The following is a 42,376-nucleotide window of genomic DNA, read 5'->3' on the forward strand; positions in this document are numbered from 1 at the left end:
AATTCGATCGGGGCGATCGGTTGGTTCGAGTCAGCCATGATTCAAGTGATGTGAGAGTAATCATGCTTTAAACTCTGCTGAAGGCACAACACGTAGGCATCTCTGCTAATTCTCTGTCCTAGTGCCTTACACTACTAGCACTACTGAAATTCATAGCGGTGTAGAGCATGAAGTTTCTTCTGGATACTAATATTATTATTCCCGCAGAGCCAACGGAATTAGAGAATGTCGAAACGGATACACCACTGATCACTGAACTCTTACGACGGTTAAACGAGGGAAAACAGCAGTATTACATTCATAATGCATCTATTCAAGAGTTGAGCGGAGACAAAAATAGGAAGCGGTGGGAAATGCGAAAGGTACTCCTCGATAAGTACCCAGTGTTACCTAGCCCTCCCTCAGTAACGAAAAAAATTCAAGCTGCTTTCACAGTTGAATCCCTTAATAAGCATGATCAAGTTGATCTGACGCTGTTGTCTGCGGTAGATGCAGATGCAGTTGATTACTTAGTTACGAATGATGTAAAGCTAAGTAAAAAAGCTTCACAATTAGGATTAGAAACACGAGTCGCAACAGCCGATGAAGCGATTTCAATTGTTCGGGCACTCTTCCCAATCACACCTATTCCCCCTCCAGCAGTCCGCAGTCGATATGCTCATGAGTTAGACCTAGAAGAGCCGATTTTTGATTCTTTTCGATTGGACTACCCAGAGTTCGATGAATGGTTTAGAAAATGCAAGCTGCAACATCGCCCGGTTTGGACAATTGAGACGGGAGGCGGTGGGATTGGTGGCATCTGTATTATTAAGCCCAACGATGTCCCAGAATATGAGGGGATGCCAACCCCAAGTTTAAAGGTGTGCAGCTTCAAGATTGCTGAAAACTTTCGAGGCTACCGTTTTGGTGAACTACTGCTGAAAGCGGTTTTTGATTACGCAGATCAGAATCAGCAAGCATCAATTTATATCACAACTTTTGAAAAGCAAATTGAACTTCTAAATCTTTTAGAGAGTTTTGGCTTTGAGGCCTCATGCACCTCGAAGAGGGGTGAAATTGTCCTTCTCAAATTACTCAAATTTTCAAGCGAAGATTATGAGTTTTTAGCACCTTTAGATTTCAATATTAGATTTGGGCCAAACCAAGTTAAGTTTGATGGAACAAATTCATTTTTAATCCCAATTGTCCCCAGATATCACAAAGTGCTTTTTCCAGGAGCAGAGGCACAATTAGAACTTTTACCAGGGGAACATTCGTTTGGAAATGGTATCCGTAAAGCCTACCTTTGCCATGCAAAAACAAGGAAGATTGCTCCTGGAGACATTATTTTCTTCTACTGCTCAGGAAAGCATGGAGGGGTCACTACATATGGGGTAGTCGAGAGTATAATTGTCTCTAGTGATCCTCACATGATTGCTCGTTCTGTTGGAAAAAGAACTGTTTATAACTATCCCGAAATCGAAAGTCTATGCAGTAAAGGTGATGTTCTTGTAATTCTCTTTCGACTCGCTCGCTCGGTTATTGAACCTATCCCACTAAAAATACTATTAGAGGAAAGCATTATTAAAAAAGCTCCACAATCTATCTCTAGTTTATCTTTTAAAGCAGCAAAATGGCTAAAGAATCACCTTGCAACATAGTTTTAATGTCTATTCATCCCGAATTTGCACAATTAATTCTAGAAGGCAAAAAGAAGGTAGAATTTCGTAAAACTCGTTTTGCCTCTGAAGTATCACATGTTGTTATTTATGCAACTACTCCGCTTAAGAAGATAGTTGGATATTTTGAGGTTCAAGGAATTCAGGTGGCAAGTCCGGAGGAATTGTGGCGATTTTATAGTGAAGTTGCAGGCGTTGATCAACAATTTTTTCAAGATTATTATGACCATATTAGACAAGGAGTTGCCATAGAAGTAGGTAAAGTTTATCAACTCAATCACTTTCTTTCCTTGAGTCACGTTTCAACGTCATTAGTTGCGCCGCAAAGCTATGTATACCTGGATAAGCAGCTATTTAATTCAATCAAGATAAATCAAAATCCTTCTTAGATTTGATTAGCCTTTCAGGATGGGTAAGGAGCAGAACTCAAAAGTTCGGGATAGTGGCAATATTCGCACTGAAGTTGAGCGCGCTGTCGAATAGCTTCATAAAGCGATTTAGGAATGACCATTGGCTTTAGCAGCTATTTCCGCGTTGATGTAGCTGAAAATTTCGTCGAGTTCTCCGACTTTAACCAAGATTTAATTGCATTCTCGATCGTAATTCTTCAACATAGTGCCAGTGCGGCCCAAATCAGGGAAACCATCAAAACTGGCTATTCCTCCTTTTGGTCGTGTTCAAGTTTGTTGAGATAGACTACACCCATAGTTCACGGGCAATTATTCTTATGACAGTTGCTAACACAGTTCAAACGAAGCCTGCTTTGACTGATGAAGAACTGCACAAAATGAACGCATACTGGCGTGCAGCAAATTATTTATCCGTTGGACAAATCTATCTGCGCGACAATCCTTTGCTCAAAGAGCCACTTAGATTAGAACAGGTGAAACCTCGTCTGCTCGGTCACTGGGGCACCACACCAGGCTTAAATTTTATCTATGTTCATTTCAATCGAATTATCAAACGCTACGATTTGAATGCAATCTATATTGCTGGGCCGGGACATGGTGGGCCTGGAATGGTCGCCAACACTTATTTAGAAGGAACTTACAGCGAGTTTTATTCCAACATTTCGCAAGACGAAGCGGGCATGAAACGGCTGTTTACCCAGTTTTCTTATCCCGGTGGGATTCCCAGTCATGCGGCACCCGAAACCCCAGGCTCGATTCATGAAGGCGGAGAATTGGGGTATGCATTAGTTCACGCTTATGGAGCCGTTTTTGACAATCCTGATCTATTAGTCTGCTGTGTGATCGGTGATGGCGAAGCAGAAACGGGGCCGCTGGCGGCAAGCTGGCATTCAAACAAATTCATCAATCCGGCTCGTGACGGCACAGTGTTGCCCATTCTGCATCTCAACGGTTATAAGATTGCGAATCCCACAGTTTTGGCACGATTAAGCGATCAGGAGCTTGAACACTTATTCACTGGCTATGGATACAAACCTTACTTTGTGGAAGGGGACGATCCAGAAACGATGCATCAATTGATGGCAGAAACGCTCGATACGATCGTTGCAGAAATCCAATCCATCCAGCGAGAGGCAAAAACTCACGGGTTCACGGAGCGTCCTCAGTATCCGATGATTATCTTACGATCGCCCAAAGGTTGGACAGGCCCCAAAGTCGTTGATGGCGTTCAAGTTGAGAATACGTTTCGATCTCACCAAGTGCCTTTAGCGGAGTTAGCCAGCAAGCCAGAACACTTGAAAATGCTGGAAACCTGGATGAAAAGCTATCGTCCAGAAGAACTCTTTGATCAGACGGGAAAGCTGATTCCTGAATTGGCAGAACTGGCACCGACGGGCGATCGTAGAATGGGCGCAAATCCTCACGCAAACGGGGGACTGTTGCTCAAAGCTTTGAAAATGCCCGACTTTAGAAAGTACGCCGTGAAAGTGGAGCAACCTGGCACACTAGAAGCCGAATCGACGCGCATTTTGGGGCAATTTCTCCGCGATGTCATGGTCGAGAATCTGGAGAGCCAAAACTTTCGAGTGTTTAGTCCTGACGAAAATAACTCGAATCGGTTAGGGGCTGTTTTAGAAGTGACCAATCGCGTTTCGACAGCAGAAATTTTGCCCACGGATGATCATATTTCTCCCGATGGGCGCGTGATGGAAGTTCTCAGCGAACACCTCTGTCAAGGCTGGCTAGAGGGCTATCTGCTCACTGGAAGACATGGATTTTTCTCATGCTATGAGGCGTTTATTCACATTATTGATTCGATGTTTAATCAGCACGCCAAATGGTTAGAGTCTTGTCGAGATATCGCCTGGAGAAGACCGATCGCATCGCTAAATTACCTGCTGACCTCACACGTTTGGCGACAAGATCACAATGGTTTTTCACACCAAGATCCTGGCTTTATCGATCATGTTGTGAATAAGAAAGCCAGTACAATTCGCGTCTATTTACCACCGGATGCAAACACTTTATTATCGGTCGCGGATCACTGTTTACGCAGTCAGCACTACGTCAACGTGATTGTGGCGGGTAAACAACCGGAATTGCAGTGGTTAAACATGGAGGATGCGATCAAACACTGTACGGCGGGTGTGGGAATCTGGGAATGGGCCAGCAACGATCGAGACGCTGAACCCGATGCTGTGATGGCGTGTGCGGGAGATGTGCCGACTTTAGAAGCATTGGCGGCCGTTGATTTCTTACGTCAACACTTCCCCGATCTCAAAATTAGAGTGGTGAATGTGGTGGATTTGATGACGCTGCAACCTAAGATCGAACATCCGCATGGCTTGTCTGACAAAGATTTTGACTCGATCTTTACGACGGATAAGCCGATTATTTTTGCCTATCACGGCTATCCCTATCTCATTCATCGCTTGACTTATCGCCGTACCAATCATTCCAATATTCACGTTCGAGGTTTTAAGGAAGAAGGAACGACGACCACGCCGTTTGATATGGTCGTCCTGAATGACCTCGATCGCTTTCATCTGGCGCAGGATGTGATCGATCGCGTGCCTCGACTCAGAAGCACTGGCGCACACGTCAAGCAAATCATTCGAGACAAGCTCATTGATCACAAACATTACATCAATGAGAATGGCGAAGACATGCCAGAAGTTCAAAACTGGAATTGGGGATTTTACCGCAATCCTGAAACTCGTGAAACGCCAAAAACATCGCTAGATCACACGGATGGAGGAGGAACACCCGCTCTAGAAGGAGCAGAAGGAGGGGCGCGATCGGGTTCTTAATGTCAGGTCTACAAGCAAATGTGTAAGATGCGGGAATGGGCGATCAACGGTTACAAAATCCAACGATCGCTCACTTCCCACCACTATCCCTTACCCTGAGTCAATGAGCCTAAAAATTTACTTTCTGCGTCACGGGCAAACCCCTTTTAGTCGAGAAAATAGCTACTGTGGCGGATTAGATCCTGACCTCACACCAGAGGGAGTGCAGATGGCAGAGGCCTTTGGTCAAGCGTATCGGTCACTTCCCTGGAAGGCTATTTTTGTCAGTCCGATGAAGCGCACGATCGCGACCGCAAAACCGCTTTGTGATGCGATTGGAATGGAAATGCAGTTACGAGACGGATTGAAAGAGATTCAGTATGGCAAATGGGAAGGTGAAACGGTCGAAACGGTAAAAGAAACGTTTACGGATGACTATCTAGCATGGCTGACGGAACCCGCCTGGAATCCGCCCACCGCAGGAGAGACAGCCGTTCAGGTGGCCAATCGATCGTCTACTGTGATTACCGAAATCCAGCAACAGTGCGTCAGTGGGAATGTTCTCGTGGTTTCGCACAAGGCGACGATTCGGATTATTTTGTGTAGTTTGTTGGGGATTGATCTGGGTCGATTTCGCGTTCGGATTGGGGCACCTGTAGCCTCGGTGAGCGTGGTTAAGTTTGATGCGAATGGGCCGCTGTTGGAACGGTTGGGCGATCGCACTCATCTCAGCATTGAGTTGCAGAATTTGCAGGGAACTTAGAAAGGATGAGGGATGAGGAGTGAGGAATGAGGAGTGAGGAGTGAGGAATGAGGGATGAAAATTTTGGTGTTGAATGCTGGGTCGAGTAGTCAGAAAAGTTGTTTGTATGAGATCGCCGGAGATACGCTGCCGGATCACTTTTTGCAACCGATTTGGGAAGCGACTGCGGATTGGACACATCAGCAAGATGTTGTAGAACTTAAGGTTAAAACACAGGGGGCGATTCTCAAAGAGGAACTGGAAGCAACGGAGCGATCGAGCATTCTGACTCACATGCTAGATACCTTGTGGAATGGTGAAACTCAAGTGATTGAGAAGCCTTCAGACATTGATGTTGTCGGACATCGGGTGGTACATGGGGGAGAAAAATATCGGCAGAGTGTCCGCATTACGTCAGAGGTGAAGACGGCGATCGATGAGCTTTCTATGTTTGCTCCGATTCACAATCCGATTAATTTGGAGGGGATTGAAGCGATCACAACGGTATTCGGTGAAGTGCCACAGGTTGCTGTTTTTGACACTGCGTTTCATGCCCAATTGCCCCTCGCTGCGACGGTCTATCCGATTCCTTATCAGTGGTTTGAAAAGGGCATTCGTCGCTATGGGTTTCATGGGATTAGTCATGGCTATTGTGCCGATCGTGCCGCTCAGATTCTCAATCGGGACTTGTCAGAATTGCGCCTGATCACCTGTCATTTGGGCAATGGCTGTTCGTTGGCTGGGATCCAAAATGGTCACAGTATTGATACGACGATGGGCTTTACGCCGCTGGAAGGGTTGATGATGGGCAGTCGATCGGGTTCGATTGATCCAGGAATTTTGATTCACTTATTGCGTCAGGAGGGCTTGAGCGCCGATCAACTGGATGAAATGTTAAACAAATCGTCGGGACTAAAAGGCGTGTCTGGGGTGTCTGCGGATTTGCGGCCAATTTTGGCGGCGATTTCAGAAGACAATGCTCAGGCGAAATTGGCGTTTGACGTTTACATCCATCGGCTTCGCGCTCAAATTGGGGCAATGGCAGCCTCGCTCAAAGGGTTAGATGCGCTGATTTTTACGGCTGGCGTGGGCGAGAATTCCCCAGAAATCAGGGCGGCGGCTTGCGAAGGATTTGAGTTTTTAGGCCTGAAAATTGACCCCGAAAAGAACGCAAATTCTCCCAAAGATCAGGACATTTCTACGTCAGATTCGACCATTCGAGTGCTGGTGATTCAGACTCGGGAAGACTGGGCGATCGCGCAAGAATGCTGGCAATTGAGACAGTAAGCTAACGTGAATTCGATGAAATCTTTCGCGACGGTTATCAATCTGGGCAGCCCCCTAAATCCCCCACGAGTGAGGGACTTTGAACCGCAATTTTTGTCCGAAAGTCTTCCAGAATGAGGAGTTGGGGGCAGAAGACGCTAACACCGCAACCAAAGACTTCATCAAATTGAATTCACGATTCAGCCAATTTTCGTCGCTGTCGGGTGAGAATACTCATCACTTCGCCAAACGAGGGCGCAGGCAGCAAAGGACTCCACTCAGTAGCATTCGCAAATCGTCGAACGTGCAAATTTTGAATCGTTTCGGTCACGCCGTCTGAAGAACCGATGATTAACACGCGCAACACTTCAAACTCATCAGATTGAGGAACGACAGCATCAGGTAAAAGATCCTGAAGCGGAATGCGAAGCGAAGTAATCGTGAAACGGGGAATGGTATCGGGAAGAAAACGGCGTTGAATCAATTCTAGAAATGCGTAAGCGAAATCGCACAGCCAAAAGCCAGCGTTCAAAAGGCGCTCTGCCATTGTCATTACTCCAAATTAGGTTTCCGAAGAAACCCAAAAAACTAGCCGCCCCGACAAGCAGAACAAGTTAGAGCGACCAAAGGAGTGATAAAATCCTCCATTAGCCCTCCGGACTGCGCTATCAGTCTCGTGGGTTAGCTGCCCTTCGTTGTTTCAGCAACTTTGGGCGGCGACAGACTAGATTTTTTGGGCGATCGGACAACTTCCCGCAACGAAAAGATGTCCTTGATTTGAGAGAATATCTGGAATTTCGGTTCTCGTCAAGTAGCTAGTTCAGCAATCTCCAAACAAGACTTTAGCAGAATAGCCCTTAACTTAAGCAAACTTCACCTTTAGTCAGTGCCATTTCCTTTTTAGGGTGTTATGCCAAATTGATCTTTGAGTGCTACAGATCTTGGAGAGCAACCTAAATCCCCTACAAGTGGGGGACTTCAAGCCAAAGAAGTATCGGGTTCTCAAAGTCCCCCAGAATGGGGGATTTAGGGGGCGAAGGATCTGTAGCATTAACAAATTGATTTGGTGTTAGAGCGGTCTTGTCTTTGATGTGGTGAGTGATATCACTGCTGAAAACCTCCCTTACCCCGACCAGGTTTTCTAACATTGGTTTTCTAACGTTTTCTAACATTGAAATATAGCAATCCTAAATGAGTCATGAACAGATTTTTGTCGCTCCGTTCCAGTCCGCTTCGCCCCCTAAATCCCCCATTCTGGGGGACTTTGAAACTTGGGAATGGGTCTTGAAATCTAGGAAGTCTCTCGGCTCAAAGTTCCCAAAGTTGGGGGATTTAGGGGGCACGATCAAGTCTGCATTTCATGAGCGATTTGGGATTGCTATAGCAATAAACCTGAGTCTTCCATTCTCCTGCACACTAAACCTAAAAGGTAGACTGTAGCCCGACTCGATAAGTTAGCCCAGGTTGATAAATACGATTGACTTTCTCATAACTACGATCGGCTAAGTTCTCAATAAAAATCGTCAGCCCCAACCCTTGTGTAATAGGAATTCTCGCACTCAAATCTAGATTGACCCAGGCAGGGGAGAAATCAGTGCTAGTATCACCAAAATTGTTGAAAAAGGCTCGACGCGCCCCACTGTAGTAGCTGACATACAAATTAAGCTGCCACCCATTTGACTCGTAGCCAATTCCCATCTGCCCCACAGAGAACGGAATTAACCCAAGCTGGAAGCCCTTTTCGGCACCTGTTTCGATCTTCGCATCGGTGTAAGTGTAGTTGAGAAAGGTTGACCACTGACGAGATACTTGCCACCGCAGCGCCGCTTCCAATCCATTGGTATTAACCAGACCAATATTTGCCCAACGACCTGCTTGAATGCCTAAGCGATCGTTTAATCGACTCCCAAAATAAGTTAACTGCCCCGTCACGTTTTGCGTCAAGCGTACATCAACCCCCGCTGTCCACGAAGACCCTGTTTCTGGATCGAGATCAGGATTGGGTAACCAGTTATGCACCGTGTCAAACACATACAACTGATCCAACCCAGGATTGCGATGCACCGACACCCAGCTTCCTCGAAAGGCGATCGCAGGTGATGCGTCCCAACGAGCGCCCACACTCGGATTAAGATAGTTGCCAAACTGACTATTAAAGTTTTGCCGCAAGCCTGCATCGACTTGAAATCCTTTCGTGACTTGCCAGGTGTTGAGTGCAAACAATGCTCCGTGAAACTGATCCCGATTTTCAGTTTCGTTTAGAGGAATAAATCGGGGAATATTACTTAGCGTTTCGCCATCTAATGAGGAGTTTTTGAGGTCTACTCCCCAGCGTAATGTGTGGTTTGTGGACGTTCTCCAGTTATGCTCAACCCTGGCGCTGATTGCTTGTGAATCAAGCTTTCCACTGCGAAAAAACCTGCCTTGAGCCGGGCCATAGGTGCTGAAATAATCTTGATTGAATGCCAGCGTCGTTCTGAGATTAGAATCTTCTCCAGCCCCTAATTTTGAACTCAAAGTCAAGCCCACATTTAGCGCATCATGATCCAAACGATCGCGCTGCAAGGGAAACCCAAAATACAGCAGGCCGCGCCGACTTGTAATTTTAGACGCATCCAAGGTCAGGCTATTTCGAGCATTCAAATCAAGAATGAAGTTGCCAAAATAGTTATCTTTAGTTGAGTCAGCGTTAAACAATCGACCATCTGGGCCTCGATTAGCCGCCCCAACCGGAACTCGATAGTTGTTTTCAGCTTTGGCGCGATCATATCCAAAGGCATATCGCAGCTCGCCTACAGAGCCACCAAACTGACCTTTATAGATAGATTCATCAAAAGACCCAAACTGTGAAGCTCCAGCAAATTTAGACTGTCTTGAGCCTTCTTTGGTGACAATGTTGACAACTCCCCCGATCGCTTCTGAGCCGTAGAGCGTGGCGCTAGTGCCGCTAGACAGTTCAATCCGGTCGATCGCGCCGACTGGGATAGCATTAAGGTCTGTTGCGCCGTGATAGGTGTTGATGTTGCTGCCGATGGGTCTGCCGTTGATCATAAAAATCGACTGATTAATTGACGCTCCTCGATAAGAGGTTCCGGTATGAATATCTGCGCCAAATCCAGCGTCGTTAATTGCGAATCCTGGTAAACCGCGCAGCACCTCTGCCAAACTGTCTGCACCCTGCTTTTGGATTTCGGCGGCTGGAATCACATACACTGGAGTCGATCCCGTTCTTCGCTTTTCTTCGACCACCAGTTCTTCTTCAGGCGTATCAGAATCGGCTTGACTCACTTGCAGGGGGGTCGCCTTGAGCGATAACTGACTAAACTGAAACTCAGGAGTTATCAACAGCAGACTGGCTTTTGTTTCGGGACGATCGATTTCACTCAAGCGAGAAATATTGATTTTGGGTGCGATCGGATTGGCACTCACAGCAGGCCCAAATCCACAGGTAGCAAAAACTGCACCCATCAACATCAACATCAACTTTGATTTCATTGGTTTGTACTAATTAACTTAACTCACACGAAGGAAGCAGCAAATACAATTGACAGCATTAACTTTTGTGCAACAAAAGCTTATTCCCATAGTGTGATAGCCCTTGTCAAAAGACGACTCGTCAAACTTGTGGTCTACAGAACCTATTTGACATCTGTTGGTTTATTTCCCAAGGAGCTTGCGAAGCAGATCGCCACGCAGAAGGTTTTGTCAGTCAATCGGGTGCGATCGCACAGTAGTTCGTGATTTCAGAAAGCTTTAGTTGAAGGTTACGTCAACTTGATGAAGTTTTTTCGCTTCGATGTTTAGATCTTTTGCCCCCAACCGCCCAATTCTGGGAGACTTTAAAACAAGATTCTGGGTCAGGCTATAGCAGTCCTAAATTAGTCGTGAAATGCAACGTTGATCGCGCCCCCTTATTTGTATTGCGATACGCCGTTTGTGTTGCCGCATTCGCGATCGGAGTTTTACCAAAAATCAACGGACATTTTATTAGAGTCGTGGGATCAGGCGCGTCAGACTCCGAACGTTTACAAGATGCGAGAGAAACGGCTGGTGCTGCGTCATTTGGCGGCTTGTCTGCAAGAACAACAAGGGAGCGATCTCTTCGAGTTACCCGCTAGGGGTCGTCGCAGTCTCAATTTTCAGTCTGTGTTTGCTCAAGTTGCGCGGGTGTTGCCGAGTCTGAATCTGGAGGTCAAAGATACTCAGCCATTGTTGAAGGAAGTGATCGAGCGCAGTGGATTGCTCATGGAAATTGATGGAGGCGATCGCTATCAGTTTGCTCATTTGACGTTGCAGGAGTTTTTTGTGGCAGATCAGTTTCGCGATCGGGCGGATGATCTGGTGGCTCGATTTAAGACAGATGCGATCGCGTGGCGGGAGCCGATCAAACTCTGGTGTGGATTGGTGGGAGACAGCACTTCGCTGATTGAGCGGATTTATCAGAGGGATGCGATCGCTGCGTTTGAGTGTTTGGCAGACGCTCAACAGGTCGATCAAGCGTTGGCAGATCAAATTATTGAGGCGTTCAAAAGTCGATTGGGAGAGGTGACGGAAGGGGAAGCGATCGTGCAGGCGTTTGCGGCGGTGGCGGCGAATACGCGATCGAGAGGCGAGGCGGTTTTTCAGTTTTTGGAAGCGAGTTTGAGAAGTGGAGGGAGCAGTCAAAGAATCGCGGCGGCTCAGGCGTTGTCGTTAAGCAATTTGCCCAAAGCGGCTCAGGTTCTCGCCGATCGCTACTCCTCAGATGTGCGGCAACCGTTGATTCGGATGGGAGATTTGGCAGTTCCAGCGCTCAAAAAGTTGGCGGAGTCGGGCAACCAGAATGCACTGAATGATTTGGCGAGAATTGGGACTCCGGGAGCGGCTCAGGGGTTGGTGCCGTTTTTGTGGCATTCAAATGCAGAAATGTCGGGGCGAACTGCCTGGCACTTGGCAACATTGATTTCTCAACCAGAAATAGAAGCAGCGTTTCGAGAATGTCAGCTTGAACGATCGCAGCTCGATAATAAATTCCTACTGGATTGGGTTTGGGAGCCATTTTTTGGTTCGACTTATGACTCTACAACTAACGTTTCGGCTGGTGACGTTTTCTCATCTCCACTTGTGTTGAGATCTGCCTTGTCGATCGTCGCCAATCGCATCGCCTATTTGTTGCAGGAGGCACCGATCGAGACAGCCCTAACTCCCTTGAAGCTTGATCCGCGTTTGGTAACGGTGTGCGCGATCGCGCTTCGCCAACAGGTTGATTTACCCAAAAAGTTAAGTTCTCAAGCAGAAGCCTTACTCGAACAACAAACCATCACACCCGACATCGAACATCTTATTAGACAAGAAGTTAATAACTTATTAGGCGTTCAACAATCTCTTTTCAGATGGGCGTTTTTGCTCTCTGGACTTCCACCAAAGCTACAGCTTGATTTACTGAATCGATTAATCAACGGACGAAAACCAGACAAAGGCGATTGGTCACGACTCTTCCGGCGAATGACGTATCGATTCAAAACAGGCTGGCATTATCGCGTCATTCTAGGATGTGCTTTCTTACTATCTGCTGTAGCACTCATCCAAATGTTTTACTTGCCATTTCAGTCGCCGCAAGCTTGGACATCTTGGCTGTTTGGCTTGAATAGTCTGGTGATTGTTTGTTTCTGGGTTTTTCTACAACAAGGCATTGAAGACCGTTTTGCCCCCGATCTCTTCATGAATTTCGGACTGTTCGGCGTGGTTACATTTCTGGTCGAACTACGTCGATTGTATGCACAGCGTTTAGTGTGGGCTGGAATCGAGATTTTGTTTGAAACCATAACAAACCGTAAAACTGCTGCTATTACTGTTGCTGGCATTATTACCATTACTTTGAATATCACTGCTGGTTTTATCGGTGCTATTATAATCATTGTTTCTGTTGGTGTTTTTAGTAATCTTCCTGTTGCTGGTTCTGTTGCTATTCCTGCTGCCATTTTTGGTCTTATTGCCTGGTATAGAGATAAACCGGATTCTCGCAGATCTTTTGCAGCGTTGGCGTTTTCATTTTTTTGTTGGTTGCCTATCACTGTTTGTTATTCAACCCTGGCATTTCTGAAGTTTCTCTCTGGGTGGCAAGTGGCTTTGTTGTGGGGCGCGATCGTCCTCTCCTGCACCTTCCTCTGGTTTTACGGACAACACAAAGACTACCAGGCACGCAACCCCCTACAAGGCATCCCAGAACTCAAAAAATATCGCCGCGAACCGAGATGAAACTGAGAGGATGAGGAGGAGCGATCGCTTTCCTGATCCTGCCTTTTATAATGGTTGCTGAAGCGATCGGAGAACCTATGCTTTCTGAACAGCAACTCATCGAAAAATGGCGCAAACTCCCAGCCCCTCAACAGCAGCAAGTTAGTAACTTCGTAGAGCTTCTAGAATCTCAAGAACCAGAAATCAATAACACACTGCCCATTATCGAGATTTGGTCGCCCTACGAAAGCTATGCTGCCGCTCAAGACCTTCTGACACTTCTCAAAAATGATCCAGGAGAATGCGCTGTATGAGTCAAGCTACAATCGACCCAACGAAGATCTGAAGCGATCGCTCACATCATCTGCGAGTTAAAATCATTCATAGCCAGCAGTGCGATCGTATGACGCAATTACTCGACAAAACCCACGATACAGTGATGACCTTTCCTGGCACCTGGGAGAGTTTTAAGCTGATTCAGCAGGGCTTGACCGATTCCCCCGGCATCAAACTGACCTACTACAAGGGAACGATCGAACTTCTGATGCCTGGACAAGATCACGAATTTTTTAAAAGTCTAATTGGCTACCTGATCGAAACGTTCTTCTACGAAAAAGGCATCAACTTTAAGCCAACTGGCTCTATGACGCAAGAGAAAGCAACCGAAGCGTCTGCACAAGCAGATGAGTCTTATTGCATTGGCGAATTAAAACCGATCGCTGACTTATCAATTGAAGTTGTTTTTACAAGCGGCGGCGAGAGCAAACTGGCGCGATATAGAACATTAGGAGTCTCTGAAGTCTGGTTTTGGCAAGATGGATTATTTACATTGCATCACCTGCGAGAAGATGGCTATGAGCAGATCTATTGCAGTGAATTGCCAGGACTGGAAACGCTCAACATCGACCTGCTCACAAGATGTGTTTTGATAGCTCAAACAGACAACGGAGAAGCCGTCAGAGTCTTTCGGCAAAGTATCTAGATTGAGGCTGATTCGCTCAAATATTTGTAGCGATCGCGCTTAGGATCGTGAATTAAATAAGATCGATGATTGCCTAGTTGCTTCGCCCCCTAAATCCCCCATTCTGGGGGACTTTGAGAAAGCAGACATTCTAGAATTTAAGGCAGTTTCGCGGTTCAAAGTCCCCCAAATTTGGGGGATTTAGGGGGCAGAAGCCGAATTAAACGACGCGAAACCGCGAGAATTACAGGTTGTTTAATTCACGATCCTTAGATCTCAATAACCTACTGCAAATCCGATCGCAACCTTTCATTAAAAATATATCCATTAAAAATAGGGGCAGCCTCTTCTAGCTGTCGCATCGAAAAGTACGGCCCCACCATTAATCAGCTCAAAACCAATTAGCAAGTACAGCCTTTGTGTCCACAGTCGCCATGTCCTTGAGGATGGCCATCAGCACAGACTTCGCTGCAATAGAGTTTGCCATCTTTTTCAACTGCGCCACCTTCTGTAGACACCACACACAGGCAGGGTTCGCAAGCACATTTCATTTGGGTAACAGTCGTCATAATCGTCTCCTTTGGTTTGTGAATTCATCATAACGTATGAACAGACGTTCAGATATTAAGAAATTCAAACGCGATCGCTGTTTATAATGACGAAGACTCTACACGCAGATATTTCAATGGCTACACTGCCACCGTTTTTGGCGATCGACCCACTCCTCCAAAGCTGGCTGCTCGAAGATATTGGGCGCGGCGATCGCACCACGCAGAGCCTCTTTCCATCGGGGACTCAGCAAAATCACGCCGTCTGGATCGCCAAAGAAACAGGCATCATCGCCGGATTGCCGATCGCCGCCAGAGTGTTTCATCACTTGGATGCGGCCGTCAGGTTTCAACCCTTGATTGCAGAAGGAGAGACTTGTCAAAAGGGTGAAGCGATCGCCAACCTTCAAGGATCGTTTGATGCGCTGCTGACGGGCGAACGGGTGGCGCTTAATTTAGTGATGCGGCTGAGTGGCATTGCAACGATGACCCGAAAGTATGTCGAAAAAATCGCCGATTTGCCGACTCAATTTGTCGATACTCGCAAAACAACGCCAGGGCTGCGTCTGCTCGAAAAGTATGCCTCTCAGGTCGGCGGAGCCGTCAACCATCGAATGGGATTAGACGATGCAGCGATGATCAAAGACAATCACATTGTTGCTGCTGGGGGTATTGGATCTGCGATCGCCAAAGTTCGGTCTCACATTCCCTACCCGTTGACGATCGAAGTCGAAACTGAATCGCTGTCTCAGGTTGAAGAGGCGCTACACCATCGAGCCGACATTATCATGCTGGACAACATGCCGCTTGAGTTGATGAAGGATGCAGTGCAAAAGATTCGCCATTACAACGATCGCATCAAAATCGAAGCATCGGGAAATGTCAGTTTGGAAACGATCAGAGCGATCGCCCAAACAGGCGTGGATTTTATTTCAAGCAGTGGCCCGATGACGCGATCGCCCTGGCTCGATTTGAGTATGCGCTTCAACGTTTCACAAAGCCAACCCGACGCATAAGAGACTTCTCAACACAGCGGGATTTTATCGATCAAGCGGCTAACCTGCTACCATTCTCTATGCAGCGAGAAGAACAGCGATGACAGACTTCCCAAACAACCCATCGATTGAGCAGCAGTGGAGCCAACTGCCCGTACTTGTAACTCAACTTGTTCAGGCATCCAGCCGACAGAGCCAAAAACTAGAAATTCTGATCGATCAGATCGGACGGCTCACAGAATTGATTACGGTAGGCTTTCATGATGTGGACGAAAAATTTAGAAATCTGGACGATCGCCTCGATCGCCTCACCACCAATACCGAACACCTGCTCGAAGTTGCTACCCAACAAACCTTAGCAATTGAGCGTATGAATGAGGCTCAACAAGTCACCATTAGAGAGCAAGCCGCGATCGTTGCCGCCCAAACTGAAAACGTCAGCCGCTTGATTCAACTGCTCGATCGACGATGATTTAAGGCACAAAAAAGAACGATCATTTCATATAATCGTCCTTTATTGAATAGAGGAATTGAATAGAGAAACTGGCTTTACTTCCAGCGATAGTTTCTAACTCTTCAAGGTTTTGAGATGAAATGCACCCAAAAATTGCCGTCGGGAATGCATAGCCGCTTGATCATCTCATAGGAATAGTGGACGTATTTTCCTTTGGTGTCTTCGATGCCGAGAGTGTTGCGATCGTAGCCCCAGGAGTACCATTCTCCAAACGGATCGTGAACCAAAAAGCCATTTTCGTCAAAGCCAGCCAAAACGACAATGTGACCAAAATCAGTGAAATAGCCGTGAATCACAGCAGGTTTGTTGTCGGTGAGCCATTCTTTGACCTGGGTGATCGTGCCGTCTGCTCTAAAATCATCTCGGTAGCCGTAGTCCTCCACGATCGTCGCCAAATCATGGGGATCATGACGGCTCAGGCCTTTCTTCTCAGCGTAGGCATAGAGTTCGTCTTCAAACTGACCGATCGTAGATTTGCGTTTGACACCCAAAAATTCTAAACACATCGCCAGCGAAGTCACGTTACAGGAGCCATTGGGATTTAGCTCATTGTCGCGCTGAGATTTGTAGGGAATGTTGAGCTTTGTCGTAATCGGAATGGCTCTCGGATAAGCGCGAACCCCATCTCTACGAACTTCTACATGTTTACCAAACACATACCAAACATTCGTATCTTTGAAGGTATCTTTGGAGAAAAAGCAGCGAACGTGATCTCGCTCAATGGTAAAGGAATCGAGTTCTAAAACTTTGCCTGCTGCGATCGACTGCTTAAAATCATCGGGCAGTTCTGAAGAGGGAATCGGCTTTCTTTTGAGAATCGTTGAGGCGAGAATCTTAAGGGTTAGTGACATAATGCACCCACTGATCTGGATTGAGACGACTAGATTAAGAATATTGGATTGAGAAGCGGAAAAGTTTGAGTTTAGCGTTCCCAGATTTTGGGATCAGCTTCTAAATCATTTATTCAGAGAGACGATCGCTCATTCCAGTTTTTGGGTCTTGAAAAATTTTCTGCAATCAATTTTCTTGCCCAAACGATCGCCCATACTGAATGATAGAAAGTCAGGTCGCTATTCTAGAGTGGATGGCCGCTATTTCTGTTTGCAGGCTTTTGAAAAGTATGGACGCTACGATTTCACAGTTAAAACATCGCTTTGAGCAGGCATTGGTTTCAGCGTTTGGAGAAACGTTAGCGGGAGTCGATCCGCTTTTGGTGCCGTCGAGCAATCCTAAGTTTGGTGATTATCAGTCCAATGCACCGATGTCGCTGTCCAAACGGTTGGGCAAGGCTCCACGAGCGATCGCAGAAGAATTAATTCAAGCTTTGGATGTGTCGGAGTTTTGTCAAGCGCCTAGTGTCGCCGGGCCGGGGTTCATCAATCTAACCCTCAAGCCTGACTATTTAGAGGCGCGGTTGAATGCGATGCAAAGCGACGACCCCTTGCGGGTAACTCGAAGAGATCGTCTTAGCATTGCTCCCGTTTCGTCGCCCAAGCGGATTGTGGTGGACTTTTCGAGTCCCAATATTGCCAAAGAAATGCATGTGGGGCATCTGCGATCGACCATTATCGGTGACTGCATCGCCCGAATTTTGGAATTTCAAGGGCATGACGTGCTGCGGCTCAACCATGTGGGCGATTGGGGCACTCAGTTTGGCATGTTGATCACCTATTTACGCGAAGTGGCTCCGGCTGCCTTGACGACGGCGAATGCGATCGACCTGGGCGATCTGGTGGCGTTCTACAAAAAAGCCAAACAGCGATTTGACGAAGATCCTCAGTTTCAAGAAGCGTCTCGTCAAGAAGTGGTGCGGTTGCAATCGGGTGCAGAAGATACGTTACGAGCGTGGAATTTGCTGTGTGAACAGTCGCGGCGTGAGTTTCAAGAAATCTACGATCTGTTGGATATTTGTCTAACGGAGCGAGGCGAATCTTTTTACAATCCACTGTTAGCTGATGTCGTCAAAGATTTAGAAACCGCAGGCTTATTAGTCGAAGATCAGGGCGCAAAATGTGTCTTTCTCGAAGGCTTTTCTAATCGAGAGGGTGACCCGTTACCTTTGATTATTCAAAAGTCGGATGGTGGCTACAATTACGCGACGACTGATTTGGCAGCGGTTCGGCAACGCATTCAAAAAGAACAGGCTCAACGCTTGATTTACATTACGGATGCGGGTCAATCCAATCACTTTGCTCAAGTGTTTCAAGTGGCGCGTCGAGCAGGGTGGATTCCTGAAACGGTGAAGGTTGAGCATGTTCCGTTTGGATTGGTGCAGGGTGAAGATGGCAAGCGGCTCAAGACCCGATCGGGCGATACAGTTCGACTGCGAGATTTGTTGGATGAAGCGATCGTACGATCAAGAACAGATATTGAAACTCGACTGAAGGAAGACGATCGTTCTGAAACCGAAGAATTCATCGCCCGCACCTCACAAATTGTCGGAATTAGTGCCGTTAAATACGCTGACCTGAGCCAAAATCGCACCAGTAATTACATCTTTAGCTTCGACAAAATGCTGGCGCTCCAAGGCAATACGGCACCCTATATGCTCTATGCCTATGCGCGAGTTCAGTCCATCAGTCGAGAAGGAAAGATCGACTTTCAAAACTTAGGGTCAGAGGCGAATATTCTCTTAAAAGAAGAAGCAGAATTAACGCTGGCAAAGCATCTATTACAGCTAGAAGACATCATCGATTTGGTTAGTCAAGATTTGTTTCCCAATCGATTGTGTCAATACCTGTTTGAACTCAGCCAAAAATACAATCGATTTTACGAACTTTGCCCCGTTCTTAAAGCCGAAGAACCTGTTAGAACCTCTCGCTTAATGCTCTGTGATCTAACCGCCCGCACGTTGAAGCTGGGACTCTTTTTGTTGGGAATTGAAGTTGTCGATCGCATGTAAATTGCCTGACAATCCCTTAAACGAATTTCGATTGATGAGAGCGTAATTAATCAAGGTGAGCGATCGTCGTTCTGGGCAGACTTTCTTGAAATCGTAGCAGGCAGAGGAGTAAAGCGGTTTGGATTTTATCGTCATAGATACGGAAGGTGACCCAGAACTTCGCGAAGTTGCTATTCTCGACTGTCAAGGACGACTGATCTACGAAGCGTTTTCTGCTGACCACAAAGATTTCTCGGCCAAAAATGTAAAAAGTTACGATGGCAGCCTTAAGCCGCTTAAGCAAATTGTTCAGGACATTGCTACGATCGCTCTATCAAAGCGTGTAGTTTGCCACTATGCCGAGCATGATCTTAAAGTGTTACGACATAGCTTTCACAGAGTTAAAGTCTCGTGGAAGAATTTTACTGTTGCCTGTACTTATGAGCTTGCCAAACAGCATTTTCAAGTAGATAGCTACTCGTTAGACCATTTGAGTAAATATCTACACCTCAAAGTCAAGGGCAAGCGATTCAATTCAAATCAGGCGCATACTGCTCGATACGACGCAGAATTTACTCACCAACTCTACTTAAAAATTTTAGAGAATCAGCAGGCAATGACACAGCCTCAATTGCATCACGCAAATCCTTTTAGCAGCAGTCGTGTTGATACGCCTTTTCAAGATCACGTTGATTTTCAGTCGATTTATCACGCCGAGTTTGAGCTTCTTAAGTCCAGTTTGAGAGACATTAAAGCTGACGCTAATCAACAAAGCAAAGGTGCGGTCGTCATTGGTGAAGCTGGGTCAGGAAAGACGCATTTGATCATGCGAATGGCGAAAGAATTGCTGCGTACTAATCGCCTATTGTTCATTCGACAGCCCAACAACGCAGAGCATGTTTTGCACCACACGTATTCTCGAATTCTAGAGTCATTTGCTGAGAAAGTGGTTGGGAGCGATCGTACTCAACTCGAACTTTTACTAGCGAATAGTTTTGTCAAAATTCTTAGCTCACTTCCCAGGGTAACGAATAGCTTAAGAGGACAAGAAATTCTCGCGGTGCTTCAAAATAACAGTCTTAATCTTTACAGCGGACTAGGAGCGGAGGACACCGATCGTAATCGACAGAATTGGCAATATATCGAGCGCCACCTCAATGAATGGTGGGGTCAACACTACACAGCAGCGGGCTATTCGTCCACGATTCTCAAAGGAATTATCAAGTTTTGCAGCTATATTGACTTGAGAAAAAAAGATTTGGTGAGGCGATGGTTGGCGGCTTACGAACTTGAAGATCAGGAAGCCAAAGAGATTGGGCTAGACAACTGGAAATCGAATATTAGTCAAGAAGAGTTTGCGCTAGAGGCAATTACGGTTTTTGGCAGATTATCAACTCTGGACGAACCTTTGATTATTGTTTTTGATCAACTAGAAAGTTTGGGATTAAACCACAATCATCCTATTTTGGAGAGTTTTGGATCTGCTGTTAAAGAAATTTTAACCCATGTTCCCAACAGTCTGATTATTCTGAATCTGTTCCCCGATCGTTGGGAGCAATTCAAGACATTTTTTGACGGTTCTGTGGTCGATAGAACTTCTGAATATATTGTCAGATTAGAACGCCCTAGTGTTGAGCAACTAGAAAAACTTTTAGCTCTCAAAGCAAAGTCAGTGGATCTTGCTCTGTCTGATCTCTTTAACTCGACAGAGATTAGTAACATCCTCAACCAAAAATCAATTCGGGCTGTTTTTAATTGTGCAAGCGCTTATTTTCGTCACAAAGTCCACAACATTCCTTTACCAAGCGACTATCAACCCTCCATCAAAACGCCTTCAGTTGAGTCCAGAATTGAACAGCTTGAACAGGTGATTTCTCAAATTGCTCACTTGATCCAGCCTTTAATTAGTAATCAACCTGGCTCCAGAATTTCAGATTTAGAAATAGCGTCAAATTCTCCACAAATCGACCGCTCATTCGTTAATTTCCTTGCTTCACCTCAGACAGAAACGGTGAAAAGAAAACCGCCTTCTGTAGAAGATAGGGTGTGTGAATACCTGGAATACAAGAAGCTTGAACTGATCGAAACCTACGGCAAGCCTACAATCATTAATGATGCAGATGAAATTGGAAAGCTGGCAGCGATCGCAGAGGCTTTTAAGCTCGATCGAGCCTTAGAGTTTCGTCCACTTCGGTTAGGAAGAAGCACACTACCAGAGCATTTTAATATCGAAACTTCTCAAGGAGAGATCGTGGTCGGTTTTCTCAACACAAGTGGTAATAGCTTCACGTCTCGGATCAAAAACTTTAATCAGTTAATGAGCAATTATCCAAAAACCAGATTTTTCTTAACTAGAGATGCGCGTGAATCTAAGATTACTGGCGGAGTTGGTTCAGCAGAAATTGAAAAACTTAATCACAGTCCAAATGGTCAATTTTTGGTGATCGAACGGGACGATCGCGTTAATTTTGATCTAACTTACAACCTGATTATTGACATTCAAGAGAAAGACCTGGAAGTTGATTTAGTAGCGGCTTTGCGTGTCTTAACTTCCTACTTAAGTGATTACTGGCTTATCTCCGCTCTGGGTGGAAGCTAAGAAGACATTAGACCCAAGATGGAGCCAAAGATTTATAGAAAGGCTCCTCTATCCGTCGAAAGGCCGGAGGTTAGAGTCTCGATCGCAAACTACCCATCTCCAAAACCTTAGAATAGGAACAGCACTCATTAAGAAATGTAAGGGTTTTTCATGGCTGATCAGTTAATTCGAGCGACTGCGGCCGACGGGGGAATTCGGGCCGTCGGAGTGATCACTACCCGCCTCACAGACGAAGCCAAGCAGCGACACCACCTCTCTTATGTCTCGACTGCCGCCCTGGGGCGCACCATGGCCGCCGGACTGTTGTTGGCATCCAGTATGAAGCGCGAAGGATCGAGGGTGAATATTCGGATTCGGGGCGACGGGCCGATCGGCGGCGTAATGGCAGACGCGGGAGCAGACGGCACAGTGCGCGGCTATGTCGATAATCCCCACGTCGAACTGCCGCCCAACGCCCAAGGCAAACTGGATGTCGGAGGAGCCGTCGGCCAAGATGGTTACGTCTACGTCGTGCGAGATATTGGCTATGGCTATCCCTACTCCAGCACCGTCGAACTGATTTCTGGAGAAGTGGGCGACGACATCACACACTACCTCGTCACCTCCGAGCAAACGCCCTCCGCTCTGGTCTTAGGAGTCTTTGTCGGCGCAGAAGGAGTCACAGCCGCCGGGGGAATTCTCATCCAAATCATGCCCAAAGCCGCCTCCGACCCCGAACTCGTTGCACTTCTAGAATCTCGACTCGCCAGCCTCAAAGGATTCACGCCTCTGTTGCAAGCAGGCAAAACGCTTCCTACAATTCTTGAGGATTTGTTGGGCGATTTGGGCTTAGAAATCTTGCCAGAAACTCAATTGGTGCGATTTCACTGTGGCTGCTCGTTTGATCGCGTTCTCGGTGCCCTAAAGCTCCTGGGTCAAGTCGAACTGCAAGACATGATCGAAAAAGACGAAGGAGCCGAAGCCATCTGTCACTTTTGCGGCGAAGTTTACAAAGCCGATCGCGATCACCTCTCACAACTGATCGGAGAATTGCAAGCGGGAGGATAAAGTTTTTGGACGTTGGACTCTAGACTTTGGACACGGTAGCCTTGAGAGTCTCTGGTTTTCCAGTTTTTGGTCTAATGTCTAACGTCTTCTATCTTTCGTCATCACATTTCTCAAACATTCTTTAAAACTCAAAACTTCTTGCAAACGCTACGCTTAGAGAACACGCGATCGAGGAATCAAAAAATGGCAACCAAACAGGAGTTCAATAGCTTTGAAGAGTTAGTATCTCAGTCCGAAACTCCCATCGTCGTTGACTTTTATGCTCCCTGGTGCGGCCCGTGTCAACTGATGGCTTCGATCCTAGAAGAAGTCAATGGGCAGATGAAAGACCAGATCAAAATTGTCAAAATCAACGTTGATAACTATCCGGATCTGGCTAGTCAGTATCAGGTTCATGCGCTGCCGACGCTGGTAGTCTTTAAGTCAGGAAAGCCCGTTCACAAAATTGAGGGAGTCGTGCGATCGCAGCAACTTGTCCAACAACTACAAGCGATCGTTTAAGGTCTTCTCTAAAATCTCGTTTCATACTCCACCACGGCGCGATTGTCCCCCGAAAAATCAGTCGAGCCGCGCAGCAACAGGCGATTATTGATGCGATAGCGTACCCCAAACTGAGTCGGTTGATCCGAAGTCAAGACTTTGAGCGCCGAGGCAGACAGACCACGGGTGATATCGATACTCAATTCTGCGCCTAGACCCAGGGTTGAGCTTCTCCTGTTTTCATCATTGATGACAGTAGGAAACAGGCGAAACTCCCCAAATCCGAGGGCATTCCCAATCAGTCCTTGAATATTGGTCAACAGCGCAGAACCCGCCAGATTTGCGATTCCCAGCGTGCTGTCTCCTCGTCCGAGCGTATTTACAAAGCCTCCTCCAATCAGGGCGATGATTTCGTTTTGGCTCCGGCTGGGACTACTCGTGAGTTCTAGATTTTCAAATAGCTGGCTGGCGGCTCCCGTCGCTCTTGCCTGAATGCGAATGGTTTGTAGCGAGCCTAAACTGGTCGCCAGCAAAGAATTATCCTCAATCTCCGAAGAGGTCGTATTGGCAGAAATGCGGCTGCGCGTCACCTCCGGAACAGAGGCAATCAGACGAATATTGAGGATGGGGTCAAGCCCTTGAGCAGGGGTAAAGGTCGCACTTTGTGCCCCGCCTCGCGCCAAGACAAACTGGGTTGTAAAAAGGTTGACCTGTCCCGCTGTCAGACGAATGGTGCCATTGGGTTTGAGATCATTTAACGAGCCATTAACGAGTAACTCGCCTCGCGCTAGAAAGTTGATGATCGGGGCACGGGTGACACGGACTCGATCGCCCAGCACCAACCGTAAATTCTGTAATTCAACAAACTGATCTGGCTGTCCTGTTGTGCCTCCTCCTGGACTGGCGGGAGCGGCTGAGGTGTCAGGAAGTAGCACCTGTCCGTCTGCTAGTTGAATTTCACCCCCAACTTCTGGACTGAAGGCCGTTCCTCGGAGTGCCACATTACCACTCACGCCCCCCTGATACAAGCCTTTGAGGGTAAGGTTGATATCGTTGAGAGCAAGGGCGATCGGCGTATTGACATCGGGATCACTCTGACTCAAGGTTGAGAAAATGGGAATCACGCCCTGGGCTGAGAGGCGACCTTTGCTAAATTGTCCCGTTAGCGGCGTGGTAGCAGCGCCGACTCGAATGCGATCGCGCTCAAAGGTAATCGTGCCTGTCAGATCGGTGATCGGTTCGGGGAGCGCCTGGGCCAAAAGTTGAGCGTTTTGAACCGTGACGACTCCGGTGACGACGGGCTGAAGCAGCGTTCCCCCAACCTGTAGCTGCACATCTCCTTTGCCGTCTACCCAGGCGACTTGCTGAGTCAGCAGATTTAATAAAGCCAATCCTTCGTTTTTGACATTTACAGACAGACTGATCTGATTGCTGTCGGGGAAAGTGGACGCAAACGGCAACTTGATTGGGATGCTGCCTGCGATGCGGAGCGGTTCGGGAGGGGCGATCGTCACCGTCGTGCCAAAGTTGAGTCGAGCGTTGGTGTAGTTAAAGCTGCCAGTGGCGGATTGGACGGGCGTGCCGTTGAGGGTGCTGTCGGCGAGACTGATTTCTCCGATCGCAAACGGGTTGTCCTGGGTGCCTGAGATAGTGGCGGTGGCGTTGAGGTTGCCTGTGATGCCGATCGGCAGGGGGTAAAAGGTTTCGATCAGTCCAACGGGCAGATTGGTGACTTGCACCTGTCCCGATTGGCTTGCCCCGCCAAAATTTCCGGATACGTTGATGCGAGCGTCTCCAGATTGCAGGCGTAACGGCAGCAGATTGACGACTCCATTTTCAAAACTGCCTTTGGCGATCACCTGGTCGATCGTAATGATCCGATTGGGGTTTCGCGTAATTTTCCCTTGATCGACTTCGGCAAACGAGGGAAAGGGTCGCCATTCGATATTTTGCCCTGTCAAATCAAACTCGGCTTTGGGGGGCGATCCCAGTCCTGCTGAGACACTGATGTTGCCGTTAAAGGTGCCGCGCACGTCGGCCAATTCGGGAATGTTGAGGTTGCGTCGATCGTTGGCTACTCGCCGCAGAAGCGTATTGATTTCAGAAAAGCGCTTTAGTTGATCAGAAAGGCTGGCATCCGGGAGTCCTACCGTCGTCGGGACAACAGTTTCGGCTCTGCCAACATCCGCCGCCTGCAAAATTTGGGAGAAATCTTGAATTTCAAAAATTCGCAGCGTTCTGAGAACATCTTCGAGTTTGCCCTGAGCGATCGCAACTTTGCCTTCAAATCTGGGAGTCGATCGCAGGTCTACACTGCCTGACAGCGCATAGCGGCTGGTGCCCTTTTGCAAAAACGTATCGGTAAATCGAATCACATTGCCCGTGTTGACAAACCTCGCCTGGATGGTTTCTGGCTCGATCACGATGCCCCGCACTTCTCTGGCAGGTCTGACCACGTTGAGCGACCCATCCGCAACTTGTAGCCGATTGACATCAATATTCAAGTTGCCTGTGAGAAACCGTCCGCCAAAGCTGCCCAATCGCGCTAGATCCACACCAGGAATAATTAAGCCATCTAACGGCAACTGCTGGATCACCACTCGAAAAATGTTGCCTTCTGTTTTGCCTGCAATGATCGCTTGATCTCGTTTGACATTCAGGGCGATCGGTCGATAGTCAGGATTCAACGCCAGGAAGATCTGATCTTTGCCGCCTGCCACGTTGACCGTAAATCCTTGAGTCGGGACGAGGCGAATGCTGCCATTGAGCGGCGAATCAAAGGTGATGCCGTTGAGAGACAGCCCTTTGACGGCGACATCACCAATCACATTCGGTGCGTCAGGCGTTCCGGTGATGCGGCCGGTGAGATCGAGTTGACCCGTGAGATCGGTGACCGGAGGGCGAGGAATCGGTAAGTTAGCCAGGGCGTAGTTTGTGGTTTTGACGAACAGATCCAACCCGGTGACCGCGGGGGAACCTGCGCCTTCGAGTCGAGCCAGAATTGACCCATTGGCGCTAAATCCGGGAGCCGTCGCCTGCGGAATATTCAGCTTGCGTCCATCCCATTGCACTTGAGCGACGATCGGCTGCTCGATCAGCGAAATTCCTTCTGACAGTCGCACCTGACCATTCGCCCGAATCGTCCCCGCACTCAGAGAATTGACCAATCCCGCGACGCGCAAATCGCCACTCAACAATCCACGTAGGTCAGGTGAAAAGCGGCTTAGTTGCAGTCCGCCTCCGGTGACTCGCGCCTGCCATCTTCCCAAACTGGAGGCAATGTCGGCATCAAATGCGCCTGTGCCTTCGGTGAGCCGCGCCTTACCCGTTGCCCGAATGTCTGCGAGATTAAAAGATTTGGTTGTCCCAGACAAATTAAAATTGCCGCTGGCCAACCCGGTTAATTGAGGCACGAACTGTCTTGCTTGAACGCCGATCGCCCGTACTGTCGCTTGCCAATTTTCGCCGATCGTTCTGCCGTTTGCGGTGACCGTTCCGCCGCCAACCTGGGCCACAATGTTTCGCAGAATGGTGTTGCCGCTGACGATCGCCACTTCTCCTGTCGTGGGATAGGTTGCCTGGGGTGCCTGAAATTGAGCCACAGTCTGAACGCGATCGACCGCTCCACTAAGCTGAATCTGGCTATTGACTCGACCGACCGTAATCGGAGGCGCTTGTCCGTTGTTGTAAAGTCTGGCTACCGTGTCACCCGGAACGTTTTGAGCATTTAGATTGAACGCGATCGTTCTTGGGGGGGCGAGAGAAAGGTTGCCCTGTCCGGTGATTTGTCCGCCGATCGTGGGAGTTGCTTGAAGATTAGAAACAGCCAGATCGAACGTACTCGCATCCAATCTAAAGTTGGCGCTAGCCTGACTAAGATTGAGTCGATCGACTCTAGCAACTTTGGTATTACGGACAACGCCTGTAAGAACGGGACTGGCGATCGCTCCCGTCACTTTTACATCCGCTCCAACTTCACCCACAGCAGCAAACGGAAGCTGAATCGCAAAGGTCTCAAAAAAGTTATCCAGCGTGACGGCCTTGACCTGAGCAGATAGATTAAATCCTTTCTTGGTGTCTAGTGTGCCCTTGGCCAAAAGTGGAATTTTGCCGAGAGAAGCGCTGACTTGCTCCAAAGTAATTAGCGTTTCTTTAAGTTGCAGTTTGCCATTCGCATTGGTGAATTTTTGCGGTAACTGCGGAATGCTCAACGTCACATTCTTAAAGTCGGCCGTCCCATTCACTAAAGCGGGTTCTTTGGGGCGCAGTTTTACATTCACCTGACCATTGACGCGACCCTGAGTTAGATCAACGGGGAGTTTGACGAGGCGATCGATTTCAGCGATCAAAAAATCCTGGCCGCGAATGTCAATATTGGAGTTTAGCCCCTGCTGATTGAGCGACTCGCCTTTGAGGTCAAAACTGCCGCCCTGAGTTGATTTTCCTTCGGCTTCATAGGCAAAACGCCGATTGCGATCGAGGGGCTTGACTTCTCCAGCTACGTCGGTCAGATTCACCGAAGTCCGCTTGCGGCCGGGTTTGGGAAAGGGAGACAGTTCAATATTGGCTTCTCGTAGCTCCAACACTTCAAGCTGAGTTCTAATAAATCCCTTTTCTTCCTGTTCTTTGATGGCGGTCGAAACCCACACTCCGTCTCTATCCTGCTCGATGTAGGCCGTCGGTTTGATCAGCGTCACATCCAGCTTTAAGGTGCGATTAAAAACTAGCTGAATCGGATTGAATCCAACCTCGACTGACTCGACCGTGGCGCGATCGGGATCATCCTCTGTCGGCGGAATCTCGCTCTTACCAAACCGCAACCCTGTCAGCGAAAACCGTTCAACTTTGCCTAGCTTAACGGGACGATTGAGCAACTGAGTTAGATTGTCGGCGACTAAGGGCGCTAACTCCTGATTGACAAAGACGGTGCCATACCAAACCCCTGCCCCAATTCCTGCAACGGCAGCGATCCCCAACGGGATGCCAATACGGACGAGGCGCGATCGTCGTCTACGAGGGGTGGGGGGCGTACCTTGCTCAGGAGGATTCGTCATTTACAACAGTGGGGAAGGAATTGAGGAGCGTCTAGCGAAGCCTCTATATAGTTACCACACAGGTCATTATTTGGGGAAATGAATTTGAGATTACCGTTTAGAGATGAAATTAACTCCGATTTGGAGACCTTAGCGAAAGCGAATTTTGAGAGAATAATGTAGCGCAAAACCAGCTATTTCCAGCCAAGTCCAACATTTTTGTAAGACTTATCTCCCTTCATGCCGCTCGTGTGAGAACCCGGACTTTTTGGGTCTACGTCGAGCATATTGACTGGTTGCAAGAGCAGGTCAAGGAACTCGACCGCACGATCGCAGAGCAGATCAACCAGTGTGAGCGTTGGCAGCGAACTCAAAAGCTGTGGGTGAGCGTTTCCGGCGTGGGGTCGGTGATGAGTGCCACGTTACTGGCAAGTTTGCCAGAGTTGGGACAGTTGACGCACAAGCAGATCGCCACCTTAGTCGGAGTGGCCCCCCTGAACTATGACAGTGGTCAGATGAAGGGCAAGCGGCGGATCTTTGGCGGTCGTGCGCCCGTCAGGCAGGGGTTGTACCTGTCAGCTTTGGTTGCCGTTCGTTACAATCCGGTGTTGAAAGCGTTTTATAATCGCCTTCTCGATCGTGGCAAGTTAAAGAAAGTGGCTTTAGTCGCTTGTATGCACAAGTTGCTGACCATTCTTAATGCGATCTCTTCGAGTTACCCGCAAGGGGTCGTGAAACAGGGCAAGGCTCGGCAGCCTCTTGCTGAAGAAGCCAGCCCTGAAAAAGTTGCGCTTCCCGCTTGACATTCAAGATAATCGCTAAATCCCCTAAAAATGGGGGACTTTGAACGAGAAATATTGTCTCAAAGTCACCCAAAAGTGGGGGGTTGGGGGGCAGAAGCGCTGAACAACGAAGCGAGAAAACTCCATCGAATTCACGCAAATTTAATCAATCAGGTAAACCGCCCAAAACTGACGATATCAACAAAACTGACATAGAATTACGATTCGCAGAGCCAACGCAATTAAGATGGCTTTGCATCTAGATTTTGAGCTGACTAAGCCCCAAAAGAAAGCTTGATGCTATTATCTTCAACTCACCCGATCTTTTTGACTGACCATGAGAGCGATCGACTTATTTGCTGGGTGTGGTGGTCTTTCATTAGGGGTGCAAACTGCTGGCTTTGAAGTGGCGGCCGCTTTCGACAACTGGAAAGAATCTTGCGAAGTCTATACTGCCAACTTTGATCACCCGATCTTTCAAGCTGATTTGTCAAATGTTGAAGATGTCGGGAGATTTAAGGAATGGCAGCCAGACATCATCATTGGTGGCCCGCCCTGTCAAGACTTTTCAAGCGCTGGAAAGAGAGACGAAACGCTTGGACGAGCAAATCTGACGATCTCATATGCAAAGCTCATTTCCAAAGTCAGACCTGACTGGTTTTTAATGGAAAATGTAGAGCGGATTAAAAGCAGTCGTGTATTGCAAGAAACGCTTTTGATCCTTAAATCGATCGGCTATGGGCTGAGTTCTACGGTTTTAGATGCCAGCTATTGCGGAGTTCCTCAGATCAGAAAAAGATTTATTCTGGTTGGGCATCTGCACTCAGAAGACGGATTTTTGGATCATCACTTGATTAAAAACCAGTCAGTTCATCCGATGACGGTTGATAATTATATGGGCGATCGTTTAGACATCAAGTTTTATTATCGGCATCCTAGAAGCTATGCGCGAAGAGGGATTTTTAGCGTCTATGAGCCGAGTCCGACGATTCGCGGAGTCAACCGCCCTGTGCCAAAAAACTACAACGAGCACGAGGGCGATCTCTGCGACCCCAAAGAAGTTCGTCCTTTGACGACACTAGAAAGAAGCTACATTCAGACTTTTCCAGAAGGCTTCAAATGGCTTGGCACAAAAACCTGTCTAGAGCAAATGATTGGTAATGCAGTCCCGGTAAAGCTTGGGCAATATGTTGCTAGCTGCATTTTCTAATACATTCAAGATGACACGCTGACAAAGACCAACGTTGTAGAAGAGCAAGTTGTAGAGAGACAATTAGAACTTTTCATTTGACGAACTGTTCTTGTCTACAAAAAAGCATAAAAAAGGAGGTCATCACGACCCCCACAGCTAATGCTCAGAGTTAACAAACTTTTAGAAACTCAGCTTACTACAGCAACCCGGTATCTAGTCCAGGCTTGCCTGTTGCCAATTCAACCTTGACAATCTTGCCGCCCATCTTTTGAATCCGCTGTTGCTCACGAAACCAGTTGTCGTAAGGAACCAACTTTGTAAAGTAGGTGTTTTGCAGCTCGCGCTGGGTGCGGATGCGAGTCTGGCTAGGAACGCAGGCAGTAACCTTAAACATTCTCATGGGTCTCATTTTCTCCTGAGTAGGCTGAGGATGGTTTTGAATGTTGAGTCTTGAATTAACTAACTCATACCACAATTCAAAACCCGTTACACAAGTGGAATATTTCTCAAAAACTTGGCAAGTTACGATCGAGTCAAAACCTTTTCAGGCGAATTCGCAGACTCAAAAGCACCGCAAACCTTTTGGATGGTATATCAAAATTGATGGTTGGAAGGTTGGAAGTCGAGAGGCAATGTTAGATCGCTAAAACCATTTCTCAGACTAGCCTTTGACAAGCTAACACCAAACCCCAGACTTCCAAAACCTCACATTAGAATGGTGAACTATGAGCAATGAACGACGAACCTAATTCATCCCTCATCCCTCATCCTTTCGTTTAGCTCAAGCCAGAGCAGATATAGTCGAAGTAAACGCCCATTTCTTTGCCAGCGTCAGAACCGACCAAACCAGCGGTGACTTCTTTCATCGCTTGGATCGCTTGCACCGTTGCACCCACAGGTACGCCCAAAGAGTTGTAGGTTTCCTTCAAGCCGTTAAGCACGCGCTCGTCGAGGATGGAAGGATCGCCAGCCAACATTGCATAGGTGGAGTAGCGCAGGTAGTAGTCGAGGTCACGAATGCAAGCCGCATAACGACGAGTCGTGTACATGTTGCCACCGGGACGAGTGATGTCCGAGTACAACAAGGATTTTGCAACGGCTTCTTTGACGATCGCAGCCGCGTTAGCCGAGATGGTGGTTGCCGCACGAACGCGCAGTTCACCCGTTTGGAAGTAGCCTTTGAGCTTTTCGAGAGCAGACGTATCGAGGTACTTGCCTTGAACGTCAGACGTGTTGATAACAGAGGTAATTGCGTCTTGCATGATTTATTCCCGTAAATCGCGTGGTCTTGATCAATCCTAAAGGGGTGGGCAGCAATTACTGCATTGCACCGATCACGTAGTCGAAGTAGGAGCCAGCTTCAGAAGCATCTTCGCCAGACAGCAAGGAAGCCGCCACGTTTTTCATTGCACGAATGCCTTCTGCCACCGCTGGGATGGGGGTGCCCAAGGAGTTGTACATTTCGCGAACGCCGACGATACCGATTTCTTCGATCGGGGTCACATCGCCTGCAACAATCCCGTAGGTAACGAGACGCAGGTAGTAGTCGAGGTCACGCAGGCAGGTAGCAGTCATTTCTTCGCCGTATGCGTTGCCACCGGGGGAGACGACATCGGGGCGCTTTTGAAACAGTTGGTCGCCTGCTTGCTTGACGATGCGCTCACGAGAGTCAGTCAAGGTTTGAGCGATGCGGAGACGACGTTCGCCTGTGGTGACGAAGCCTTTGATCCGATCTAGTTCGCCAGGGCTGAGGTAACGAGCTTCAGCGTCTGCATTCACGATTGATTTCGTGACAATACTCATTGATGGATTCCTCCAAAAGTAGTGTAACCGAGTATGTTTAAACGGGATTTCCGCCAAGTGGTTTGTTAAGTCTGCGCTCAGGGCTGAAAGTTTGCGATTTGCGATCGTCTGCTTTGAGAACTGAGGTTTGCTGAGTAAATCCGATTCGCCTTGCGGTTACTTTGGTTACACGAGCGTCGTAAGACTTAGCGACCTTCCGTGATTATTTTGCGGTATTTAGATCACCATCCTGATCACTTCGCAACATTTTGTAATGTTGTTCCTCATGTTTGCATTTAGCGATGATTTGTGCTTTGTGCGACAATGAGGGAGGGGTTCACAGAGTTGAGAACGATCGCAGCTACAGGGTTAGCGTTTGGGTTTGATGAAACTCCGTTTTCAGCATGTTACGGTTCTTTGAGTCCTTAAGTCAAAGGCTGAAATGTATCGTTTGATTGAGAAGATTTTTTCAGATTTGTTCTATAGCACTCGTAGCACGCTGGCGACGCTAGCGATGGTGGGCAACGCCTGAATCTCGTTTAGTGCCTTGCGAAAATTGCCTTCGCGGACATCGTGGGTGACGACGACAATCTCAGCCGAGCCGTCTCGAATGCCCGTCTGGACAACTGATTCTAGGCTGACTTGGTGATCTCCAAAGCAGGTACCCAGTTTGCCGATGACACCGGGATAGTCTTGAGTGAGAAATCGGGCGTAAAAGCGGGTTACCAAGTCTTCGATCGGGGCGATCGCGCAATAGTGCTGGTGAGAACAAGCTAAAAGCGGATCGAGAAGTGGTGTGCCGTCAGCTTGAAGGAGTTGTCCGCGTCCCACTTTGAGTAAGGCGGCAATGTTGAGAATGTCGGAAACCACAGCGCTGGCAGTCGGCCCGGCCCCGGCTCCGCGACCAAAAAACATCACCTGTCCGATCGGGTCGCCTTCGATCAAGATCGCGTTGTAGACATCGTTGACGCTGGCGAGGGGATGAGATTTGGGAACGAGGGCGGGATGGACTCTAAGCTGCAATTGTTCAGGATCGGTGTGGGGTTCTCGTTTGGCGATCGCCAGCAGCTTGATCACAAATCCCAATTTTTCGGCATAGGCGATGTCGGTGGCGCTGACTTGACGAATGCCTTCACAGTGGACTTCAGGAAGCTTGATTCGTCCACCAAAGGCGAGAGAAGCCAGAATCGCAATCTTATCGGCGGCATCCAATCCATCGACATCAGCGGTCGGATCGGCTTCGGCGTACCCCAGTTGTTGAGCATCTGCCAGGATCTCGGCAAAGTCGCCGCCCTCGGTTTGCATTCTCGTCAGAATGTAGTTGGTCGTGCCGTTGACGATGCCTGTAACGGTGCTGATGCGATTGGCGCAGAGAGACTGTTTGATCGGCTCGATCACGGGAATACCGCCGCCTACGGCCGCTTCTAACAGAACGTACACACCTGCTTCGGCGGCCGCTGAGAAGATTTCTTCACCAAATCGAGCGATCGCCGCTTTATTGGCCGTGACGACATGTTTTTTGTGAGCGATCGCTTTCAGTATCAACGATCGAGCAGGCTCTAATCCGCCGATCACTTCCACCACAATATCGATGTCTGGATCGGTAACGATCGCCTCTAAATCAGTCGTCAACAAGTCAGCAGGGATATCAATTGAGCGGGGTTTGTCGAGCGATCGGACTCCGACTTTGTGAATCACGAGTTCTTGAAGCAGGGGATGTCGCTGAATCGGGTCGCGCAGAATTTCTACCGTTCCCGTTCCGACCGTTCCCAGTCCGAGTAGACCAACTTTAAACGCCACAGGCTTTCCCTATCACAACTGCAATCTCATTTTAGGACTGCATCGGTTCACTCAGAAAATCGATTGGGTGGAGGCGCGATCGATTTTCAGTGATTGAGCATTCACACACCCTGATTCAGTTATGTTGCAATAGCCTTGTTGTGCTGCGGACACTGCCTCTCACATGCACATTGTGATGCTTTTGCTAGGTTGACAACCCTATTGAAGTGGAATCGTATCTAATGATGTTAAAGCCTTCGTCTGCGATCGGGGGTTGAAAATATGCGGTGATGGAGTCGAATTCTGCCTCAGACATAATCATCGAACCTTCGGGCTGTTCAGCATTCCGTTTCCGCAGTTGCTCTTTGCACAAGGAGTCAGGCGCAACAATGTAATGAAGTGCATGATTGACTTTAGCTGCTTCAAAAATGGAGCGAAACCAGTGGCGTTGAGAAGGAACATTTCCTGGAAAATCTAGAACAACAGATATTCCCTGGTTAAGAATGTCTTGTATGTGCTGTGAGGCTACAGATTTTAAGCGTGACGAATATCTTAAATAATCATCAAAGGTGCTAATCTCTTCTGGGTACAACTTCGACAACCAGAGATCTTCACTGATCAAAATGGCACGATGGTCGGATGCCAGCCTTTTTGATAACGTTGTCTTTCCTGATGCCATCTTTCCGCAGAAAAAGTGTAGAACGGGATCTGTTCTCACGATTCACCACCGTTACATTTTTCTAAGTTTACTTAATGAGTCTAGCGGCTCTGTTGATTTGTGACGAATACTACACCAACAAAATCACCTTTTTGTAAATTCAGCCAGTCTTCCAGGCTCGCTCTTAAGAGGACAAAAATGCCCATCCGTTCGCTACTTAAATCTTAGACGGAAATGCTAGCCGTATAACCGTTTGCTTGAGCGGCTGTAAATAGCCTTGTATTCAACACCCATATCCCTTATTAGTCTCCTCCAAGCAATTATGATGAGGGTGCTATTTGGAAAAGGCTAAAGAAAAGTAGTCCGCAGCGAAAAACTTATTGAAGTTTGCGTCTGAATTATTCTCTAGCTTTTCCAAAGTAGGACTGGTCGCTTTTCCGGTATGTTCAGGAACAAGATTTTGGGTTTACGTTAAATCCCGGAATCCTGCGTCCATTTCTGCATAGTTCTCAGCCCGGATGGAGAGGTGAGATTGTAGTGCAGCGGCGTGATTGTAATATAGTTGTCGCGAATTGCCTGTACGTCGGTCGGTACATCCGTTGGCACATCGGGGTCATCGACATCTTCGAGCAGTTCGCCCGCTAGCCAATAATAGTTTTTGCCTCTGGGATCGGTGCGCTTCTCAAAGACATCGGTGTAGCGGCGGACTCCTTGACGAGTGACGATCGCTCCCTTAATCTTGTCTTGTTCAATGGCTGGCACATTCACATTGAGTAGCGTTAACTCAGACGGCGGATTTTTCTCAAACTGACGCACTAGCAAGCAAGCAAAATCGGCCGCAGGTTGAAAATTTTGAGCAGCAAAGCTAGTCAAACTAAACGCCACACTGGGAATCCCTTCGATCACGCCCTCCATCGCGGCCGAAACGGTGCCCGAATACAGCACATCGGTTCCTAAATTTGAGCCATGATTGATGCCCGACAGTACAAAGTCAGGGGGACTCTCAAGCAGCGCCCAAAGGGCCAGTTTTACGCAGTCAGATGGCGTTCCCGAACAGGCCCAAGCTTTGACGGCGGGATGAAAAATCTCAGTCATCACCTCTGCTCGAATCGGGTCGTGTAAGGTCAGCCCATGTCCTGTAGCAGAGCGTTCTCGATCGGGACACACCACCGTCACTTGATGCCCCGCGTTTGCTAAGGTGTTGGCCAGCGTCCGAATCCCCAACGCATAAACCCCATCGTCATTGCTGATCAGTAATTTCATCGAATCCAGTAAACTAGTAAAACAATTCGGCCCTTTCTTAGTATGACTGCTCAGACGATCGAACTCGAATCTCAACTCGAAGCCATCCGGCAAGAAGCGCAACAGGCGATCGCAGCCACTGACACGCTCGATCAACTAGAGCAACTTCGTGTCAAATATTTGGGCAAGAAGGGGCCGATTCCTCAAGTATTGGGGGGAATGGGCAAGCTTGATCCGGCAGAACGTCCCCGGATTGGGGCCCGCGCCAATGAGGTGAAAGAAGCGATTCAGGGAGACCTCGATCGCAAGCGAACTGACCTGCAAGCGGCGGCCATTCAGGCAAAATTGGAGGCAGAAACGATCGATGTGACGATGCCGGGAGTGTTTCGTCCCCAGGGTCGAGTGCATCCACTCAACAGTACGACGGATTTAGTGTTAGATATCTTCGTGGGTCTGGGTTACACGGTGGCGGAAGGGCCGGAAATGGAGACGGACTACTACAACTTTGAGGCGCTTAACTTCTTGCCGGATCACCCCGCGCGAGACATGCAGGACACGCTCTATCTGCCAGATGGCAACCTGCTGAGAACCCACACTTCGACGGTGCAAGTCCGCTATATGGAGTCGAATGAGCCGCCGATTAGAATTGCGGTGCCTGGGCGGGTTTATCGTCGCGATACGGTGGATGCAACTCACTCGGCCGTCTTTCATCAGATTGAAATTTTGGCGGTCGATGAGGGGCTGACTTTCACGGATCTTAAAGGCACGATTAAAGTATTCTTGCAGGAACTTTTTGGTGATCTGCCGATTCGTTTTCGTCCCAGTTTCTTCCCGTTTACTGAGCCGTCTGCTGAGGTTGATGTGCAGTGGAAAGGTCGCTGGTTGGAGATCTTGGGCTGCGGCATGGTTGATCCAAATGTTCTCAAATCGGTGGGCTATGACCCAGAAATCTACACGGGATTTGCGGCGGGGTTTGGGGTCGAAAGGTTGGCGATGGTGCAACATCAAATCGATGATATTCGACGACTTTATGACAGCAATTTGCGATTTTTAAAGCAGTTTTAACGTAAAGTCAAAGAGCTTTCTCGCTTGGTTATTCAGTTTTTCACCCCTAAATCCCCTATTCTGGGGGACTTTGATTTACGCGATCGCACCTTTAGCGCACCTCTCGCAAAATCAGCTTTCCCGATTAGTGGAGAACTTTGAATCAAACCTCTTGTCTTAAAAGCGCATTTCTAAATTAATGATTAAGCTTGCTCCTTGCGTTCACCGAGCCGTTGCAGCATGAGTCGAATCATAGATTCCTAAGTCATTGCCTCGCTCATTTCCGGTCGTAACTCGTCGTCTTTACTCAAGCGTCGATTCTGATTGATCCAAGCAAATGTCCTCGCTGCGTTCGGGATAGACGAGATTTTCTGATCTTGATTCAGTTCGCGGTCATGCTCCGTCTATTTAAGCTTTTGAAGTGCGCTCTAATACAAGATTACACTTGGGTCACTTTGAGAACGCCTGACCTTTTCTGGCTCTATTAAAGTCAATTCAAGTCTATCTTCTAACGTCGTCATCTCCGGATGTTCCAGACTGTATTGCCGTCGCTCCTCCGTTAGGCGAATCTGTCGTCCTTGAAAGTCTGTAAGTGTAAACATTTCAGCATTGGTCACTCTTCAACGACTTCGATCAAGTCTTCGATCGTCACCTCAAAAACCTTCGCCAATTTAATCAACGCTGTTGCATCAACCATTGCCATTCCGGGAGAACGAGCATAAGTTCTGAGAGTGCTATAAACCACGCCTGAACGGTCAGAAACTTCTTTGATTGTCCAGCCTCGCTTATTAGCGAACTCTCGAATTCGCAGCCGCACCAAACCCATGCTTGACAATGACCAGATCTAGTCATTTAATAAAAGTGTCCTTGAAACAGCGATCGCCCGTGCCTGGAAAGCTCGAAGGGCGTTGCCTCCGGCTGTTGCGAAGCTAACCGTTGTTCTTTCCTCGTAAGAAGGAAGATAACCCTCATGATACCAAGAGAACCGCCGTCCGAAACGGTGGAAACTTCTGCGTACAGAAATCATCTACATCCCTGGTGTATCATTTGTTTTTTACCCAACATGCAGCGAGGAGTTATTGCGCGGTATCGTCGCCGCAGTCATGCCAAATCGCATCTGAGCGTCCTGAAACGTCTGAGTCCGACTTTTACCTACCAGATTGTTTTTGATCCACCCTACCCACTGGAGAATCAGGAAACGCCCCATGAACAATAACGAACGCACGCCTCAAGACGATCGAGAACCCACTCCAAAAGTGACCCCTTTGTCCAGTCAGGAGCGAACGGTTGACCTTCCCGCTCAAAATGGTCGCCTTCCAAAAACGGCTCCCGCAAAAACGGCTCTAACTGGCTTTCAGCATCGAGTCAAAACCTCTCTAAGACAGTTTTCGACTTCTGTGAATCTTCCTCAATCAAAAGTTTCGCCACTCTTAGCAGGGAGCGTTTTGGGGTTATCGGTTGCCTTGATGATTGTGTTGTTTCGTCCCCTGGCTTCCACGCCGCCCACCGTCGAAAATCAAGTTTCCGAACAGCGCAAAGCCGTTGCCGAAGATTGGTTTCAACAAGCCCGTGACGCATCTGTGCGCGGCGATCGTTCCTCCGCCATTGCCAACTACACGCAAGCGATTGCGCGATCGCCCAAAAATCCCAACTTCTATTACAACCGAGGCATTGAGCATTCTGCATCCGGCGATCGTTCTGCCGCCATCAAAGACTACACGCAAGCGATCAAGCTCGACAAAAATTTTGCAGACGCTTACTACAATCGAGCCAACGCCCACGCCGCCAGCAACCAAATCAAGGAAGCGATCGCCGACTACCAACGCGCCGCCAACCTCTACCAACGCCAGGGTCTAACCGATTACCAGCAAGAAGCGATCGCCGCCGCCAAAAAACTCCAACAATCCACCAGACCCCCCCAACAATAAACACTCCTCCGCCCTCCGCCCTCCGCCCTCACTCTCTCTCGTTATGCCAAAGTGAAAGAGAGAAATGTGTTGCGATGATGAATTGTCACAGGGGCGACTTTCCCCGATCGAAGACCTTCATCACAATAGTAGGTTAAGAAATAAAAACCTCCGTGGCACATTTCTCAATCGTCCTTTCTGTATGGCTGCCCTATGAACAGTGCTTTTCTAGCTCGTCTTCACAGCCCCGATCGACCCGTCATCGTTTTTGATGGTGCAATGGGGACGAACTTACAAGTTCAAAACCTCACCGCAGAAGACTTTGGCGGAGCCGAATATGAAGGCTGTAATGAATATCTCGTTTACACTAAACCCGAAGCCGTTGCCAAAGTTCATCGAGACTTTTTGGCGGCTGGAGCGGATGTGATCGAGACGGATACGTTTGGGAGTAGTTCGTTTGTCTTGGCTGAATACGATTTGGCGGACAAGGCCTACGACTTGAGTAAAGCCGCCGCAGAACTTGCGAGACGAGTGGCGGATGAGTTTTCGACTCCTGAGAAACCGCGATTTGTTGCAGGCTCGATCGGCCCTGGCACCAAACTGCCGACACTGGGAAACATCACTTACGACACGCTCAAGGCGGCTTTCTCCGAACAGGCTGAGGGCCTGTATGACGGAGGAGTTGATCTGTTTTTGGTCGAGACTTGTCAAGACGTGCTGCAAATCAAAGCAGCATTAAATGGCATCGAAGAAGTGTTTAAAAAGAAGGGCGATCGCCGTCCTCTGATGGTTTCCGTGACGATGGAAATTCAGGGTACGATGCTGGTCGGCTCTGATATTAGTGCCGTGTTGGCGATTTTGGAGCCGTTTCCGATCGACATTCTCGGCTTGAATTGTGCAACGGGGCCCGATCGCATGGCAGAACACATCAAGTATCTATCAGCGCAATCGCCCTTTGTCGTGTCTTGCATTCCAAACGCAGGCTTGCCCGAAAATGTCGGAGGACACGCGCACTACAAGCTGACACCGATGGAACTGCGGATGTCATTAATGCACTTTGTTGAAGATCTGGGTGTGCAAGTGATTGGGGGTTGCTGTGGCACTCGTCCAGATCATATTCAACAACTCGCAGAATTCTCGACTACGCTAAAGCCGAAAGAACGTCCGATTCGTACTGATGGACAAATTATTAGCCGTCCGCTTTACAACTACGTGCCGTCGGCCGCATCAATTTACAGCGCCCAACCGTATGAACAAGACAATTCATTCTTGATTATCGGCGAGCGATTGAATGCCAGCGGCTCTAAAAAGTGTCGCGATTTATTGAATGCGGAAGACTGGGATGGATTGGTAGCACTGGCGCGATCGCAGGTCAAAGAAGGCGCACATATTCTCGACGTGAACGTGGATTATGTCGGCCGCGATGGGGTCAAAGACATGCACGAACTGGTGTCTCGTCTCGTCACAAACGTCACGCTGCCCTTGATGCTCGACTCCACCGAATGGGAAAAAATGGAGGCCGGGCTAAAAGTTGCGGGCGGTAAGTGCCTGTTGAATTCCACCAACTACGAAGACGGCGAAGACCGTTTTCTGAAAGTGTTGGAACTTGCAAGAGAATATGGCGCAGGCGTTGTCGTGGGAACGATCGACGAAGACGGCATGGCCCGAACTGCCGAAAAGAAATTCGCGATCGCCCAACGTGCTTATCGTCAGGCTGTTGAATTTGGCATTCCTGCTCATGAGATCTTTTTTGATCCGTTAGCGTTGCCGATTTCAACTGGGATTGAAGAAGATCGCGAGAATGGAAAGGCGACGATCGACTCCATTCGCATGATCCGCGAACATCTTCCGGGCTGTCACATTACATTAGGCGTTTCCAACATTTCATTTGGTCTGAATGCCGCCGCCCGTCAAGTGTTGAATTCGATGTTCTTACACGAAGCGATGCAGGTGGGAATGGATAGCGCCATCATCAGTGCGGCCAAAATTTTGCCCCTGGCCAAGATCGATCCCAAACATCAAGAAATTTGTCGTCAACTGATTTTTGATCAGCGCCAATTCGACGGCGATATCTGCGTGTTTGATCCCTTATCCGAGCTGACCACTCTATTTGAAGGCGCAACCACCAAACGCGATCGCAGTGAAGATGCCAAACTGCCGATCGAAGAACGACTCAAGCGCCACATCATCGACGGCGAACGCATCGGACTCGAAGACGCGCTCAAAGTTGCTCTAGAAAAGTATCCGCCGCTAGAAATCATCAACGTCTACCTACTGGACGGCATGAAGATTGTTGGTGAACTGTTTGGCTCTGGTCAAATGCAACTGCCCTTTGTGCTGCAATCTGCCGAGACGATGAAGTCTGCCGTCGCTTTCTTAGAGCCATTGATGGAGAAGAAGGAAGCGGGGCGATCGAAGGGTGTTTTCCTAATCGCAACGGTGAAGGGAGACGTTCACGACATTGGTAAGAATCTCGTCGATATCATTCTGACGAACAACGGCTACAAAGTGATCAACCTGGGAATTAAACAGCCCGTGGATAACATCATTGATGCCTATTTAGAACACAAAGTGGATTGCATCGCGATGAGCGGCTTACTCGTCAAATCAACCGCCTTCATGAAAGAAAATCTCGCCGTCTTCAACGAAAAAGGAATCACTGTTCCCGTCATTCTAGGAGGCGCAGCGCTCACACCCAAGTTTGTCCACGACGATTGCCAAAAAACATACAAAGGCAAAGTGGTATATGGGAAGGATGCCTTCTCAGATCTACACTTCATGGATAAGCTAATGCCCGCCAAAGAGAACGCCGAATGGGACGATCTCAAAGGCTTCTTAAACGGCGACGCTTCCCTCTTCTCAGTCGTCGAACCCGAACCCGAAGAACCCACTCCTCACCCCTCACCCCTCACGCCTCACTCCGAAGAAGACACCACTCGATCGCAGTCGATCGATCCCCACATCTCCCGCCCCACGCCTCCCTTTTGGGGCACCCAAATTCTGCAACCGTCTGACATTCCCTGGCAAGATTTGTTCTGGCACTTAGATTTGCAAGCCCTGATTGCAGGACAGTGGCAATTTCGCAAACCGCGCGAACAAACTCGTGAGGAATACGACCAGTTTTTAGCCGACAAAGTGTATCCCATTCTAGAAACCTGGAAGCGGCGCATTGTCGAAGAAAACTTACTGCATCCTCAAGCCGTTTACGGCTACTTCCCATGTCAATCAGAAGGCAATTCGCTTTATCTATATGATTCGGAGACAGCCAAGAATGTTGTAGCGGAGTTTAAGTTTCCGAGGCAACGATCGCTGCGTCGTTTCTGCATTGCTGACTTTTTTGCGTCTAAAGAATCGGGTCAAATCGATGTCTTTCCGATGCAGGCGGTAACAATGGGCGAGGTCGCGACCGAATTTGCCAAAACCCTGTTTGAAGCCAACAACTACACCGACTATCTCTACTTCCACGGGATGGCCGTCTCAATGGCGGAAGCCCTAGCCGAATGGCTCCATGCCCGAATTCGTCGAGAGTTAGGCTTTGCATCAGAAGACCCCAACAACATTCGCGACATGCTGGCCCAACGCTATCAAGGCTCTCGCTATAGTTTTGGCTATCCCGCCTGTCCCAACATTCAGGATCAGTACAAGTTGTTAGATCTGCTGGGAGCCGATCGCCTCCATCTACACATGGATGAAAGCGAACAACTCTACCCAGAACAATCCACAACGGCAATCATTGCCTATCACCCTGCGGCAAAGTACTTTAGCGCGTAGGCTTCAATTCAATAGACCTCCTGCATGAATAGAATTTTCGATGTCACCTGCCGCTTAGGTCTTGCTCCGTTTGGGTCGGC

General features: G+C 48.3%; 32 protein-coding genes and 1 pseudogene. 20 read left to right on the forward strand and 13 right to left on the reverse strand.

The window, feature by feature from the left end; all coding sequences use genetic code 11:
- The first annotated feature begins 167 nt into the window (after positions 1–167).
- The 5 genes from ACJ2PR_RS20390 (at position 168) to ACJ2PR_RS20410 (ending at position 6,886) form a co-directional block, all read left to right on the forward strand.
- On the forward strand, positions 168–1,640 hold the full coding sequence (locus tag ACJ2PR_RS20390; protein WP_446878338.1) for a GNAT family N-acetyltransferase: 1,473 nt from the start codon (positions 168–170) through the stop codon (positions 1,638–1,640).
- Positions 1,613–2,047: an ASCH domain-containing protein gene (locus ACJ2PR_RS20395; RefSeq protein ID WP_446878339.1), complete on the forward strand. Its 435-nt coding sequence runs from the start codon at positions 1,613–1,615 to the stop codon at positions 2,045–2,047. Before ACJ2PR_RS20390 ends, ACJ2PR_RS20395 begins: the two co-directional genes overlap by 28 nt.
- Positions 2,048–2,385: 338 nt before the next feature.
- Positions 2,386–4,878: a phosphoketolase family protein gene (locus ACJ2PR_RS20400; RefSeq protein ID WP_446878340.1), complete on the forward strand. Its 2,493-nt coding sequence runs from the start codon at positions 2,386–2,388 to the stop codon at positions 4,876–4,878.
- A gap of 103 nt (positions 4,879–4,981) precedes the next feature.
- Entirely contained in the window at positions 4,982–5,620 is a 639-nt protein-coding gene (locus tag ACJ2PR_RS20405; RefSeq protein ID WP_446878341.1) for a histidine phosphatase family protein, read from the forward strand.
- A 54-nt stretch (positions 5,621–5,674) separates the two neighbouring features.
- Positions 5,675–6,886, forward strand: coding sequence for an acetate kinase (locus tag ACJ2PR_RS20410; protein WP_446878342.1), 1,212 nt, complete (start codon positions 5,675–5,677; stop codon positions 6,884–6,886).
- A 172-nt stretch (positions 6,887–7,058) separates the two neighbouring features.
- On the opposite strand, the gene ACJ2PR_RS20415 is transcribed toward ACJ2PR_RS20410, so the two are convergent.
- Both ACJ2PR_RS20415 and ACJ2PR_RS20420 read right to left on the reverse strand, forming a co-directional pair.
- Entirely contained in the window at positions 7,059–7,412 is a 354-nt protein-coding gene (locus ACJ2PR_RS20415) for a hypothetical protein (RefSeq protein WP_446878343.1), read from the reverse strand.
- An 875-nt stretch (positions 7,413–8,287) separates the two neighbouring features.
- Positions 8,288–10,360, reverse strand: a complete 2,073-nt coding sequence (locus ACJ2PR_RS20420) for a TonB-dependent receptor plug domain-containing protein (RefSeq protein WP_446878344.1) — start codon at positions 10,358–10,360, stop codon at positions 8,288–8,290.
- A 402-nt stretch (positions 10,361–10,762) separates the two neighbouring features.
- Here ACJ2PR_RS20420 and ACJ2PR_RS20425 point away from each other — a divergent pair, with 402 nt between their 5' ends.
- From ACJ2PR_RS20425 to ACJ2PR_RS20435, 3 genes are all read left to right on the forward strand, one after another.
- Entirely contained in the window at positions 10,763–13,102 is a 2,340-nt protein-coding gene (locus tag ACJ2PR_RS20425) for an NACHT domain-containing protein (protein ID WP_446878345.1), read from the forward strand.
- Positions 13,103–13,179: 77 nt separating this feature from the next.
- Complete coding sequence (locus tag ACJ2PR_RS20430) at positions 13,180–13,395, forward strand: hypothetical protein (protein ID WP_446866746.1); 216 nt, start codon at positions 13,180–13,182, stop codon at positions 13,393–13,395.
- Positions 13,396–13,484: 89 nt separating this feature from the next.
- Positions 13,485–14,063, forward strand: a complete 579-nt coding sequence (locus ACJ2PR_RS20435) for a Uma2 family endonuclease (protein ID WP_446878346.1) — start codon at positions 13,485–13,487, stop codon at positions 14,061–14,063.
- 380 nt (positions 14,064–14,443) lie between these two features.
- Here the strand turns inward: ACJ2PR_RS20435 and ACJ2PR_RS20440 are convergent, their stop codons facing one another.
- Positions 14,444–14,611, reverse strand: coding sequence for a metallothionein (locus ACJ2PR_RS20440; RefSeq protein WP_446857314.1), 168 nt, complete (start codon positions 14,609–14,611; stop codon positions 14,444–14,446).
- A 116-nt stretch (positions 14,612–14,727) separates the two neighbouring features.
- On the opposite strand from ACJ2PR_RS20440, the gene nadC reads away from it, so the two are divergent.
- Both nadC and ACJ2PR_RS20450 read left to right on the forward strand, forming a co-directional pair.
- Positions 14,728–15,606, forward strand: a complete 879-nt coding sequence (nadC, locus tag ACJ2PR_RS20445) for a carboxylating nicotinate-nucleotide diphosphorylase (protein ID WP_446878347.1) — start codon at positions 14,728–14,730, stop codon at positions 15,604–15,606.
- A 79-nt stretch (positions 15,607–15,685) separates the two neighbouring features.
- On the forward strand, positions 15,686–16,057 hold the full coding sequence (locus tag ACJ2PR_RS20450) for a hypothetical protein (RefSeq protein ID WP_446857316.1): 372 nt from the start codon (positions 15,686–15,688) through the stop codon (positions 16,055–16,057).
- Between the two features lie 104 nt (positions 16,058–16,161).
- On the opposite strand, the gene ACJ2PR_RS20455 is transcribed toward ACJ2PR_RS20450, so the two are convergent.
- The gene (locus tag ACJ2PR_RS20455; protein WP_446857317.1) at positions 16,162–16,950 is read right to left on the reverse strand and encodes a C39 family peptidase; all 789 of its coding nucleotides are present in this window, start codon (positions 16,948–16,950) and stop codon (positions 16,162–16,164) included.
- Positions 16,951–17,219: 269 nt separating this feature from the next.
- On the opposite strand from ACJ2PR_RS20455, the gene argS reads away from it, so the two are divergent.
- The 4 genes from argS to trxA all read left to right on the forward strand — a co-directional run bounded on the left by argS (position 17,220) and on the right by trxA (position 23,127).
- Positions 17,220–19,001: an arginine--tRNA ligase gene (argS, locus tag ACJ2PR_RS20460; protein ID WP_446878348.1), complete on the forward strand. Its 1,782-nt coding sequence runs from the start codon at positions 17,220–17,222 to the stop codon at positions 18,999–19,001.
- Between the two features lie 118 nt (positions 19,002–19,119).
- Positions 19,120–21,579, forward strand: a complete 2,460-nt coding sequence (locus ACJ2PR_RS20465) for a hypothetical protein (RefSeq protein ID WP_446878349.1) — start codon at positions 19,120–19,122, stop codon at positions 21,577–21,579.
- A gap of 150 nt (positions 21,580–21,729) precedes the next feature.
- Positions 21,730–22,626 (forward strand): Hsp33 family molecular chaperone HslO, encoded by an 897-nt coding sequence (gene hslO, locus ACJ2PR_RS20470; RefSeq protein WP_446862617.1) that lies wholly within the window; start codon positions 21,730–21,732, stop codon positions 22,624–22,626.
- 183 nt (positions 22,627–22,809) lie between these two features.
- Positions 22,810–23,127 carry a thioredoxin gene (gene trxA / locus ACJ2PR_RS20475; protein WP_446862616.1) on the forward strand — a complete coding sequence of 106 codons (318 nt, stop codon included), beginning with the start codon at positions 22,810–22,812 and terminating at the stop codon, positions 23,125–23,127.
- 8 nt (positions 23,128–23,135) lie between these two features.
- Here the strand turns inward: trxA and ACJ2PR_RS20480 are convergent, their stop codons facing one another.
- Positions 23,136–28,160 (reverse strand): translocation/assembly module TamB domain-containing protein, encoded by a 5,025-nt coding sequence (locus ACJ2PR_RS20480; RefSeq protein ID WP_446878350.1) that lies wholly within the window; start codon positions 28,158–28,160, stop codon positions 23,136–23,138.
- A gap of 365 nt (positions 28,161–28,525) precedes the next feature.
- Between ACJ2PR_RS20480 and ACJ2PR_RS20485 the strand changes: the two are divergent.
- Both ACJ2PR_RS20485 and ACJ2PR_RS20490 read left to right on the forward strand, forming a co-directional pair.
- A pseudogene (locus ACJ2PR_RS20485) lies at positions 28,526–28,846 on the forward strand (transposase); the annotation flags it as partial.
- A 412-nt stretch (positions 28,847–29,258) separates the two neighbouring features.
- Positions 29,259–30,131 carry a DNA cytosine methyltransferase gene (locus tag ACJ2PR_RS20490; protein ID WP_446878351.1) on the forward strand — a complete coding sequence of 291 codons (873 nt, stop codon included), beginning with the start codon at positions 29,259–29,261 and terminating at the stop codon, positions 30,129–30,131.
- A gap of 178 nt (positions 30,132–30,309) precedes the next feature.
- Here the strand turns inward: ACJ2PR_RS20490 and ACJ2PR_RS20495 are convergent, their stop codons facing one another.
- The 6 genes from ACJ2PR_RS20495 to surE all read right to left on the reverse strand — a co-directional run bounded on the left by ACJ2PR_RS20495 (position 30,310) and on the right by surE (position 35,595).
- Entirely contained in the window at positions 30,310–30,513 is a 204-nt protein-coding gene (locus tag ACJ2PR_RS20495; protein WP_446856580.1) for a phycobilisome linker polypeptide, read from the reverse strand.
- 376 nt (positions 30,514–30,889) lie between these two features.
- Positions 30,890–31,375 carry an allophycocyanin subunit beta gene (gene apcB / locus ACJ2PR_RS20500; protein ID WP_446856581.1) on the reverse strand — a complete coding sequence of 162 codons (486 nt, stop codon included), beginning with the start codon at positions 31,373–31,375 and terminating at the stop codon, positions 30,890–30,892.
- A gap of 55 nt (positions 31,376–31,430) precedes the next feature.
- On the reverse strand, positions 31,431–31,916 hold the full coding sequence (apcA, locus tag ACJ2PR_RS20505) for an allophycocyanin subunit alpha (RefSeq protein WP_446856582.1): 486 nt from the start codon (positions 31,914–31,916) through the stop codon (positions 31,431–31,433).
- 459 nt (positions 31,917–32,375) lie between these two features.
- The gene (locus ACJ2PR_RS20510) at positions 32,376–33,695 is read right to left on the reverse strand and encodes a homoserine dehydrogenase (RefSeq protein ID WP_446878352.1); all 1,320 of its coding nucleotides are present in this window, start codon (positions 33,693–33,695) and stop codon (positions 32,376–32,378) included.
- A 184-nt stretch (positions 33,696–33,879) separates the two neighbouring features.
- Entirely contained in the window at positions 33,880–34,392 is a 513-nt protein-coding gene (locus ACJ2PR_RS20515) for an AAA family ATPase (RefSeq protein ID WP_446878353.1), read from the reverse strand.
- Between the two features lie 411 nt (positions 34,393–34,803).
- Positions 34,804–35,595, reverse strand: coding sequence for a 5'/3'-nucleotidase SurE (gene surE, locus ACJ2PR_RS20520; RefSeq protein WP_446866017.1), 792 nt, complete (start codon positions 35,593–35,595; stop codon positions 34,804–34,806).
- Positions 35,596–35,637: 42 nt separating this feature from the next.
- Here surE and pheS point away from each other — a divergent pair, with 42 nt between their 5' ends.
- Complete coding sequence (gene pheS, locus ACJ2PR_RS20525; protein WP_446878354.1) at positions 35,638–36,639, forward strand: phenylalanine--tRNA ligase subunit alpha; 1,002 nt, start codon at positions 35,638–35,640, stop codon at positions 36,637–36,639.
- A gap of 407 nt (positions 36,640–37,046) precedes the next feature.
- On the opposite strand, the gene ACJ2PR_RS20530 is transcribed toward pheS, so the two are convergent.
- Positions 37,047–37,220, reverse strand: coding sequence for a hypothetical protein (locus ACJ2PR_RS20530; protein ID WP_446878355.1), 174 nt, complete (start codon positions 37,218–37,220; stop codon positions 37,047–37,049).
- Positions 37,221–37,231: 11 nt separating this feature from the next.
- Entirely contained in the window at positions 37,232–37,444 is a 213-nt protein-coding gene (locus ACJ2PR_RS20535; protein WP_446856590.1) for a helix-turn-helix domain-containing protein, read from the reverse strand.
- 144 nt (positions 37,445–37,588) lie between these two features.
- Here ACJ2PR_RS20535 and ACJ2PR_RS20540 point away from each other — a divergent pair, with 144 nt between their 5' ends.
- From ACJ2PR_RS20540 to metH, 3 genes are all read left to right on the forward strand, one after another.
- On the forward strand, positions 37,589–37,834 hold the full coding sequence (locus tag ACJ2PR_RS20540; protein ID WP_446878356.1) for a hypothetical protein: 246 nt from the start codon (positions 37,589–37,591) through the stop codon (positions 37,832–37,834).
- Entirely contained in the window at positions 37,824–38,546 is a 723-nt protein-coding gene (locus ACJ2PR_RS20545) for a tetratricopeptide repeat protein (protein ID WP_446878357.1), read from the forward strand. Before ACJ2PR_RS20540 ends, ACJ2PR_RS20545 begins: the two co-directional genes overlap by 11 nt.
- Positions 38,547–38,738: 192 nt before the next feature.
- Positions 38,739–42,296 carry a methionine synthase gene (gene metH / locus ACJ2PR_RS20550; RefSeq protein ID WP_446878358.1) on the forward strand — a complete coding sequence of 1,186 codons (3,558 nt, stop codon included), beginning with the start codon at positions 38,739–38,741 and terminating at the stop codon, positions 42,294–42,296.
- The last annotated feature ends 80 nt before the right edge of the window (positions 42,297–42,376 follow it).

Source organism: Phormidesmis sp. 146-33, assembly GCF_052939515.1.

Coding starts and splice junctions, on each gene's coding strand:
- ACJ2PR_RS20390 (WP_446878338.1), top strand. CDS start 168: ATGAAGTTTCTTCTGGATACTAATATTATTATTCCCGCAGAGCCAACG.
- ACJ2PR_RS20395 (WP_446878339.1), top strand. CDS start 1,613: ATGGCTAAAGAATCACCTTGCAACATAGTTTTAATGTCTATTCATCCC.
- ACJ2PR_RS20400 (WP_446878340.1), top strand. CDS start 2,386: ATGACAGTTGCTAACACAGTTCAAACGAAGCCTGCTTTGACTGATGAA.
- ACJ2PR_RS20405 (WP_446878341.1), top strand. CDS start 4,982: ATGAGCCTAAAAATTTACTTTCTGCGTCACGGGCAAACCCCTTTTAGT.
- ACJ2PR_RS20410 (WP_446878342.1), top strand. CDS start 5,675: ATGAAAATTTTGGTGTTGAATGCTGGGTCGAGTAGTCAGAAAAGTTGT.
- ACJ2PR_RS20415 (WP_446878343.1), bottom strand. CDS start 7,412: ATGGCAGAGCGCCTTTTGAACGCTGGCTTTTGGCTGTGCGATTTCGCT.
- ACJ2PR_RS20420 (WP_446878344.1), bottom strand. CDS start 10,360: ATGAAATCAAAGTTGATGTTGATGTTGATGGGTGCAGTTTTTGCTACC.
- ACJ2PR_RS20430 (WP_446866746.1), top strand. CDS start 13,180: ATGCTTTCTGAACAGCAACTCATCGAAAAATGGCGCAAACTCCCAGCC.
- ACJ2PR_RS20435 (WP_446878346.1), top strand. CDS start 13,485: ATGACGCAATTACTCGACAAAACCCACGATACAGTGATGACCTTTCCT.
- ACJ2PR_RS20440 (WP_446857314.1), bottom strand. CDS start 14,611: ATGACGACTGTTACCCAAATGAAATGTGCTTGCGAACCCTGCCTGTGT.
- nadC (WP_446878347.1), top strand. CDS start 14,728: ATGGCTACACTGCCACCGTTTTTGGCGATCGACCCACTCCTCCAAAGC.
- ACJ2PR_RS20450 (WP_446857316.1), top strand. CDS start 15,686: ATGACAGACTTCCCAAACAACCCATCGATTGAGCAGCAGTGGAGCCAA.
- ACJ2PR_RS20455 (WP_446857317.1), bottom strand. CDS start 16,950: ATGTCACTAACCCTTAAGATTCTCGCCTCAACGATTCTCAAAAGAAAG.
- argS (WP_446878348.1), top strand. CDS start 17,220: ATGGACGCTACGATTTCACAGTTAAAACATCGCTTTGAGCAGGCATTG.
- hslO (WP_446862617.1), top strand. CDS start 21,730: ATGGCTGATCAGTTAATTCGAGCGACTGCGGCCGACGGGGGAATTCGG.
- trxA (WP_446862616.1), top strand. CDS start 22,810: ATGGCAACCAAACAGGAGTTCAATAGCTTTGAAGAGTTAGTATCTCAG.
- ACJ2PR_RS20480 (WP_446878350.1), bottom strand. CDS start 28,160: ATGACGAATCCTCCTGAGCAAGGTACGCCCCCCACCCCTCGTAGACGA.
- ACJ2PR_RS20490 (WP_446878351.1), top strand. CDS start 29,259: ATGAGAGCGATCGACTTATTTGCTGGGTGTGGTGGTCTTTCATTAGGG.
- ACJ2PR_RS20495 (WP_446856580.1), bottom strand. CDS start 30,513: ATGAGAATGTTTAAGGTTACTGCCTGCGTTCCTAGCCAGACTCGCATC.
- apcB (WP_446856581.1), bottom strand. CDS start 31,375: ATGCAAGACGCAATTACCTCTGTTATCAACACGTCTGACGTTCAAGGC.
- apcA (WP_446856582.1), bottom strand. CDS start 31,916: ATGAGTATTGTCACGAAATCAATCGTGAATGCAGACGCTGAAGCTCGT.
- surE (WP_446866017.1), bottom strand. CDS start 35,595: ATGAAATTACTGATCAGCAATGACGATGGGGTTTATGCGTTGGGGATT.
- pheS (WP_446878354.1), top strand. CDS start 35,638: ATGACTGCTCAGACGATCGAACTCGAATCTCAACTCGAAGCCATCCGG.
- ACJ2PR_RS20530 (WP_446878355.1), bottom strand. CDS start 37,220: ATGTTTACACTTACAGACTTTCAAGGACGACAGATTCGCCTAACGGAG.
- ACJ2PR_RS20535 (WP_446856590.1), bottom strand. CDS start 37,444: ATGGGTTTGGTGCGGCTGCGAATTCGAGAGTTCGCTAATAAGCGAGGC.
- ACJ2PR_RS20540 (WP_446878356.1), top strand. CDS start 37,589: ATGATACCAAGAGAACCGCCGTCCGAAACGGTGGAAACTTCTGCGTAC.
- ACJ2PR_RS20545 (WP_446878357.1), top strand. CDS start 37,824: ATGAACAATAACGAACGCACGCCTCAAGACGATCGAGAACCCACTCCA.
- metH (WP_446878358.1), top strand. CDS start 38,739: ATGAACAGTGCTTTTCTAGCTCGTCTTCACAGCCCCGATCGACCCGTC.